General features: G+C 61.9%; 58 protein-coding genes, 1 rRNA gene and 2 pseudogenes (1 of these 61 running past the window's edge). 44 read left to right on the forward strand and 17 right to left on the reverse strand.

The genetic code is table 11. The features are described from left to right. Positions 1-205, forward strand: a 205-nt coding sequence (locus ATB98_RS29790) for a hypothetical protein (RefSeq protein WP_210178136.1), incomplete at its 5' end; no start/stop codon positions are given. Between the two features lie 92 nt (positions 206-297). Next, positions 298-412, forward strand: a 5S ribosomal RNA gene (gene rrf / locus ATB98_RS18630). 137 nt (positions 413-549) lie between these two features. Here rrf and ATB98_RS18635 read toward each other — a convergent pair. From ATB98_RS18635 to ATB98_RS18685, 10 genes and pseudogenes are all read right to left on the reverse strand, one after another. After that, positions 550-2311, reverse strand: a pseudogene (locus tag ATB98_RS18635) (recombinase family protein); the annotation flags it as partial. Between the two features lie 382 nt (positions 2312-2693). Then, on the reverse strand, positions 2694-3419 hold the full coding sequence (locus ATB98_RS18645; RefSeq protein WP_153435711.1) for a M48 family metallopeptidase: 726 nt from the start codon (positions 3417-3419) through the stop codon (positions 2694-2696). 8 nt (positions 3420-3427) lie between these two features. Beyond that, positions 3428-6631, reverse strand: coding sequence for a type I restriction endonuclease subunit R (locus ATB98_RS18650; protein WP_066876143.1), 3204 nt, complete (start codon positions 6629-6631; stop codon positions 3428-3430). A gap of 3 nt (positions 6632-6634) precedes the next feature. After that, positions 6635-7717: a DUF4917 family protein gene (locus ATB98_RS18655; protein ID WP_066876145.1), complete on the reverse strand. Its 1083-nt coding sequence runs from the start codon at positions 7715-7717 to the stop codon at positions 6635-6637. Next, positions 7714-8793 (reverse strand): serine/threonine-protein kinase, encoded by a 1080-nt coding sequence (locus tag ATB98_RS18660; protein WP_066876146.1) that lies wholly within the window; start codon positions 8791-8793, stop codon positions 7714-7716. Before ATB98_RS18660 ends, ATB98_RS18655 begins: the two co-directional genes overlap by 4 nt. Then, the gene (locus ATB98_RS18665; protein WP_066876147.1) at positions 8790-9251 is read right to left on the reverse strand and encodes a hypothetical protein; all 462 of its coding nucleotides are present in this window, start codon (positions 9249-9251) and stop codon (positions 8790-8792) included. Before ATB98_RS18665 ends, ATB98_RS18660 begins: the two co-directional genes overlap by 4 nt. Continuing rightward, a complete protein-coding gene (locus ATB98_RS18670) occupies positions 9248-10405 on the reverse strand; it encodes a restriction endonuclease subunit S (RefSeq protein WP_066876148.1) in 1158 nt (385 codons plus the stop codon). The genes ATB98_RS18665 and ATB98_RS18670 overlap by 4 nt, the downstream gene beginning before the upstream one ends. Continuing rightward, positions 10402-11370, reverse strand: a complete 969-nt coding sequence (locus tag ATB98_RS18675; RefSeq protein ID WP_066876149.1) for a DUF4357 domain-containing protein — start codon at positions 11368-11370, stop codon at positions 10402-10404. Before ATB98_RS18675 ends, ATB98_RS18670 begins: the two co-directional genes overlap by 4 nt. Next, positions 11363-12931: a type I restriction-modification system subunit M gene (locus ATB98_RS18680; RefSeq protein WP_066876150.1), complete on the reverse strand. Its 1569-nt coding sequence runs from the start codon at positions 12929-12931 to the stop codon at positions 11363-11365. The genes ATB98_RS18675 and ATB98_RS18680 overlap by 8 nt, the downstream gene beginning before the upstream one ends. A gap of 9 nt (positions 12932-12940) precedes the next feature. Continuing rightward, positions 12941-13519, reverse strand: a complete 579-nt coding sequence (locus tag ATB98_RS18685; protein WP_066876151.1) for a restriction endonuclease subunit S — start codon at positions 13517-13519, stop codon at positions 12941-12943. A gap of 292 nt (positions 13520-13811) precedes the next feature. Here ATB98_RS18685 and ATB98_RS18690 point away from each other — a divergent pair, with 292 nt between their 5' ends. The 37 genes from ATB98_RS18690 to ATB98_RS18860 all read left to right on the forward strand — a co-directional run bounded on the left by ATB98_RS18690 (position 13812) and on the right by ATB98_RS18860 (position 48214). Continuing rightward, complete coding sequence (locus ATB98_RS18690; RefSeq protein ID WP_066876152.1) at positions 13812-15005, forward strand: DUF932 domain-containing protein; 1194 nt, start codon at positions 13812-13814, stop codon at positions 15003-15005. 175 nt (positions 15006-15180) lie between these two features. Continuing rightward, on the forward strand, positions 15181-17334 hold the full coding sequence (locus ATB98_RS18695) for a ParB/RepB/Spo0J family partition protein (protein ID WP_066876156.1): 2154 nt from the start codon (positions 15181-15183) through the stop codon (positions 17332-17334). A 228-nt stretch (positions 17335-17562) separates the two neighbouring features. Further along, positions 17563-17796: a hypothetical protein gene (locus ATB98_RS18700; RefSeq protein WP_066876158.1), complete on the forward strand. Its 234-nt coding sequence runs from the start codon at positions 17563-17565 to the stop codon at positions 17794-17796. Between the two features lie 149 nt (positions 17797-17945). Next, entirely contained in the window at positions 17946-22289 is a 4344-nt protein-coding gene (locus tag ATB98_RS18705) for a strawberry notch family protein (RefSeq protein WP_066876160.1), read from the forward strand. Next, entirely contained in the window at positions 22289-23344 is a 1056-nt protein-coding gene (locus ATB98_RS18710; protein ID WP_066876161.1) for a DUF7146 domain-containing protein, read from the forward strand. The genes ATB98_RS18705 and ATB98_RS18710 overlap by 1 nt, the downstream gene beginning before the upstream one ends. Before the next feature lie 327 nt (positions 23345-23671). After that, positions 23672-24607 (forward strand): DUF2493 domain-containing protein, encoded by a 936-nt coding sequence (locus tag ATB98_RS18715; protein ID WP_084435575.1) that lies wholly within the window; start codon positions 23672-23674, stop codon positions 24605-24607. 165 nt (positions 24608-24772) lie between these two features. Then, a complete protein-coding gene (locus ATB98_RS18720; protein ID WP_066876162.1) occupies positions 24773-25189 on the forward strand; it encodes a hypothetical protein in 417 nt (138 codons plus the stop codon). A 148-nt stretch (positions 25190-25337) separates the two neighbouring features. Beyond that, the gene (locus ATB98_RS18725) at positions 25338-25556 is read left to right on the forward strand and encodes a hypothetical protein (RefSeq protein WP_066876164.1); all 219 of its coding nucleotides are present in this window, start codon (positions 25338-25340) and stop codon (positions 25554-25556) included. A gap of 343 nt (positions 25557-25899) precedes the next feature. Further along, the gene (locus tag ATB98_RS18730; protein ID WP_066876166.1) at positions 25900-26301 is read left to right on the forward strand and encodes a single-stranded DNA-binding protein; all 402 of its coding nucleotides are present in this window, start codon (positions 25900-25902) and stop codon (positions 26299-26301) included. A gap of 462 nt (positions 26302-26763) precedes the next feature. Continuing rightward, a complete protein-coding gene (locus tag ATB98_RS29545; RefSeq protein ID WP_167354097.1) occupies positions 26764-26928 on the forward strand; it encodes a hypothetical protein in 165 nt (54 codons plus the stop codon). A gap of 187 nt (positions 26929-27115) precedes the next feature. Next, complete coding sequence (locus tag ATB98_RS18735) at positions 27116-27352, forward strand: helix-turn-helix domain-containing protein (protein ID WP_066876171.1); 237 nt, start codon at positions 27116-27118, stop codon at positions 27350-27352. Positions 27353-27465: 113 nt separating this feature from the next. Next, positions 27466-27729 (forward strand): DNA -binding domain-containing protein, encoded by a 264-nt coding sequence (locus ATB98_RS18740; RefSeq protein WP_066876172.1) that lies wholly within the window; start codon positions 27466-27468, stop codon positions 27727-27729. 127 nt (positions 27730-27856) lie between these two features. Continuing rightward, positions 27857-28168, forward strand: coding sequence for a transcriptional regulator domain-containing protein (locus ATB98_RS30075; RefSeq protein ID WP_234781945.1), 312 nt, complete (start codon positions 27857-27859; stop codon positions 28166-28168). A gap of 79 nt (positions 28169-28247) precedes the next feature. Further along, positions 28248-28619, forward strand: a complete 372-nt coding sequence (locus ATB98_RS29550) for a DUF2285 domain-containing protein (RefSeq protein WP_167354098.1) — start codon at positions 28248-28250, stop codon at positions 28617-28619. Positions 28620-28758: 139 nt separating this feature from the next. Next, positions 28759-29040, forward strand: a complete 282-nt coding sequence (locus tag ATB98_RS18750; RefSeq protein ID WP_066876173.1) for a helix-turn-helix transcriptional regulator — start codon at positions 28759-28761, stop codon at positions 29038-29040. 17 nt (positions 29041-29057) lie between these two features. After that, positions 29058-30209, forward strand: coding sequence for a replication initiator protein A (locus ATB98_RS18755; protein WP_066876174.1), 1152 nt, complete (start codon positions 29058-29060; stop codon positions 30207-30209). Then, a complete protein-coding gene (parA, locus tag ATB98_RS18760) occupies positions 30206-30859 on the forward strand; it encodes a ParA family partition ATPase (RefSeq protein ID WP_066876176.1) in 654 nt (217 codons plus the stop codon). Before ATB98_RS18755 ends, parA begins: the two co-directional genes overlap by 4 nt. Continuing rightward, positions 30856-31614 (forward strand): DNA-methyltransferase, encoded by a 759-nt coding sequence (locus ATB98_RS18765; protein WP_066876178.1) that lies wholly within the window; start codon positions 30856-30858, stop codon positions 31612-31614. The genes parA and ATB98_RS18765 overlap by 4 nt, the downstream gene beginning before the upstream one ends. Then, entirely contained in the window at positions 31611-31865 is a 255-nt protein-coding gene (locus ATB98_RS18770) for a hypothetical protein (RefSeq protein ID WP_066876179.1), read from the forward strand. Before ATB98_RS18765 ends, ATB98_RS18770 begins: the two co-directional genes overlap by 4 nt. After that, positions 31862-32380 (forward strand): DUF2840 domain-containing protein, encoded by a 519-nt coding sequence (locus tag ATB98_RS18775; protein WP_066876180.1) that lies wholly within the window; start codon positions 31862-31864, stop codon positions 32378-32380. The genes ATB98_RS18770 and ATB98_RS18775 overlap by 4 nt, the downstream gene beginning before the upstream one ends. Then, entirely contained in the window at positions 32377-32922 is a 546-nt protein-coding gene (locus tag ATB98_RS18780; protein ID WP_066876182.1) for a S26 family signal peptidase, read from the forward strand. Before ATB98_RS18775 ends, ATB98_RS18780 begins: the two co-directional genes overlap by 4 nt. Positions 32923-32966: 44 nt before the next feature. Beyond that, positions 32967-33302, forward strand: a complete 336-nt coding sequence (locus ATB98_RS18785; RefSeq protein WP_066876368.1) for a DUF736 domain-containing protein — start codon at positions 32967-32969, stop codon at positions 33300-33302. Beyond that, positions 33303-34070 carry a lytic transglycosylase domain-containing protein gene (locus tag ATB98_RS18790; protein WP_066876184.1) on the forward strand — a complete coding sequence of 256 codons (768 nt, stop codon included), beginning with the start codon at positions 33303-33305 and terminating at the stop codon, positions 34068-34070. It begins immediately after the preceding gene. Between the two features lie 243 nt (positions 34071-34313). Further along, positions 34314-36053 (forward strand): relaxase/mobilization nuclease domain-containing protein, encoded by a 1740-nt coding sequence (locus ATB98_RS18795; RefSeq protein WP_066876186.1) that lies wholly within the window; start codon positions 34314-34316, stop codon positions 36051-36053. Between the two features lie 24 nt (positions 36054-36077). Beyond that, positions 36078-38063, forward strand: a complete 1986-nt coding sequence (locus ATB98_RS18800) for a conjugal transfer protein TraG (protein WP_066876188.1) — start codon at positions 36078-36080, stop codon at positions 38061-38063. A 5-nt stretch (positions 38064-38068) separates the two neighbouring features. Continuing rightward, positions 38069-38497 (forward strand): CopG family transcriptional regulator, encoded by a 429-nt coding sequence (locus ATB98_RS18805; RefSeq protein WP_066876190.1) that lies wholly within the window; start codon positions 38069-38071, stop codon positions 38495-38497. Between the two features lie 190 nt (positions 38498-38687). Beyond that, the gene (trbB, locus tag ATB98_RS18810; RefSeq protein ID WP_066876192.1) at positions 38688-39668 is read left to right on the forward strand and encodes a P-type conjugative transfer ATPase TrbB; all 981 of its coding nucleotides are present in this window, start codon (positions 38688-38690) and stop codon (positions 39666-39668) included. Next, positions 39665-39997, forward strand: coding sequence for a TrbC/VirB2 family protein (locus ATB98_RS18815; protein WP_066876194.1), 333 nt, complete (start codon positions 39665-39667; stop codon positions 39995-39997). The genes trbB and ATB98_RS18815 overlap by 4 nt, the downstream gene beginning before the upstream one ends. Next, positions 39997-40278: a VirB3 family type IV secretion system protein gene (locus ATB98_RS18820; RefSeq protein ID WP_066876196.1), complete on the forward strand. Its 282-nt coding sequence runs from the start codon at positions 39997-39999 to the stop codon at positions 40276-40278. The genes ATB98_RS18815 and ATB98_RS18820 overlap by 1 nt, the downstream gene beginning before the upstream one ends. 11 nt (positions 40279-40289) lie before the next feature. Further along, positions 40290-42746 carry a conjugal transfer protein TrbE gene (gene trbE / locus ATB98_RS18825; RefSeq protein WP_066876198.1) on the forward strand — a complete coding sequence of 819 codons (2457 nt, stop codon included), beginning with the start codon at positions 40290-40292 and terminating at the stop codon, positions 42744-42746. Beyond that, positions 42743-43507, forward strand: a complete 765-nt coding sequence (gene trbJ, locus ATB98_RS18830) for a P-type conjugative transfer protein TrbJ (RefSeq protein ID WP_066876200.1) — start codon at positions 42743-42745, stop codon at positions 43505-43507. The genes trbE and trbJ overlap by 4 nt, the downstream gene beginning before the upstream one ends. Positions 43508-43517: 10 nt before the next feature. Further along, a complete protein-coding gene (gene trbK-alt, locus ATB98_RS18835) occupies positions 43518-43805 on the forward strand; it encodes a putative entry exclusion protein TrbK-alt (protein ID WP_066876201.1) in 288 nt (95 codons plus the stop codon). 3 nt (positions 43806-43808) lie between these two features. Then, entirely contained in the window at positions 43809-45170 is a 1362-nt protein-coding gene (gene trbL, locus ATB98_RS18840; RefSeq protein WP_066876202.1) for a P-type conjugative transfer protein TrbL, read from the forward strand. Beyond that, positions 45167-45856, forward strand: coding sequence for a conjugal transfer protein TrbF (gene trbF / locus ATB98_RS18845; protein WP_066876204.1), 690 nt, complete (start codon positions 45167-45169; stop codon positions 45854-45856). The genes trbL and trbF overlap by 4 nt, the downstream gene beginning before the upstream one ends. After that, positions 45853-46812, forward strand: a complete 960-nt coding sequence (gene trbG, locus ATB98_RS18850) for a P-type conjugative transfer protein TrbG (RefSeq protein ID WP_066876206.1) — start codon at positions 45853-45855, stop codon at positions 46810-46812. The genes trbF and trbG overlap by 4 nt, the downstream gene beginning before the upstream one ends. Continuing rightward, positions 46809-47966: a TrbI/VirB10 family protein gene (locus tag ATB98_RS18855; protein ID WP_066876208.1), complete on the forward strand. Its 1158-nt coding sequence runs from the start codon at positions 46809-46811 to the stop codon at positions 47964-47966. Before trbG ends, ATB98_RS18855 begins: the two co-directional genes overlap by 4 nt. Before the next feature lie 2 nt (positions 47967-47968). After that, positions 47969-48214, forward strand: coding sequence for a DUF2274 domain-containing protein (locus tag ATB98_RS18860; RefSeq protein WP_066876210.1), 246 nt, complete (start codon positions 47969-47971; stop codon positions 48212-48214). A 23-nt stretch (positions 48215-48237) separates the two neighbouring features. Here ATB98_RS18860 and ATB98_RS18865 read toward each other — a convergent pair whose 3' ends face one another. The 3 genes from ATB98_RS18865 to rocF form a co-directional block, all read right to left on the reverse strand. Further along, positions 48238-49191 carry a LysR family transcriptional regulator gene (locus ATB98_RS18865; RefSeq protein ID WP_066876213.1) on the reverse strand — a complete coding sequence of 318 codons (954 nt, stop codon included), beginning with the start codon at positions 49189-49191 and terminating at the stop codon, positions 48238-48240. 205 nt (positions 49192-49396) lie between these two features. After that, positions 49397-50458, reverse strand: a complete 1062-nt coding sequence (locus ATB98_RS18870; RefSeq protein WP_066876215.1) for an ornithine cyclodeaminase — start codon at positions 50456-50458, stop codon at positions 49397-49399. 27 nt (positions 50459-50485) lie between these two features. Continuing rightward, entirely contained in the window at positions 50486-51367 is an 882-nt protein-coding gene (gene rocF / locus ATB98_RS18875) for an arginase (protein ID WP_066876370.1), read from the reverse strand. Here rocF and ATB98_RS18880 point away from each other — a divergent pair. From ATB98_RS18880 to ATB98_RS18890, 3 genes and pseudogenes are all read left to right on the forward strand, one after another. Further along, a pseudogene (locus ATB98_RS18880) lies at positions 51287-52216 on the forward strand (chromosome partitioning protein ParB); the annotation flags it as partial. The gene rocF and the pseudogene ATB98_RS18880 sit on opposite strands and share 81 nt — an antisense overlap. Positions 52217-52384: 168 nt before the next feature. After that, on the forward strand, positions 52385-52786 hold the full coding sequence (locus ATB98_RS18885) for a hypothetical protein (RefSeq protein WP_066876372.1): 402 nt from the start codon (positions 52385-52387) through the stop codon (positions 52784-52786). A 154-nt stretch (positions 52787-52940) separates the two neighbouring features. Then, positions 52941-53234 (forward strand): hypothetical protein, encoded by a 294-nt coding sequence (locus ATB98_RS18890; protein WP_066876217.1) that lies wholly within the window; start codon positions 52941-52943, stop codon positions 53232-53234. Here ATB98_RS18890 and ATB98_RS18895 read toward each other — a convergent pair. Beyond that, complete coding sequence (locus ATB98_RS18895; protein WP_066876219.1) at positions 53231-53410, reverse strand: hypothetical protein; 180 nt, start codon at positions 53408-53410, stop codon at positions 53231-53233. The two genes, ATB98_RS18890 and ATB98_RS18895, sit on opposite strands and share 4 nt — an antisense overlap. Before the next feature lie 63 nt (positions 53411-53473). Further along, positions 53474-53842: a hypothetical protein gene (locus ATB98_RS29070; protein WP_153435713.1), complete on the reverse strand. Its 369-nt coding sequence runs from the start codon at positions 53840-53842 to the stop codon at positions 53474-53476. A 47-nt stretch (positions 53843-53889) separates the two neighbouring features. Here ATB98_RS29070 and ATB98_RS18900 point away from each other — a divergent pair, with 47 nt between their 5' ends. Continuing rightward, positions 53890-54204 (forward strand): DUF736 domain-containing protein, encoded by a 315-nt coding sequence (locus ATB98_RS18900; protein ID WP_066876221.1) that lies wholly within the window; start codon positions 53890-53892, stop codon positions 54202-54204. 53 nt (positions 54205-54257) lie between these two features. Here the strand turns inward: ATB98_RS18900 and ATB98_RS18905 are convergent, their stop codons facing one another. Together ATB98_RS18905 and ATB98_RS18910 are read right to left on the reverse strand one after the other, a co-directional pair. Beyond that, entirely contained in the window at positions 54258-55403 is a 1146-nt protein-coding gene (locus ATB98_RS18905; protein WP_084435581.1) for an XRE family transcriptional regulator, read from the reverse strand. After that, on the reverse strand, positions 55357-56040 hold the full coding sequence (locus ATB98_RS18910) for a hypothetical protein (RefSeq protein WP_153435714.1): 684 nt from the start codon (positions 56038-56040) through the stop codon (positions 55357-55359). The genes ATB98_RS18905 and ATB98_RS18910 overlap by 47 nt, the downstream gene beginning before the upstream one ends. 343 nt (positions 56041-56383) lie before the next feature. On the opposite strand from ATB98_RS18910, the gene ATB98_RS18915 reads away from it, so the two are divergent. Beyond that, positions 56384-56735, forward strand: the 5' portion of a protein-coding gene (locus ATB98_RS18915) for a DUF932 domain-containing protein (RefSeq protein ID WP_066876227.1). It continues 830 nt past the right edge of the window; the window shows 352 of its 1182 coding nt (coding positions 1-352); the start codon lies at positions 56384-56386; its stop codon lies beyond the right edge, outside the window.

Below are 56735 nucleotides of genomic sequence, written 5' to 3' on the forward strand. Positions count from 1 at the left end.
TGTGGAAGTGCGGCAACGCATGAAGCTTACCGGTACTAATCGTTCGATCGGCTTGATCGTTCTTGTTGCCCATGCTCATCAAACGAAGTTTGATGATGCTATCTTCTGTCCTCACGCTGTCGCGATCCAAGGATCGCTGCGCTGCGGACGGCGCGCCGGACGCCCGGCGGCTCGGCTCTGCCGGCTGCTGGAAACATCCGGATAAGACGCAAAGACGTGTTCAAAACAAAAGAGGCGCAAGCCTCGCCAGCTTCTCACAATTTGCGCCCGCAGGGCGCAAATCTTGCGCTTTGCCGACCTGGTGGTTCTGGCGGGGTGGCTGCACCCGTTCCCATTCCGAACACGGCCGTGAAACGCCCCAGCGCCGATGGTACTTCGTCTCAAGACGCGGGAGAGTAGGTCGCTGCCAGGTCTGCAAAACGCAAGAAACTTCTTCTCATCACAGCATCGGCCCAGCCGAAACAACACGGGCCGCCATAAGCGGCCTTTTTGTTTGGCTAGACTGAAACTACAATACGGGCAAATCCTCCGGATTTGCTCGGGTGACGNTCTCAAATTGCGATGCCAAATCGCGCACATCAGCCGCCCCAACCGGGCGGTTTTTTTGCGTCTGCAAGTTCTGATGGTTGCGCCCTCCCGCAACCACTTCAACTTGGGAAGGATGCAAGTTCTGGCCGATGCCAGTCCTCGCAACCATCTCAACTTGCGATCGGCCCGCCCCTCCGGCGGGCCTTTTGCTTTTGAGCGAAATCGCAAGAATTCCCGCCAGATCACCGCGCACGTCGATCTTCAACTCGTCGTCCTCCGGCGTCAGGATGATGTCCCGCACGAGCGAGCGGATCAGGTCAGCCGCAGTCATCCGCTTCGCCTCCGAATCCTCCTGAAGCGCCGCGTATAGCTCGTCGACCTGGACGTGGTAGTGGTGAGCCATGTTCGGATGAAGGAGGGGCGGCGGCTCCTCCGCCTCTTGCAGGAACGCCTTCAGCTCTTTCTGGCGAGCCTCCAGGTCCTTCATTTGCTTCATCATGCGGGTAGGTGCGTCGTCGTCACTGGAGGCCATGATGAGCTTCATCAGCTTGTCCAGTTCACGGTCGATCCGCGTGACTTCAGCCTCGGCTTGCTCGATCGACGCCCTTCCTTCCATGCGGAGCCGGTTCATCTCGCGGGTAAACTCGTCGCAGAACTCCTTGAACAGCGCCGGGTCCATAAGGTGATGGCGCAGCGCGTTGAGAACGCGTGCTTCAAGCTGATCGCGCCGAATGTTCTTGCGATTGTCGCAGGTGCCCTTGTTGCGCGCCGTAGAGCAGCCGACCAGATCGGCTGAGATCATCGAGTAGCCACCGCCACAGCAACCGCATTTGGTCAGGCCTGAGAAGAGGTATTTGGGGCGCCGGCGTTCCCGGAAGTGGTTCTCGGTCGCGCCGTCGTCGCTGCGGTTCTGTTTGACGGCCTTCTGTCGCTCCTTCACGGCCTGCCAGAGATCGTCGTCGAGGATCCGCAACTCCGGCACGTCTTGAACGATCCAGTCTGACTCCGGGTTCATCCGCGCCTGGCGCTTGCCCGTGTCCGGGTCTTTAATGAATCGCTGCCGGTTCCAAACCAGCTTGCCGACATACATCTCGTTATTGAGGATGCCGTTGCCGCGCTTCGGGTTGCCGTTGATGGTGCTGAAGCCCCAATCGCCGCCGCCTGGCGCGGAGATGCTATCCTTGTTCAGTTCGAAGGCGATCCGCTTGGCCGATTTGCCTGCGGCATAGTCGCGGAAGATGCGTCGGATAACATCAGCCTGAAACTCGTTGATGGTTCGATCGCCGCGCACCGGCTCGCCGCTGGCGTCGAACTTCTTGACGACATCATAGCCATAGGAATTCCCGCCACCGGACTTGCCGAGCTCGACGCGGCCACGTTGACCCCGCCGAGTCTTGTCGGCGAGATCCTTCAGAAACAGGGCGTTCATCGTGCCCTTGAGCCCGACATGGAGATGCGTGACCTCTCCCTCGGAGAGCGTGACGATCTTCACGTCCGAATAGGCCATCCTCTTGTAGAAGCCAGCAATGTCTTCCTGATCGCGCGACAGGCGATCCATCGCCTCAGCCAGCACGTAGCGGAACCGGCCGCGCGTGGCGTCCGAGATTAGGGCCTGGATACCGGGGCGCAGGAGCGAGGCGCCAGAAATCGCGTGATCTGTATATTCCTCGACTACCTGCCAGCCCTGTTTCTCGGCGTGGAGGCGGCAGATGCGAAGCTGGTCGGCGATCGAAGCGTCGCGCTGATTGTCGGATGAGTAGCGGGCGTAGATCGCAACCTTCACAACGCACTCTCCTGCGGTATCAGGAGCGCGTCGTTCGGAGTTCCTTTGTCTGCTCCTCGAACGCTTCCTGCGCGGCGCGGCGGGCGAGAAGACGAACCAACTCGACTAGGCGCGGGTCCGGACTGTCGCCACGGCGCAAGAGCGTCAATTCTGGCTCGTTGAGCCGAAGCGTGCTCCTTTGCTTTGGGCGGTTGCCGGAATTCATCGTTGCGCCGTTCGAAGCCAATTGCAAGTTGATCGGCTTCAGGATCGCCGTGAAGAGAAGTATAAGCAACTGAAATTAGAGGAGAATAATCGGTGGAACCTGGGCGGCGCTGTCGTGCCAAAGTGTATTCTGGCGGATTAATGCGAGCTGTGGCATATGGTAAATACTGGCGGCCGATCAACGCAAAGTCTCCTCAAGCTGCGTTTTTCGCTTCTCCCAGTCGGGCATTACCGTTCCAAGGAGAGTTCGCCAGCCTTCACCGTGGTCGGGATAGAATGCGTGTGCGAGTTCATGGCAGATTACATAATCAATTAGCCTGGGGCTGGCGCGAACCAAGTCAATGTTGAGCACGACACGACCGCCAGGGGTGAAGCTTCCCCACCGCTTCGCCATTTTTCGGATAATTACAGGTGGACGATTTAGACCCTTTCGAAGGAAGGGCTCCGATACGATATCAAAACGCTGCCGGAACACTTCTCGCGCTCTGAGAACATAGAAAGCCTGAAGCAGACGCCTGCAGTGCGGTTGGTCCTTGATGCATCGGGCGCCGATTACCAAACGTCCGCCATCAAGCCAAACATGGGGATCGTCGGACTGCTCGATAGACAGGCGGTACTGTCGCCCGAGCAGAAGATGAGATTCACCAGAAACAAACCTTCGCTGAGGCGTGGCATTGGGCCTTCGCGAGATCGCGTCGAGCTGAGCGAAGATCCATGGTGCTTTCCTCTGCGCTCTTCTCTGGATTTCATCGAGATTCTCGCCAGCCGGCGCAAATATTGCGACCTCGCCGGTCGGCTTGACATCGATCCGAAGAGCACGCCTCTCTACGCGAAGGAGCTCGGCAACGGTTTGCCGCTCTCCCCAGCGTATTTCGATCTGCTCAACCAACGGATGACGGTCCATCTGTGTCCTCACTGCGATAGTCTCACGCGAGCGGATGCGAGGATGTCGTCGACGATAGTATCAAGAATGGCGGGATCGATCAGAATATCGCGGTGGCCGCGCAGTTCTTCGAAGAAGAAGTCATCGATGTCGTTGCGAATACCGTTTTCGACGTCGCGGTCATGTTGCCAGCCAACTTTACGGCGTTTGTGAACGATCCTGCTAATTTCTAGTGCAATGTCAGCAGCCAGCTCGGTGTCGCCGATACCCACTCGTTCTAGATTTCGCCTTGCCAAGCCCCAGAAGGCCTGGGCGTGACTGTCATCACGTAGACGCGACGGGGTAGGGTCTGCTTCATCTTGTCGGCTTAGGACTTTGTCTCGCAGGTCTTTGATTTTTGAAAGATAAGTCAGCTCATCAATACGGCTCCTGTGGAAATCAGCGATCGTGTCGCGGATGAGCCTCGAGAATTTCTCGAAGAAGATTGGATCTTCGTCCCATTTTTCTTCTATTGAGCGAGTTAGTTGATGGGCGATAGTGTCAGCGATTGATGCGTCAGTTTCGGTCTTATCCTTCCTGCGCTGTTCGATTGCGACTTCATCAAAAATGTTTAACGGTTCGACGAGGGTGACGACGTCGCGTGCAATAACGTGGCGATCCAGCAACTGACGAATTCGTTTTTCGTAATCGCGCCAATCGACCCGTTCGGCGTATCGAAGGCTGACGGCGGCGCGTAATGCGGTGAACCGGCCCAGATCGTCTTTCCAACGCTTAAGGAGCTCCGGCTTTGTTGCCTCGACAAATGCTGGCGAGGCGAGCGCCACGGAAAAAGCCCGCGCGAATGCCGAAAGGCGTTCGTAGAACTCGACTCTTATCGCCTCATCGGCAAGGAGCCGCGCGTAGGCTTCGGCATCAAATGTGTTCGACACGGATTTGAATACGTCCAGCAACGCCGCATGAGCGCCTGGCACCTTGTTCGCTTCGTCTCGGATTGCCAGGACGCTACTTGCAATGTCTTCCTGGCTGAAGCCCTGGAGGGCATCATAGCTGGCGAGCGCGGCGCCGAGATCCTTCAGGACGCCTGTATAATCGATGATGAAGCCGAAGGGCTTCTCCGTCGCGCCCTCTTCGTCGAATACGCGATTGACGCGCGCGATGGCTTGCAACAGGCCATGCTCTTTCAAACGGCGAGCTACATAGAGCACGGTGTTCCGTGGCGCATCGAACCCGGTGAGAAGCTTGTCGACGACAATAATGATCTCAGGCTCATCCGGTCCTTTGAATTGCTCGACGATGGTCCGGTTATAGGCGTCTTCACCCCCGTAACGCTCCATCATCTTCCGCCAAAACGCGCGGACGAGATCGTCGTCGGCTTCATCGACTTCATCCTCGCTTTCGCGCATTTCTGGAGCCGAAATCACGACCTCGGTGTTCACGACACCGAATTCGTCAAATAGCTTCTTAAGTAGAATGGCGGCCCTCTTTGAAGATGCCGCAAGCTGCCCCTTTAGTCCGGTTCCTTTGAAGTTCGCCGAGAAATGTTGCCCGACGTCGAACGCGATGGACTGAAGTCTCGAATCCACCCCCTCGATTTCACGGGCGCGGCTCATCTTTTGTTTCAGATCGGCGCGCTGATCGTCAGAGAGACCGCGCGTGTGGACTTCGAACCAGCGATCGATCTGCGGGTCATCGACGTCGGTGATGACCTCTCGCCCCTCATAGAGCAGTGGTACGACAGCCTTGTCCGCCACAGCATCGCGCATGGAATAGGAGGGCCGCACGAGGTCGCCAAACTTGGCGAATGTGCTTTTTTCCTTCTTGGCGATCGGCGTGCCAGTGAAGGCGACAAAGCAGGCGTTCGGAAGCACCTCCCGCATACGGGCGTGCAAGCTATCGAGGTTGCCATATTGGCTGCGGTGGCTTTCATCGACGAGAACGAAGATGTCGGAAGAGCTATCAACGACTCGTCGTTTGTTCAGGCCGGCCCGGAATTTATGAATGAGTGTGGTGATGACCGGCGCTTTTTGCTCAACCAGGGAAAGCAGGTGTTCGCCCGTCGCTGCCCGCTTGGGTTCTTGACCCGTGGCGCGGAAGGTCTTGGTGATTTGATCATCGAGATCGGTGCGGTCGGTCACGATGACGATGCGGGCGAGCGGATGAGCCATTACAATGGATTTGGCCAGCATGACCATCGTCAGGCTTTTGCCTGAGCCTTGCGTGTGCCAGACAACGCCTCCCTTGCGACGTCCTGCTGAGTCCCGCTCTTCTGTTCGTTTCAATAGGGTCTCGATGGTCGCCACTTGCTGATAGCGAGCTACCTTCTTATGGGGACCGTCGAAGAGCATATAACGGCGTGCGAGCCGCATGAAGCGTTCCGGCCGGCAAAGACCCACAATCGTTTCATCGAGCGGCGTGACGAGCCGATGCTCCTCCATGAGCATATCATGTCGCTTCATATATGGCCCGAAATCGAGAGCCACACGTTTGCCTTCAACCGTGTTGAGAGGACGATTGACGATCTCCGAGATAAAGGCGTCCGGGTCTTCCCGTTCCTTCCAGACACTCCAGAGCTTTCGGGGCGTTCCTACAGTGCCGTAGCGCGGATCATGGCTATTGGCTGACAGCAACAACTGTGCGGAGTAAAATAGCGCTGGAACGCCTTCTCCTGCCTTTTGGTTGCGGATCTGCTGCCTTACCCCCTGATCCGCGGCCACATGAGATGCCTTTACTTCGATGACGCCAAGCGGAATGCCGTTTACGAAGAGGACCAGATCGACTCGGATTGCCGGGCCGCCCGCCTCGGTCACCGTGTACTCGCTTGTCACCTGAAAGCTGTTGGCGCGCCAATCGCTCCAGTCGATGAATTTGAACGGCCATTCTCGCGAAGTGGCCCCGATGGTCTGTGGCAATGCGATGCCCAGCACCAGGTCGTCGGTCATGCGCTCATTGGCGCGAACTACGCCTTCGGGGATCCGTTCAGCCAGACGTCTGACCGCCGCGTCGATGTTCGCTTCGGAGAAGGGATACGCGCGCCCATCGACGTGTATCCGATTGATGCGCGCCAGGTCGGCCCGAAGCTGGGTCTCGAGAAACGGTAGCGTTCGACGCCCGTCACGCCACTGGTCCGCCTCGGCTCGCGTCACATAGCGCCAACCGCAGTTGATTAGCGCATGCAGCGCCTGAAGCTGCGCACTGCCGGCTTCGGATGTTGTGAACTGGGGGGATCCACTCATTTCCTACCCCCAGACCTTCGCGGAGGCAGCGTCGAAAAAATCGACGCTTAGCGCAGGAAATGCTTTCGGCCGCAATGCAGCGATGCGCTCAACGTTAGCGCGAATAGCTGAATTCGCCTTGTTGCTCGGGTCGCCATATAGGCTGACAAAGAGGTGCGCGATTTTCCCTCTGCCGATTTGATCGAGCACATGGGCGTCATTCTTCGCAAATGAATGGCCGTAAACGAACAGTGCCGTGCCATCCTTTGGTTTGGTCTGGCAGACACCAGCAAAGCTCTTGAAATTGTGATGCAGGTAAGCGCTGTGCTGAATTTTGGTCAATTTGCTCTTACTATCACCCTCGGCGACAAAGACAGGGAACATGTTCTTCTTCAACGCCTCGTTGGCCTGATCCACCAACGCTTTCCCGGTGTTCACCCATGTGTATTTCTGAAGCTGATATCCGGCATCGAACAGATGTAGAGCACCATGCAGATAGTGAATGTTCTGCCCATGTGCCGCGCCTTCACCCTGCCACTCGACATAGGGGGCGTCGTAGTCATCCTGATCTTTTCGAAAACCATCGTCGTGATTTAGCACGATGAACTCTGCTGGATCGTCTTCCTCATGCATGAGCGCCCAGTAGAGAAGGAGATCGTAGTTCATCGTGTAGATTTTTCCGCCCGCGTTTGCTCCGACAAAATTCGAGAGGAAGGTCCGACAGGCGAAATAGCGATCATCCGTGATGTCATTGGGACGCGGCGGATGTCGCCCCGCGACGGCTTGAATAAGGTCTGTCTTGAGCTTTTCGGCGTCGCCATTCATCCGTGCCATCGTGCGCTTCAGCTTTGGATTGTATGCGAACACGATCGCGGCAGCGTGCTGAAGGGCGCGAATGACTTCTTCGAAATCTTGAGTCCCCATTGCCGCAAAGATCGCAGCAAGCTCCTTGGGCATCGTCTTTTTGGCTTCTTCGAACAGTGATCCGTAGGCGAAAATGTCCGGTTTGCAAGCAATGCTGAAACCGTTGCCAAGCAGCAGATGCTTCTTGCCGTAGGAATCGGCCTTCTTGAGCGCCTGGTCAAAGCTGAGAATCTTGACCGTCATATCGCCTTCCCTTCAACAACGGCCTTTAGGAACGAGACCTCCAGCTTCTTCGCTTCTGTGCTCGTAAGATTCTTCTTGGTAAATTGAGAGATGCGGGTTTCGCGGCCAGATTGCCGATTGGTTTTGAAGGCCTCAAAGTTTGAATTCCGCCCGGCCCCTGAAACATGGACGAAGCGGTATGTGTGCCGCGCATCGGCACCAACCAGCATTCCGGTGGCATCGACCGTCCAATGCCCGGCAAATGATAGCTTTTCCAGGGCGCGTCTCATGTCGAGGGCGGACTGAAAACGCTTGCCGGGGTCAGGATCGATGGCTGTCAGAACAGCACGGCAAACAGGATTGGGGATGAATGCCGGGAAATCACTGCGGGATAGCAGCGATCCACTGGCCAGGGCGGTCTCGTAAGCGCTACGTCCCAAAGCATTGAACTTGGCTTCAAGCGCCCCGAGACCCGTCAACAGCCGGAACATGGTCAAGCCGGACTGAAAAATGTCCGTTCGCGCCTCGATACCGTTGCCGGCGGCTGTCTCGGGTGCGGCATGAAGGACATACCAACTGGACGGCATGACAGCCGCGCCGTTCGGAGAAATTCCCACGATGCCGTAGTCGGCCAATTTGGCCTGCCCCTGCCGACCCCGCAGAATGTTCTGCGGCTTCACATCATTGTGGAAAAAGTTATTGAGGTGCAGGTGCTCAAGCCCTTGAAGAACATCTATCATCGAGCGAACGGCGATCGGCAGTGGCAGAAAACCGCTTGGATTGGCAAGCGTTGTAATCGATCCGTCGGGAAAGTAGTCCATTGCAATCACGACCTTGCCGTCGGTCGCTACATCCGCCTGATGAACATGCACGAGATTATTGTGCGTGAAGGCATGACCGACTTGAGCTTCGCGCAAGCGCTGATCGATTCCGATACCTGCATTCAGTATCTTGATCGCGTATTCATGATTCACGGCCCGATCCTGCGCCAGCCAGACCTCGCCGAACGATCCCCGGCCGATCGGCCGCGCCAGACGGTATTTGTTGTAGAAGGTTGTGCCGTTCGTGATCGGAACCGGGGCAGGGGGCAGACTCATGGATTTGTCGCCCCCCACCACGCGGCAACGATGGCATCGGCCATTTTGCTGTCCCAATACCGTGTCGTCTGACCGACCCGCGCGATCGCATGATCTTTAACCTGGGCACTCCTGGTCGCCAGAGAGGCGTAAATCTTCGCTACGACAGGCTTGTTGTGGAGGCCGCAGTACAAAAGCAGCGCCGCTTCCTGATAGGAAGCAATCCGCTTGGCGTTGTTATCTCCTTGGGTGAACTCGCCCTTCTTGATGATCACCCTGGCGATGTCGGGATGAATATGAAAAATGCGCTCGAATTCGCGATAGAGCCACGTCACTTGCGCAGCTTCTCCGTCACAGTCCGCGGGAAAGCGAAGTCGGCTCTCTGTATCTGCGTTGAGCAGCGTAAGCGGGTTTGCTGAGCCATCGACTATTGCATAGCGGGGCGTATTCGGATCACTTCTGAAGCCAAGGATTTTCATTCGAAGTTTCCTCCCAGCCTGCTATCGTTCGAGAACAGCTTTTGCATCAGGCCGCGCTTTTGAGCCCGAAGGACCTCAACGCGCCGCGTAAGATCTTCGATCATGAGATCTTCAGCATCCAAAACCCCAGCAATCCTCTGTTGTATCTCAAATGCTGGGAGGAAGATTTCTGCCTGTTCGATCGCGTCCAGGGTTAGACCGAAGCGGACAACTCCGTTCGCCAATCGGCTGAACTGCCAACGGATCGATGGATGGCGCATTGCCTGTGCGATAAACGGGCCATAACCAATTCCTTCTCGCGGGCGGGCAATCGCAAGATGATAGCCACAGACAAGATTCTCTATGTCCTCTGCGATCAGAGCCGGTTCGGCGATTTCCTCTGACGTCTCGGAGTCTTTCGTGAAAACAATGTCGTGTTTGCGTAGGCTATTGTTAGCGATCTGGCTGGACGAAGCCGTCGCGCGCATGAAATCCATTTTGGTCGTGATCCGTGAATTGTGAAACACGTCCATGTAGTTGCACAGCCGAACGGGAGCCTCGCCATCGCGGGTCTTCTTGTCGACACCGCTGAACCAGACATCCGCCGCATTGGTCAGGGGTTGCTTGGGGAGATTGCGAAATAGCTTTTGAACCAATGCGCCTTTTCGCTGCCACTTCGCCGCGATCAGTCGTTCCGTCTGTTCTATGGCTTGATCCCATGCATCCAGCACGGAGACGATACGCTGTTGCTTCGGAAGTGGGGGCGGGCACGCCGGTATTTCAGCGAACGAATCGAAATATAACCGCAGACGATCCTCTGTCAGCCCATGCGAGTAGGCCCAGAACAAATGGATCATGCGCGATGATTTGAACCAGTGATATGCAAACCGAGAGTCGATGCTTGGTCTCGGCTGGAGCACGACATAGGCGGGACTGACAATTCCATCCGCTTCGGCAAGGCCACATGCGCCCTGCCACATCCGCATCATGTTGTAGGCAATGTCACCCTTGCGAACCAGCAAGTGCTGATCTGGGCGCAGTGTCGATTCGGTGCGGCGATCCAAGTTCTCTCTGAGGACCAAACTATCGTTCATGGTCACCGACATGACGGGCAGACCCCCTTGCCCGGCTTCCTGTCGATTGGTGAAGAAATCACCGAGATACAATTGACTCATGCGACACCGCCTTCGGCGATTTTGCTTTTGCGCCAGTCCCCATAAGTCTGCCCGGTCGCTTCATCTCGCCAATAGCGCGGCCCGCTAATGTTGCCACCGCGAACAACGCCGCCGGCTCCTGACGGGGAATCAAAGGCGGTATCGGCTGTAAAGCGCAGGAGTTTTACATCATCGGCGGGGACTAGCACGTCATCGGCTATGAGCTGAGCTCTCCGGCGCCTCAAACTGTCGTCGCAGCTCGGGACTTCCTGAGCCTTCGCAAGTGAGCCTGCCAGTACGACGAATTCGTCCCCGGCTTCTCTCGCGCGCGCCTTAGTCCCAGCTTCGGTAAATACAAAAGTCGGCGCGCTCTCGCTGCCACCAGACGGGGAGACGGTATTGGCGGCCGAGTTTCCATTGTGGGATGGGGCGATAGCATCGTGACCAGCAGGCCGCAGCACATCGAATCCCAGAACCGGCAGCAGGATTTCGATTTCATCGAGCACCCGCTCCATGTCAGCAATTTCCGGCTCCGGCAGCCCCCTGAACGGTGGCTCCGTGCCATTGATCAGTTTTGCCCGTCCCGCACCCCGGATCGCGGCTATGATCCGGCTTTCCAGATAACGGCCATGCGCCTTCGTCAGGTTCTCGTCCTTGGAGACGATCAGCACCGCGCGGGTGAAAAACTCTTTGCTCTCATCACCGTCGTGAGCCGCGAGCCGCGTCTTCACCTGATCGCCTTCGCCGACATAGACAAGTTGGCGCCCTGGGAAATCAGGGTCTGGGCCGACAAGGAGATAAATGCCGGTGCGGGAGGCTTCCTCGCGGCGGATCAGATCGGGCAAGGCAGTGCGAGAGGCAACGGCCGCCCGCACCGAGGAAATTCCCAGCTCGGCGGTGATAACCCCCGAGGGCGACCCGTCGACCAGATAGAGCTTCAGGGTGCGGCCACGCCGGGACGCTGTGCGAAGGGAAGCGTCAGACATCGATGCCCACTTCCTTCAGGTAATAGTTCATCTTTGCTCGCGTTTCGGCGAGCTGGGCTTCAATGTCGCGGATTTCGTTCTGAACAGCCTGGAGGTCGATTTCCGGCTCCGGTTCAAAGGTGTCCACATAGCGCGGAATATTGAGGTTGAAGCCATTGGCCTCGATTTCTTCGAAGGTCGCCTTGTGAGAATAGCGTTCGATTTCCGCCTGGCTGCGATAGGTCTCGACGATCTTGCGGACGTTGTCGTCCGTCAGCCGATTCTGCTTTTTGCCCGGTTCGAATTCACGGCTTGCATCGATGAACAGAATGTCACGGTCGTGCGAACGCAAGCCACCAGACTCCCGCGCCCTGTCAAACACCATGATGCAGACGGGAATTCCGGTGGTTGGGAAAAGCTGACCAGGCAAGCCGATGACAGCATCGAGCACGTTGTCGCGGATCAGCTTTTCGCGGATCTTGCCCTCGGCACCCGAGCGGAACAGAACGCCATGAGGTGCAATGACAGCCATACGTCCAACTGTCGGCTGCGTGATTGCGAGCATGTGGAGAATAAAGGCATAGTCGCCTCGGCTCTTGGGAGGCATATGCGGCGTGAAGCGCTTGTAAGGGTCGGGAAGGGCGTTGCCCTCCGAATCCGTGTTGCCCCACCACTTGTCGAGACTGAACGGCGGATTCGCCACCACCACGTCGAAGCGCATGAGATGATCGCTCTCGATCAGGGTCGGCGAGTTCAGCGTGTCGCACCAGTCGATGCGCGCGCCATCTTGTTTATGCAGCAGCATGTTGAGCCGCGCCAGCGAGCGCGTGCTGCCATTCGATTCCTGTCCGAAAAGCTGGAAATTCCCGTCTTTCACCTCCTCGCCGGCACGCAGCAGAAGGGACGCCGATCCACATGCTGGATCGCAAATGCGGTCGCCGGACTTGGGGTTCGCCAATTTGGCGACGACCTCGGATACCTTGCGGGGCGTGAAGAATTCACCGGCCTTTTTGCCCGCATCCGAGGCAAATCGCTCGATCAGGAAGATGTAGGCGTCCCCGAGCACATCTTCAGAGGTATCGGAAAGGTCAAGGCCAGGCTTCGCGAAGTCCTCGAGCAGCATCTTCAGGCGCCGATTCCGGTCCTTGGTTTGCCCGAGATTGGTTTCAGAATTAAAATCGATCGCGCGGAAAAGGCCACCGAGCTTCCCTTCATTGGCCTTTTCGATCGCGTCCAGCACGATGTTGATCAATTCGCCGATGTTGTCGCGCCCGCGGCGTTCGTGCAGGGCATAGAAGTCGGCAAGGAAGCTCTCCTCCACCGCATTGGTCTTGGAGTTTTTCAACTCCACCATGGGCAGCTTGAAGCGTTCGCGGTCGAGCCGACGCTGGATGCGGAGTTCATCGCCGCCAAACTCACGACGATACTCCTCGACATGCTTGCGGCGCACATCACTGATATATTTTAGGAAGAGCGCTGTAAGGACATAGTCCTTGTACTGTGTCGCATCGACAGCGCCGCGAAATGTGTCGCAGGCGCGCCAAACTGTCGAGAGAATGTCGTCTTGTTGAAGGGCGGTCACGGAAATCTCCTATGAATGCGTGGGTGGGGTGCTGGCGCAGATGGCGCGCGCCAAAGCCTCGCGGCCAAGAATGGAATTGAGTTCGATAAGCCGCTTCAGCAGGTCGGCTTCGGCCCGAACGCAGCTTGCCAGCCCAGCAACCAGTTGCTGCTTCTGCATTGGCGGAAGGGGTACACGAATCTTTTCGAGAGCATCCTTCGGCAGACGAGCGAGGCCGCTGCCCTGTTTGCTGCCTGCTAACGCGGCTTGCGTCGTGGGCAACTCAAGGAAGGCCGCCAGGTATCCGGGATCGATTTTCGAAGGGTCGGGACGAACGAGGTATAGATCCAAAGAGATGTAGGCCCCGACGACTGACTGACTCGCCAAGCAAGCATCCGTCGCCGCGCCGCGTGCGCCGACGATCAGATCCCCTTCGTCGATTGCCCATGCCCTCGCAACCGCAGGCTCTTCGCCGGTCGCCAAATTCGGAATTCGACCGCACCTTAATTCGGACAGGTCGGAAAGGCGCACAAACCGCGCAGGCCCATCGCCAGCCTCTTGGACTGCGACCCCTGTTAGAATGTTGGCAACTTCTTTGAGTTCGAGCATGTCTCTAATTAGCAAAGTCCTTAATTGTGGTCAATGGAAGTTTGAGAGTCCCTCTAATTTAATTTCCAATGGTGGAGTCTGGTGGTGATGATCTCCTACGGATTTCCAGCGGACGGACGGAGCCGTAGCGTGAAGGGGAAGGGCTTCCCTGCGTCCGTGTCTTTGGTCTTCTCCGACCCCTTCTGCGGGGAGACCCCGCAACGCCCCTGAGAGTCAGAGTATGGACCTGGCTTCCGTGACGGGTTGAGTGCTGGGAGAGAGGCTTCTGGCGCCCGTCATGGAGATTGGTCCCATGAATATGCAGGTTCTGGATGGCCGCCGTGAAGCGACCGGCGGCTACAAGGTGGATGTCAGCAGAGGCGAACGGATCGGCCGGGTGTCGTCCGAGTGGTTCTCTCGTCCGGCGGACGAGCGTTATCTGTCGCTCAACGAACTGATGGCTTCCGTGCGTAACCGGGCCGAGCGTAGCCGGACGCGCGTGGTGGAAAGCGCCCTCATCCATGTGGAGGCGAGCCGCACAGACGCCGAACGGCTGTCCCTGATCCTGCCGGGTTCAGACATGCCGGTCGCGCCGACGCATTGGAGCTTCGGCCAGCTCGCCGGTCAGGTCGGCGCTCCGGCAGCCTATCTGCGCCAGCTCCCGGCCGCGCTTGCCGGTATAAATCTGCAATATGGCCTGACCTCCAATCGGGCAGAGCAGATCAAGACGCTCGAAACCGATGATGGCCGCATCGAGCTTCGCGCTGTAACTGGCCCGGACTACGGCCGCATCTATGACTACGAACTGGTCGAGGCCGTGCAGCGCATCGCCGGTAACGGCACTGGCGATACCCGGTGGAAGGTGCCGGGGGTTCTCGACTGGTCAACCGGGATCTACAATCCGCGCGTTGACATCACCAAGGACACGACGACGCTCTATGCGAGCGACCGCGACGTGTTCCTCTTCCTCGTTGATGATCTGAACCCCATCGAGGCCGGGCGCCTGCCGGACGGCTCGCCCGATCTCTACTTCCGCGGCTTCTATTGCTGGAACTCGGAAGTCGGGGCGAAGACGCTCGGCATGGCAAGCTTTTACCTGCGCGCGGTCTGCCAGAATCGAAATTTGTGGGGCGTCGAGGATTTCGAGGAAATCACCATCCGCCACAGCAAGTATGCGGCCTCCCGCTTCGCCCACGAGGTGGCTCCGGCGCTGCTGAACTTCGCCAACTCCTCACCGATGCCCTTCATCAACGGTATCAAGGCCGCCCGCGAACGGATCGTTGCGAAGAGCGACGAGGATCGCACCGACTTCCTGCGCCGGCGTGGCTTCTCCAAGGCGGAAACCGGCAAAATCATCGACACGGTGCTGGCGGAAGAAGGCCGCCCGCCCGAGTCAATTTTCGATTTTGTGCAGGGGATCACCGCACTCGCGCGCGACAAGCCCCATCAGGATGCCCGTCTCGACTTGGAGGCAAAGGCCAAGAAGCTGCTCGATCGTGCAGCCTGATATCCGTGAAGCCGGAGATAAGAATGTCCGTATTTCCGGCTTTGCGCGGTCGCGTCTTCTCGTTTGCCCGGTTTCGTGGCGCTGCCCTCATAGAGTGAGAGGGCGGCGCTTCGCTTCGTGACGGGTTGGAGGTCGAGAGAGAGGCTCCCGGCCGCCCGTCGCGGAGATTACCCCGATGGCTACCGCCGCTCAAAAAATCACCCTGTCGTCCTCGCGCGACATCCCCTTCAACAAGCTCGTTTTGAGCCAATCGAACGTCCGCCGCATAAAGGCCGGCGTTTCGATCGACGACCTTGCTGTCTCGATCGCGCGTCGCGGCTTGATCCAGAGCCTTCACGTCCGTCCAGTCCTCGACGCGGACGGACAGGAAACCGGCATGTTCGAGGTTCCCGCCGGCGGCCGCCGCTATCAGGCTCTCGCGATCCTTGTGAAGCAAAAGCGCCTCGCCAAGACCGCGCCGGTTCCCTGCGTCGTTGGCGACGCTGCCAGCGGCATCCTGATGGAGGAAATCTCGTTCGCTGAGAATGACGAGCGTGTTCCGCCACATCCTCTCGATCAGTATCGCGCTTTCCAGACCATGTGCGACAAGGGAATGACCGAGGAAGACATCGCCGCCGCCTTTCTCATCGACGTCAATGTCGTCAAGCAGCGTCTGCGCTTGGCCTCCATCTCGCCGGTGTTGCTCGACATCTATGCCGAAGACGGCATCGAACTTAAGCAGCTTATGGCCTTCACCGTCTCGCAGGATCATACGCGCCAGGAGCAGGTCTGGGCAGCGATCAAGGACGGCTGGCAGAAGGAGCCGTGGCAAATCCGCCGCATGCTCACCGAGACTGCGGTACGCGCATCCGACAAGCGTGCCGTGTTCGTCGGTATCGACGCCTACGAGGCGGCGGGCGGCTACGTCCTTCGCGATCTGTTTGAGGACGACAATGGCGGCTGGCTGCAAGACCCGGTCCTGCTCGATCGACTGGTCGGTGAAAAGCTGAAAACCATCGCCGAGGACATTGCCGGCGACGGCTGGAAATGGGTCGAGATCGCCGCCAACTTTCCCTATGGATACAACGACGGCCTGCGAGAACTTGTCGGTACGACTGCCGATCTGACGGACGAAGAGCGTGCTGCCCGCGAGGCGCTTCGTGACGAACATGATCGACTGGAAGCCGAATATGCTGAGGCCGACGATCTGCCCGACGAGATCGATCAGCGCCTTGGCGAGATCGAGCAGGCGCTCGACGCTTTCGAACAGCGCCCGGCGACCTACGATCCGGCTGAGATTGCCCGCGCCGGCGTCTTTGTCAGCATCGACCGTGATGGTGATCTGGTCGTCGATCGCGGCTATGTCCGCCCCCAGGATGAAGCTCCGGTCGCTATCGATGGCGAAGAGAGCAATGATGATCCCGATGACGTCGCTTCAGAAGTCGGTGCCAACGCCACCATCCAGCGGGCCGTTATCACCGTCGGCGGTCAACCGGCCGAGCCGGAAGAGGATGACGAGGAGGATGTCATCAAGCCGCTGCCGGAACGGCTCGTGATCGAGCTGACCGCACATCGCTCACTGGCGCTTCGCGATGCGGTCGGCGCCAATCCTCATGTGGCGCTCACTGCCTTTTTGCATAAGCTGGTTCGCGACACTTTCCAGCGCACCAGTACGTCGGGTGCGAGCCTGCAAGCTTCGGTCAATCACGTCTTTTTCCGTGAGCAGGGCAAGGATCTCGCTGACGCGCCCTATGCAAGATCTGTCACCCAGCGGCATGAGGACTGGAACGCGGATATTCCGGCCGACGATGACGCGCTCTGGGATTGGCTTGCCGTGCTCGACGACACCAGCCGCTTGGCGCTGCTCGCCCATTGCGTCGCCTATGGGGTCAACGCCCTGTACGAGCGTCCGAATCCCCACAGCGCCACCGGGATCTCGCAGGCAGCCCTTGATCGCCGTATGGCCGAGGCGGATCGGCTGGCGCGCTCCACCGGACTCGACATGGTGGACGCGGGCTTCCGGCCCACGGTCGAGAACTATCTCGGCCGCGTGACCAAGCCGCGCATCCTCGCCGCCGTCCGTGAAGGCGCCGGCGAGCGTGCGGCCCAGCTCGTCGCCCATCTGAAAAAGGGCGACATGGCGGTGGAGGCCGAGCGCCTTCTGGCGGATACCGGCTGGTTGCCGGAACCGCTGCGGCTTGGCGATCTCGATGGCGATCAAGTCATGACGCAGACGGACGCCGATGGTGGCGACGATACCGCACTGCCGGATTTCCTCGCGGTGGATGACGATGAGGAAGATCCGGCCGACATCGAAGAAGATGAGCAGGAGATCATCGCCGCGGAATAATCCGCATGGAAGGGGCGGCGCAGGCCGCCCCTTCCATCGTTCGCAACGAGCGCTCTACTAATACGGTGGGGCGCTTTTGTCATGCGGTCCATAATCGATAGCACGACGTTGGTTGTGAATAGGGACGGCAGCTCACTCTCGGCGGCTATAGCCTGCAGATCTGCACATTTTCGGCCTTGTCCGGTCCGCTAGATTTCACCCGCCCATAAACCGGATAAGGAATTTCATATGACGAGCGAATCCGAATTCGTTGCTATGCCGGAGGATCATCCAGACCGGCTGGAGAACTGCGGAATATCCAAGTACAGCCTCTCGCGATTGCGCTCTACATACCTGACATTTTTGTCGGACTTCGACGACAAAACAGATGCCGATATCCTGAGGGAACCGAACCTCAATCGTCGGGTGCTCACGGAAATCAGGGAAGCTCAAGCGAGACGTAAGCAGTCTGGACGGAGCTGATGCTGGCAGTGCGGATACCCGGTCGAAGCCCTGTCGGACAGGCTTCACCGCGGAGAGGAAGAGAGCGGCCGGGACGGGTTTGAGCCTGGGCGGTCGAGAGAGAGCGCTGCGCGGGCTTTCCCGTTCCTGCTTTCTCGAGGCTTTCCATCATGAACATCATCTTGCCCGCGGCCGCTCCGGTCGCGCCCGTTGCCCATGCGCCGGGCATTCTCGCGGCCGCCAGTCATCTTCTCGGTCATCTCGAACGCGGTGAGCGCGTCGATGCGGCCATTCTGCGTCGGGCCATGGAAACCGCGTTCGGTGCGCCCGACACCACCGGCGCCTGGGACTGGAAATCCGGCTACGACGCCTGCGAGGTCGCGACCGTCCTGTTTCTCCGCAAGTACGGACGTGCGCTTTTCCGTAAAGCCGCCTCTCCGCTATCGCGGCTTTCCTCCCTGTCGAAAATCGCCGGTCTCCTGCCGACGCATACCCGCCGCTCTGAAGAGAGCCAGGCATTCCAGCAATTCTCGACGCCCGTTCCGCTGGCCTTGGCAGCGGTCACGGCGGCCGCCATCACACCGAGCGACATCGTGCTCGAACCTTCGGCGGGAACCGGGCTTCTCGCCATCCTGGCCGAGCTCGCCGGAAGCTCGCTCCTCCTCAACGAGTTGGCCGAGCTTCGCACCGATCTGCTCGCCTCTCTCTTTCCGGCCATCACAGTCACGCGCGTCGATGCCGCGCAGATCGACGATCATCTCGCACCGAGCGCGGTGCCATCCGTCGTCCTGATGAATCCGCCGTTCTCCGCTCTGGCGAACGTCTCCGGCCGCGTGTCCGATGCCGGCTTCCGCCACATCGCCTCGGCGTTGAACCGACTCGCGCCCGGCGGGCGGCTGGTGACGATCACCGGCGCCAATGTCGGCCCGGACCTTCTCGACTGGCGCGACGCCTTCGTTCGTTTGCAGGATCGGGGCACGATCGTCTTTTCCGCCGGTATCGCCGGCGCGGTCTATGCCAAGCACGGTACGACCTTCCCGACGCGGCTTACCGTCATCGACAAGATGCCGGCCAGCGACCCCGCCATCGTTCCGGCCTCGCCGGGCATGGCGCCGGACGTCGCCACGCTGCTCGGCTGGATCGAGGCGCAGGTTCCGGCCCGCCTGCCAGTCGCGCTAACGGAGATCCCGGCGCAGCTTTCAGCCATGGCGCCCCGTAGCGTGCGCGGCTATTTCGCCGCATCGGTCGCCGCGCGCCCGGCTACGGCCATCGCCGCCGATCCCGAAGGCGTGGAGCTGGCCTACGAGACGGTGGACTGGACGCCGCCGGAGGGCGCGCATTTGACCGACGCCATCTATGAGGAATACGGATTGCAGTCGATCCGTATTCCCGGTTCTCAGGCGCATCCGACCAAGCTTGTCCAGTCCGCCGCAATGGCGAGCGTCGCGCCGCCGAGGCCGAGCTACCGGCCGACGCTGCCGGCTGACATCCTCGGCCTTCTGTCCGACGCCCAGTTGGAGACGGTCATTTATGCGGGTGAAGCCCACTCCGACTATCTTGCCGGATCGTGGACGGTCGATGACACCTTCGATCTCATTCAGGCCGCGCCCGCCGACGCAAAGAAGGCCGTGCGTTTCCGCCGCGGCTTCATGCTCGGCGACGGGACCGGCGCGGGCAAGGGCCGCCAGTCGGCCGGCATCATCGTCGACAACTGGCTGCGCGGTCGCCGCAAGGCCGTCTGGATCTCGAAATCCGACAAGCTGATCGAGGATGCACAGCGCGACTGGTCGGCGCTCGGCATGGAGCGCCTGCTGGTCACGCCGCTGTCGCGTTTCCCGCAGGGCAAGCCGATCACGCTGTCGGAAGGTGTCCTATTTACGACCTATGCCACGCTACGCTCCGACGACCGTGGAGAGAGGGTTTCCAGGGTCAGGCAGATCGTCGAATGGTTGGGCTCCGACTTCGATGGAGTGATCATTTTCGACGAAAGCCACGCAATGCAAAACGCCGGCGGCGGCAAGGGAGAACGCGGTGATGTCGCCGCATCGCAGCAGGGGCGTGCGGGCCTTCGCCTTCAGCACGCGCTTCCCAACGCGCGTGTCGTCTATGTCTCCGCCACCGGCGCCACCACCGTCCACAATCTCGCCTATGCGCAGCGGCTCGGTCTCTGGGGCGGCGAGGATTTCCCCTTCGCGACCCGCGCCGAGTTCGTGGAGGCGATCGAGGACGGCGGCGTTGCAGCCATGGAGGTTCTCGCCCGCGATCTCCGCTCGCTTGGCCTCTATACCGCGCGTTCGTTGTCCTATGATGGCGTGGAATACGAGCTGGTCGAGCATAAGCTCACGGACGAGCAGCGGCGCATCTATGACGCCTATGCCGGGGCGTTTGCCATCATTCATAACCATCTCGATGCGGCAATGGAGGCCGCCAATATCACCGGCAGCGACGGCACGCTGAACAAGCAGGCGAAATCCGCTGCCCGCTCGGCCTTCGAGAGCGCCAAACAGCGCTTTTTCGGACACCTTCTGACCAGCATGAAAATCCCGACGCTAATCGGGTCGATCGAACGCGATCTCGCGGCGGGGTACGCCGCCGTCATCCAGATCGTCTCGACCGGCGAAGCGCTGATGGAACGCCGGCTGGCCGAGATCCCGACCGAGGAATGGAACGATGTCCGTGTCGACATCACGCCGCGCGAGTACGTTCTCGACTACCTTGCTCATTCCTTCCCGGTCCAGCTCTACGAGCCGTTCACGGACTCGGATGGCGACCTGTCGTCGCGTCCGGTCTATCGCGACGGCCAACCCGTCGAAAGCCGCGAAGCCGTCGCCCGCCGCGACGAGCTGATCGAGCGGCTTGCTTCGCTCCCACCCGTTCCCGGCGCGCTCGACCAGATCGTCCAGCGCTTCGGCACTGACATGGTGGCCGAAGTGACGGGCCGTTCCCGCCGCATCGTCCGCAAGGCGAGTGCCGCCTCCATGTCGGGCGCCGCGCCCATGGGCGATCGCCTTGTCGTCGAGAACCGCGCGCCATCCGCCAACCTGGCGGAGACGGCCGCTTTCATGGACGACCTGAAGCGGGTGCTGATCTTCTCGGACGCGGGCGGGACCGGGCGCAGCTACCATGCCGAGCTGTCGGCGCGGAACCGCCGACTGCGCGTCCATTATTTGCTGGAGCCCGGCTGGAAAGCCGACACGGCCATTCAGGGGCTAGGGCGCACCAACAGGACGAACCAGGCGCAGCCGCCCTTGTTCCGTCCGATCGCAACCGACGTGAAGGCGGAAAAACGTTTCCTCAGCACCATCGCTCGGCGTCTCGACACGCTCGGCGCGATCACGCGCGGCCAGCGCCAGACCGGCGGGCAGGGCTTGTTCAGGGCCGAAGACAATCTGGAGTCGTCTTATGCGCGTGACGCGCTGCGCCAGCTCTACCTGCTGCTCGTGCGGGGCAAGATTGAAGGATGCTCGCTCGACCGCTTCGAAGCCGCCACCGGCCTGAAGTTGATGGACAGCAACGGCATCAAGGATGATTTGCCGCCCATCACGACCTTCCTGAACCGGCTTCTGGCGCTCACCATCGAGCTTCAGGGCATCCTCTTCACCGCCTTCGAGCAATTGCTCGACGCCAAGGTTCACGGAGCCATCGCCAGCGGCGTATACGACGTCGGGCTGGAGACGCTGACCGCTGAGAGCTTCATCGTCACCGACCGCAGGACGATCTACACCCATTTGGCGACGGGTGCCGAGACACGGCTGCTTGCCATCACCGAGCGGCGGCGCAACCGGCCGATGACGCTGGACGATGCCTTTGGCTGCGTCGCGGACGGCAGCGGCAAGCTGCTGGTGAACGGCAAATCGGGCCGCGCCGCCGTGCAGGTTCCGGCACCTTCGCTGATGCTGGACGACGGCGAGATCGAACGGCGCGTGCGGCTGATCCGACCGATGGAGCATCACCACGCTTCGCTGAAAATGATGGCCGAAAGCCATTGGGAGGAAACCGACCGCAAGACCTTCGCCGCCGTCTGGAACCGGGAGGTCTCGGAAGTGCCGGCTTTCTCCGACAGCACCATCCATGTGGTCGCCGGGCTTTTGCTGCCGGTGTGGAAACGCCTGCCGAATGAATCGACGCGCGTCTATCGGCTCCAGACCGATGACGGCGAGCGCATCATCGGTCGGCGTGTCTCTCCGGCCTGGGCCGCCAATGCGACCGCGACCGGCACGACCTCGCTTGCAGCGGAGGATGCCTTTGCCGCGCTGATGGACGGTCGCACGATCCTCGATCTCGCAGAGGGCCTGCAGCTTCGCCGCGTCCGCGTCATGCGCGCCAACCGCATCGAGCTTTCGGGCTTCAGTGAGGCCATGCGCGACAGGTTGCGCGCCTATGGTCTCTTCACCGAGATCATCTCGTGGAAGCTCCGCTTCTTCGTGCCGGTCGACGCCACAGGTGTCACGGTGCTCGGCAAGCTGCTCGAAACCTATCCGGTCGCGCGCATCGGTGAACGGGAGGCAGCCTGATGTTCCGTCACGATGCCTCGGATCTGGCAATCCGTCTCGGCCGCAACGCCGAGGCGGTCTGCCGCCACTATCTCTCGTCCGGCCATCGTGCCGGACGATACTGGCTCGTCGGCGATCCGCAGAACAGTCCCGGCCGGTCGATGTTCGTGCGCCTGACCGGGCCGGAAACCGGCAAGGGAGCCGCGGGGAAATGGACGGATGGTGCAACCGGTAAACATGGCGATCTTCTCGACGTCATCCGCGAGGCGCTTGGCCTTGTCGATTTCAAGGACGTGGCCGAGGAAGCGCGCCGTTTCCTCTCGCTCCCGCATCCACAACCTTCGAGGCCGAGGACGCCGACCGGCAGCACGTCAAGCGTGGCTGTCGGTTCGCCCGAAGCGTCGCGGCGGCTCTTCGCCATGTCGCAGCCGATCGGCGGCACGCTTGCGGAGATCTACCTCAACGGGCGGGCGATCACGTCGCTCTCCGGCACCGCCGCGCTGCGCTACCATCCGCGTTGCTATTACAGGCCCGACGAGCATTCGCCCACCGAGATCTGGCCGGCGATGGTCGCTTCCGTCACCGACCTTGCTGGACGGCAGACCGGCGCGCACCGCACTTATCTCGATCCTGGGCTCGCCCCGAACAGTTCGGGCAAGGCGCCTGTCGAGACGCCGAGGCGGGCGATCGGCGACCTTCTCGGGCACGGCGTCCGCTTCGGCGTGGCCGGCGAGGTGCTCGCCGCCGGAGAGGGGATCGAGACCGTGCTGTCGCCCCGCCAGGTCTTGCCCCACATGCCGATGCTGTCGGCGCTCTCGGCCGCTCACCTCGCTGCCATCCTGTTCCCGGCAACGCTGCGCAGGCTCTATGTCCTTCGCGATCGCGATCCGGCCGGGGACGGCGCCAGAGCCAGCCTGGTCGCCAGAGCAGGAAGCGTCGGGATCGAGGCGATTGCACTATCGCCGGTGGGCGAGGACTTCAATGACGATCTGCACCGGCGCGGCACCGATGCCCTCCGGGCGGCCCTAAAGGATCAGCTTCATCCTGCGGACGTCAGCCGGTTCATGGAAGGGTAAATGATGGGTAGGGGATGAGGCGCGGCCCCAGGCATCTCCGCCTGCCGTCTCCATCCATCATCGAAAACATCCTTCCTTGTCGGAGAGGCCGGCGCCCACGGCCTTCTGAGAGGGCGATCGGCTCACAAACAGGCCGGTCGGGCAATGGCGCGGCGGCCGACTATTTTCCGCCGGCGGCTGCGCCGCCTTTGCAGCGCGAGGCAAAATAGTCGGCCTTGGCCATCAAGGCCCTCGCGGGAGCGCGAGGGCTGCCAGTCCGTCCCGCCTGTGAGCTTCGACGCCTGCGAAGGCCGCGATGGGCGCGGTCTCAGACGAAGGATGCTCCCGATGATGAACGAAGACGATAATGCAGGCTTCGAGCCGGTCCACACCTCATCCCCCACCGATCATCTCCTCACCGAACTCCAGCTCTACGGCTGGCGTCCCTACAGCGACGAACCCGATCCGAGGCCGCTGCCGGAGGGCAACATGGTCGCCGCTGCCGTCACAGACATCTTCGACGCCCTCGTCTCCACACTCGGCAATACCCGCCTCGAACCCGACCTCGACGACCTGCTCTGGGGGACCGTCAATCTCTTCCACCGCGCTGCAAGCCGGGTGGAACGCGACCTTGACGACAACGAGCAGGCACAGCGCCGCCTTCAGAGGGAACAGGATGGCAGCGAGGTGAAAAGCGTCGAGCTGGAGCGCCTCACGGCAGAGGGCCAGACCCTGATCGAGCGGCGCAACAGTATGGAACTCTTCCGAGACCTCTCGGCGGAAGCTTTCGAGCACCACACCGGTACGCCATGGCGGCCGCGCACCGGCTCTATGGTCAACCATCGCCATCTGACCTCGGCGATGATCGACAGCCGCGACTTCCTTGCCGCGAAGCGCCGGGCCGAGACCGAGGTGATGTTGCCCGCCGGTCCCAAGGTTGCCGTGACCGGCGGCGCTGACTTCAACGACCATCGCCTGATCTGGACGAAGCTCGATCAGGTCCATGCAAAGCACCCCGACATGGTGCTGCTGCACGGCGGCACGCCGAAGGGCGCCGAGCTGATCGCCTCCCGCTGGGCAGATCACCGCAAGGTGCAGCAGGTCAGCTTCAAGCCCGACTGGACGAAGCACGGCAAGGCCGCACCCTTCAAGCGAAACGACGCCATGCTCGACGTCCTGCCGGTCGGCGTCCTCGTTTTCCCCGGCACCGGGATACAGGAGAACCTCGCGGACAAGGCCCGCAAGCTCGGCATTCCCGTCATGAAGTTCGATGGCGGCGCATAAAGCGCCGCTGTTCTGCGGCTGTTTCTACGGTCAATACTTGACTGTCGGAGAGGCTGATGGCTTCAATAAAGCATCCTTGCAGAACCGGCGAAATAGTATAGTCGCAGGCGGAACGTATCTCCCGGCAGCCTGTCGTGATCCTCAACCGTTCATGTGGAGGTTTCCATGACGCTGATCATGCTCGCCATCATCCTGACGATCGCATTCTGCATCATCGCTTATAATCTCGCGATCTACGCCCTTCCTTTCTGGGTCGGGCTGACAGCGGCTCAATACGCCTGGGGCTCGGGAGCCGGCATCGTGTTGTCGGGCCTGGCCGCCATCGCCGCCGCCTTGCTTTCCATTGCGCTGGTGATCGCCGTTCTCGGTTTCGCCAGGAACCCGATATTGCGCCTGATCGCGCTCGCCATCTTTGCTGTCCCGGCAACGGTGGCAGGCTACGCACTCATACACGGCATTGCGAAGAATGCGATCGACCCGCCGATCGCGCTCAATCTGCTCAGCGGTGCCGGCGGCCTGTTCATCGGCGTGGCCGCGATCGTCAATCTCAACGCTCTCGGCGTCGCAACACTTTCGCGCTAAAGCGACCGCGATCTTCCGCTCCAGAGAAAAATCGCGGCGTCTTTCGCCGTCGGGCCTCCGGTCTCCGCTTAGAACAGGATGTCAGGTCGGAACTGTCTTGGGCACCCCCCCGTTTTCGGTCGGCTTCGCCCGGTTCAGGAAGTCGGTCATGGCGTATGAATCTCGCACGGACGTAGCGGTGGATGCCGCTGCCCTGACCCTCATTCGCGTCGTGGACGCGGGCCGCCGGAACTTCATGGCTATTTTCCGCAATGCCGCTGGACCGAGCCTCCACCTGTTGAAGCGAGTGACGCGGCGCCATTCGCTCAGAGCCCGATATCCGGAACGCCTTGTGCCGGACAACCTTGCCTTCCGGGCAGCGGCGTGAAGGGTGGCCGTGAAGGGGTAGATTGCGGGCGACGGCCCTGGGTGGCGCGGCGGTGGTCCTGTCGCGATGACGCACTCGGCGAGGACGAAGGTTCTGCTGTGCGTCTCTGTCTGTGCTCTCAAAGGCACCAAACCCTCCGACTGACTGATCCCCTAAGACCGTTCGGTTTCCGACCGCAACCCCCGCGGCTCCGGACCGTGTTGCCGCGCAAGCGCGGCTGCCCGCCCCACTCCGGGCCTTAAGGGCGAGCTGCCGCCGGGGCGGCAGTTGCTGGCGTCTCCCGACGGCCTTGGCCGGGTCTCGTCGGAGGGATGGTCCCTCCGAGGAGCAACGGAGACTTACAATGCAGAACATCGTCATTCTCGCCGGTAACATCGGCCAGGACCCCGAAACCCGCACCACCCAGGGCGGCACCCGCATCACCCACTTCACCTTGGCCACCTCGCGGCCTCGCTATTCGGAAGGCAAGGTTGTCCGAGACGAGAACGGCTATCGGGTCCAGGATACCGAATGGCACCGCATCACCGCCTTCAACGGCCTCGGCAAGACGATCCAGGAACATTGCGAGAAAGGCATGAAGGTTCTGGTCCGCGGCCGCATCCACTATACCAAGTGGACCGATCAGCAGGGCAACGACCGCTACGGCTGCGAGATCATCGCCGAGACGGTCGACTTCCTGAACCGGGCGAAGCAGACCGATAACGAAGATGGTCAATTCACCGACGATAGCGACATCCCATTCTGAGTGGGATGGCCAAGACCCGGCGGCGCAAGCCGCCGGGATTTTTCATGTTCGCGGCGATCGCGACCATCGTGCTTTCACCATTCTCGTCCGACAGCGGCTAAAGCCCTGTCCGGCTCAGGCGAACAAATCTCGTCTGATCTTATCCAGTCATATTCGACGTCGGGCATCAAGTTCCATCTCCGAAGCACGCCGAGGATCGAGACCATCAGGGTGGCAGCATCGACCAGCTACAGCGTAGGGGTGCTGAAGGTTTTCCGGCCCCGGTCCACGCGCACCATCCCCGCTCTTTGAGGCCCAACCTTGGTTTCAATTCCGGCCTTCCAGGGTCAACCCTTGCAGGGTCCGCTACGCGAGCGTGCGGTCGCCTCGGCCTTGCCTCCGCGATGACCCCGGCCGTGACCAAAACACTTCGGGCGCCTGTCGAGCGGGGAATGGTCCCCGCCTCCAAACAGGAGCCGGAAGATGTCCCTTGCAGACGCTCATGCCTACGCCCTCAGCCTCGCTGCCACCCTGATGGTCTCGATCGTCATCTTCCGTGCCGGCGACGGAACCCTCAGCGTGATGCTCGCCGCCGAATATGACGGTGATGACGATACCGTCATCAGGGAGATCGATCCATTCGCCTGACGGATAGAGCTTCGGTCCCGCCGCCGAGCACTAGCGTTGCAGCCGCCGGGCTGCAACCGAATCAGATGAGGGCCAGTGCCATCATCCGCGCCTTTTCGGGAGGTTCCCGCTGGCATTCGAAGCCAAGAGCGACTAAAATAGCCGTAGTTTTGGAATGTGCGCAGGTCTGTGTGGGAGGTGATCATGCATGATCACCGCCCGACAATTTCGGGCCGCGCGTGCGTTGCTCGGTTGGACACAGGAGACGCTCGCTGACAAGGCCCGGGTATCACTGACCGCGCTCAAGCGCCTCGAATCCGAAAGCGGTCTCGAGGTGTATGAGAGCACGCGCGATCAGGTACGACGGGCTTTCGAAGGCAACGGGATCGTCTTCCTCAACTCCGGCCCTGATGTGGGAGTGATGCTTGTCAGCGAAAAGCGCTAATCCGGAATCGATCCTTAGCCGTGCGCATATTCCCGAGCCCAAATTTTACTATACCATTAAAATTCCGCTAACGACCGCCAACAACATGGGCAAAAGCGGAACGGGAGGACTGCATGACCAAGGTCAAACTCGCGGACTGTCCGCCGACGGACGCCGAACTCACGGCCTACGACCGTGAGCATCTCAAGCTTTATCTGCGTCTTCTCGATGCGGAGGCGGAGGGCGCCGATTGGATGGAGGTTGCCGAAGTCGTACTTCGCCTCGATCCGAAGCACGATGCCGAGCGCGCTCGCCGGATCTATGCAGCTCATCTTGCACGAGCGAAGTGGATGGCCGAACACGGCTTTGCCGCCCTTATGCGCTCAAGTCTTCATTGATCACCGTCGCGCATGATGCAAAACCTGCATCACGTTAAGCGATCTTCGTTGTTCCCAAAAGCCCGTCGAGTTGAGATCGTCCCCCCTCCGTAACCCACAGTCGTAACGTGCGTGGAGGTTTGGAGGAATGCCGCAATACCATGACTGGCGATCGAATGCCGATTATGACTTTGTTGATCAATTGACGACGTCCGAACTTGCCTGGGAATTCCTTCGCCGGAACCAGGATTACCGCCAAGCCTATCGCGATCTTTCCGCTCGTGGACAGCTTCACAGCGACCAGGCGCGCGAGGTCGCTGAGAAATGGGGATTGTGCTTTTGTTGCAGATCCCCAACGCACAGCACTCGATCAGCCCGTCTTCTGGACCCCGATTGCCGACCCGGGAGCCATTCTGCTCCACAGGGTCTTGTTCGCTTCAAGCGATACTGGGACGGCTGAAGAATTCATCCGAGCACACGCGGTCCATAGCTCTAGCGACGGGTGCCTGCGGCTCAGCGTCAATGAAGAACGTCTCGAGGTGACCCGGATCGATTCCGATTCCGGCGGCATTCTGGTCGCCATCATCATCCTCGATGACGACACACCGGATCGGCTTCACGCGCTAATCCGCTTTTCGGCCATGCTGACTGGCCAACGCGTCCCGACCGACAATCGCCTGACGCCGCAGCGTCGGCGGCGCACGCGCCAGATGCTGCGCGTCTTTGATGCCCGCTCAGCCGGCGCGACCTACCGTGACATTGCCATCGCAATTTACGGACGGTCGCGGGTCGCGTCCGAGCCCTGGAAAACGTCCTCCTTGCGAGACGCCGTCATTGGCCTCGTTGAGGGCGGCTTTACGATGGTCGATGGGGGATATCTCCAGCTGCTACGCCGCCGCCGCCGCTCCTAGCAGTTTCCGATCCAGCATGGGGTGGGGATTTTAGCGCCTCCAAATTCCCCATCCCCCCTGACGGCTTCTCTCCGCCACCGTGGTCGCCATCCGCCGCTGAACCGCAGCGGCCGCCAGCAACCCCACGGAGGCCCGATCCATGCGACCCGATCTTGCCGTTTTGCCGCCGCGCTACCTGCGCACCAAGGAAGCCGCGGAATTCCTCAGCCTCTCGCCCCGCACCCTTGAGAAGCACCGGACCTATGGGACCGGCCCGTCATACCGAAAGCTCGGTGGCCGCGTCGTCTATGCCGTCGACGACCTCGAAGCGTGGGCCGAGCGCGGCGCTGTCACCTCAACCTCCGATCCGCGCGGTCAGGTGCGGCCGGCGAAGCGCCAGACGCTCCCCGCCGCGCCGCAGCCGGGCCGTTACGCGCGCTGACGTGGGCGGCTTCCCGAATGGCAGCGCGGCATCGGCCTTCCTCGGAGCGCGGGCAGCTCGATCTGTTCCATGCGCTCCCCGGCGCCGACTTCGCGCCAAGAGACGCGCAGGATCTCATGGCCTATCCCTTCTTCTCCCTCTCCAAGACCCACCGTGTCGCGCCGATCGACTTTTCCGCCGGGAATGTGACGATCCGGGTCGAGGCCGTTCCCGATCATGGCATGGCCACGATCTGGGATGCCGACATCCTGATCTGGGCGGCAAGCCAGATCGTCGAGGCGCGCGATGCGGGCCTTCGCACGTCGCGCTTCATGGCCGCGACTCCCTACGAGATCCTCAAATTCATCGATCGCGGCACGTCGCTCCGGGACTATCAGCGCCTGAAAGCTGCGCTTGACCGGCTCCAGAGCACGACCGTCGCCACGACCATCCGCCAGCCCGCCGAGGGACGGCGCCATCGCTTCTCGTGGATCAACGAATGGAAGGAACGGACGGATCGCAACGGCCGGCCGGACGGCATCGAGATGATCCTTCCCGACTGGTTCTACCAGGCCGTCCTCGATGACGCGCTCGTGCTGACGATCGACCGCGCCTATTTCGAGCTGACGGGCGGTCTCGACCGCTGGCTTTATCGGCTGGTGCGCAAGCACGGTGGCCGCCAGCGTGACGGCTGGCGTTTTGATTTCCGCCACCTCCACCAGAAATCCGGCAGCCTCGCGCCCTTCCGGCGCTTCGTTTTCGAGCTGCGCGACATCATCCGCCGTCAGCCATTGCCCGGCTACACGCTGTTCATTGAAATGGAGGTCGGCGGCCGGATGCTGCTCGCCTTCGCGCCCTGTGGAAAACCTGTGGACGGCCTCATGCTATCGGGAACGCCGAATATCGTGCCATCAGGAACGCCGGTATCGTGCTATCGGGAACGCAAACCGAGCTTAACCCCCGGCGATAAAAGCGAAAATTGCGCTCTTAACTTAGAGTCTAACCGAGAATCTAACTTTGAAGAGCGCGCGCGCGATGTGCAAAAGCTCATCCGCGAGACCACAGAAAGCCTCAGCGTAACCGCGAAGAAGAGCGGAAACGGATCGACTTTCCGTAAATCCGGAACGGCGCAGGACGGCGCGCAAGCGCCCAGACGTCCTCTCGACGACCGGTCGGGAGGACGCCGATGATCATTGCGCTCCTTAATCAGAAAGGCGGCGTCGGAAAGACGACGCTCGCCCTGCATCTCGCCGGCGAGCTTGCGATGCGGGGAAAGCGCGTCGCCCTGATCGACGCGGATCCACAAGGATCGGCGCTCGACTGGTCGCAGCAACGCTCGCGCGAGGGCCTGCCGCGCCTGTTCGGCGTCGTCGGCCTGGCGCGCGACACGCTGCATCGAGAGGCCCCCGAACTCGCTCGCGACGTCGACCACGTCGTCATCGACGGCCCGCCGCGTGTCGCCGGGCTCATGCGCTCCGCGCTGCTCGCCGCCGACCTCGTGCTGATCCCTGTGCAGCCGTCCCCGCTCGACGGCTGGGCCTCTGCTGAGATGCTGGCGCTCCTTGCGGAGGCGCGCATCTACCGGCCGGAGCTCGTTGCCCGCTTTGCGCTCAACCGCTGCGGCGCGCGCACCGTCATTGCCCGCGAGACGGCGGAAACGCTTGCCGAGCATGATCCTCCGATGCTCGCCAGCGCCGTCGGCCAGCGCGTCGTCTTCGCCGATGCCGCGCAGACCGGGCGGCTCGCTTCGGACATCGACCGCCGTTCGCCAGCCGCGCGCGAGATCGCGGCTCTGGCGACAGAGATCGAGCGCCTTCGCATCGGGAGGGCCGCATCATGACGGTGTTTTCCGAGATCGTGCTGGCCGGCGATTGCCGTGAGCTCATGCCGGCGCGCGGCCCGTTCAACATGATCCTCGCCGATCCGCCTTACGGCGACACCTCGCTCGCCTGGGACCGTCGCGTCGGGGGCTGGCTTCCGCTCGCGCGGGCCGCCCTCAAGCCGACCGGCTCTCTGTGGGTGTTCGGGTCGCTGCGTTGCTTTATGGCGACCGCCGATCGCTTCGCGGACGCGGGATTTCAAATCGCCCAGGAAGTAATCTGGGAAAAGCAGAACGGCACTGGCTTCCATGCCGACCGCTTCAAGCGGGTGCATGAGCTGGCCGTCCAGTTCTACCCGGCCGAGACGCCGTGGCGTGAAATCTATAACGACGTCCAGACCACGCCCGATGCGACAGCCCGCACGGTGCGGCGCAAGCAGCGTCCTCCCCATACCTGGCGGATCGATGCCGGCCATTACGTCAGCCAAGACGGCGGTGCGCGCCTCATGCGCTCTGTCATCTACGTGCGAAACTGCCACGGCCGCTCGATCCACCCGACCGAAAAGCCGTCGGCGCTCCTCGAAATCCTGATCCGCACCAGTTGCCCGGAAGGCGGCTTGGTTGGCGACTGGTTTGCCGGCTCTGGCTCTGCCGGCGAAGCCTGCCGGCTTTCCGGCCGGCGCTATATCGGCTGCGAGATCGACCCAGACATGGCCGAACGCGCCAACGCACGCATCACATCCGTGCTTCCGTTCAATGACGGAGATCTGTCATGACGGACCGCACCGAAAAGCGCAGCTTCGCAACGCGCCCCGCCGATCCCGATGGCTGGATCAAGGCTGGAGACAGACCGCTGGCACACGGCACTGATGCCGCCGCCTATTCCGCCCGCCTGACGATCGACATCACGCCTGAGCTTCGCGGGCGGATCAAGATCGCGGCATTCGGGCGCGGCGTCACCGTCGCCGACATGCTGCGCGAGCTGCTCGCGCGCGAATTCCCCGACACCCAAGGAGACAAACCATGACCGGCAATGCGGCGCTCCGCATCGGCGGCCGTCCGTTGCCGGACGGTCCCGCCGCTTTCACCACGCTCGTCGAACTCACCTGGATCGAGAAGCGCATCGAGAACTGGATCAGGTTCGGCCGCGAAAGCTACGAGCAGAAACTCGATCGCCGTCACAGAGTGGTCGGCTTCGCGCCCGGGACGATCTTCTGCTTCGTCCGCTGGGCTGCGAATGATTACGGAACGATCATCTCGCGTCTCGACATCGTGCGCGCCATCGACCGTGGCGAGCCGTTCCAGACGCTGCCATTCGTGCGTCCCGGCGGCGAAATCCTGCTGAAGGTCGAAAGCTGGCCCAAGGTCGAGGATGTGCTTCGCCAGGTCGACGGCATCGAGGCCCTCGGCATCGATCCCGCCGACGCCGATCCGGATCACTGGCGGCACGTCGCGCACTGGATGAATGCCGGCGAGGCGCCACGCCCGTACACGGCCGAGCGCCATCAGGCATGGCTCCGGCGCCGGGAGATCGGGCAGTGACGCGGCTCGGCACCCTCGCGGCGACGTCCGTCGCCGTGCTCGGCGTCGCCGTCGCCAGCGTCACGCCGTTGCCTCTGAAGCTCATCTGGAACGCAACGGCGAGTGCGCCGATCGGCTTCTACACCGTAGCGCCGGCCGAGCGGGTCGAAGTGCCTGATCTCGTCGCTGTCATGCCGCCCGAGCCCTTCGCCTCCTTCATGGTGGGGCGCGGCTATGTCGGCCGCGACGTGCCGATCCTCAAGCACGTCATCGGCCTGCCGGGACAGCGCCTTTGCCGCGCCGGCCGCGCCATCACGGTCGACAATGTCCCGCTCGGCGAGGCGCGTGAGCGCGACAGCCGGGGCCGCGACCTGCCGGTCTGGCAGGGCTGCCGCGTGATCGCCGATGGCGAACTCTTCCTCATGAACCTCGAAGCCGCCGACAGCCTCGACGGCCGCTACTTCGGTCCGTTCCCCGCAGAGGCGGTGATCGGCCAGGCGACCCCGCTCTTCACCGACGAGGACGGCGACGGCCGCTTCGTCTGGCGTGCGCCGACGCGGTGAGCGCGTGCCGTTTGCAACGCACCGCACCACAGGAGACCACGATGATGGCCCAGATTGGACACTTCAGCCGCACGCAGACGGGATTCGAAGGCGAATTTCGGACGCTCGGTATCCGCGAGCAGATCACGCTCGTTCCCGCCGAACCTTCGGACGCCGAGAACGCCCCGAAATACCGTGTCCGGCTCGGCGATGAAGAGGGCCTTGACAACGGCGCGGGGTGGCAACATGTCGGCGAACGTGCCGGCGAGTTCGTCTCGATCACGGTCTACAGCCCACTGCTTGGCGGTACGTATCGCGCCAATCTCTTCCGCGCGAGTGACGACGGTGCGGCCTGGGTGCTGAACACCAACCTGCCTTCCAAAAAGCGGCAGGAGGGCTGAATGGCGACGGTCCGACACCGCGCCCGCGCCGGAGGCTCTTCCGCCGTCCGGCGCTCAACGCTCCTCTTTCTTCTTTCCGGCCTGATGCTCACCGCAGTCGCAATGCCCACTGCTCTCGCGCAGGATTCGCCTCCGTGGCGCGCACCAGCAGCTCATCCGCATGCGGCGCCCATCACTGAAGCATCGCGCCGTTTCGGCATTCCGGCTGCATGGATCGTGGCCGTGATGCGCGTCGAGAGCGCGGGCGATGTGCGCGCCGTGTCCTCGGCAGGCGCAATGGGATTGATGCAGGTCATGCCCGACACCTGGGGCGAGCTTCGCGTTCGTTACGGCCTCGGCCGCAACCCCTACGATCCGCGCGACAACATCCTCGCTGGGACGGCATACCTGCGCGAGATGTGGGATCGCTATGGCGACGTTGCCGCCACGCTCGCCGCTTATAACGCGGGCCCGGCGCGCTACGACGAACATCGTTCGAAGGGCAGACTGCTGCCGGCCGAGACGCGCGCCTACGTCACCTCTCTTACGCCCGTTTTGCGTGGCGAGCGCCCTTCGAAGAGCGGTTCGGCGATCGCCCGGCCGCTCGACTGGCGCGAGGCGGCGATCTTCGTCGGGCGCGATGAAGGCGCATTCGCCACCAATCCCACGTCTGCGGATCGCTCGCCGGACGATGCTCGTTCACCCGTCCCGGTGACGCGAGAGACGCTGACCGCCGCGCAGCCGCAGAAGCTGTTCGTCGCCCGCGCCGCCGCTGGAGACCGGCCATGAGCGGCGCAGCGGCAATTCGCATCCCATCGTGCTCTGGCGTGTCGTGGAGAGCGCCGAGGCTAGGGGCAGGCGCAACAACCGGACGATGGCCAGATAAAAAGGCGCACTGTGCGCTTCGGTCGGTCGGTTGTTTTTGTTCATGTTTTTGGCGCGTCCCGCACCGTGCAGCGCTCACGCGCACCGTGCGCTGCGCGCTCATCTTCTTGATTTTCCTTCCTGTTTTTCACGGTGCGGGTTCTTGCAATGGCCGATGACCGCGAGTTCCGCATCCGTCCGGGGCGTATCCGCTCCACCCGTGCACAGCAGGCTCGCCCTTTCATCGCCCAGGCGCTCGCCGCCGCGCAGAAGGCCGGCGGCCGCGTCTCGCGATCCGGCAAGATCTCGTCTGGCAAACGGTCACGGTTCGGGCGCGGCCAGCGCGCCAGCATCCAGGCCAACCGCCTGCTGACCGGGCGCTCGCGCATCGTCGTCATCAAGACCCGCGTCGTTCGTCACGCCGCGCGTCACGCACCGCTCGGTGCCCACCTCAACTATCTGCGCCGTGACGGCGTGACCCGGGACGGGGAGAAGGCACGCATGTTCGGCCCCGAGAAGGACGACATGGATGTTCGCGCCTTCGCTGAGCGCTGCGAGCCGGACCGGCATCATTTCCGCTTCATCGTCTCGCCAGAGGACGCGCCGGACATGGCCGACCTCAAATCCTATACCCGCGAACTGATGGGCCAGATGGAAAAGGATCTGGGCACGAAGCTCGATTGGGTGGCCGTCGATCACTGGAACACCGACAATCCTCACATCCATGTCATCCTGCGTGGCCGCACCGACGACGGCCAGGACCTCGTCATCTCGCGTGACTACATCAAGGAGGGGATGCGCGCCCGCGCGGCCGACTTCGTCACGCAGGAACTCGGACAGCGGACCGACTTCGACATCACCCGCAATCTCGAACGGCAGGTCGAAGCCGAGCGCTGGACGCAGCTCGACCGGCAGCTTGTGCGTGATGCGGGCAAGTCGGGCATCATCGATCTCGCGCCGCATGCCGACCGCCAGCCCGACGAATTCCACGCGCTCAAGGTCGGCCGGTTGCGGACTCTGGAAGTTCTTGGCGTCGCCGGTCAGGTTGGTCATTCGCAATGGTTCATCAAGCCCGAGGCCGAGACCGTCCTGCGCGAGCTCGGCGAGCGCGGCGACATCATCAAGCGTATGCATCGTGCCTTGACCGAACGCGGCATCGAGCGCGGTTCCGCGAGCTATGTGCTCGCCGGCGACAGCCTCGACGTGCCCGTCATTGGGCGCTTGGTCGATCGCGGCCTCGACGACGAGCTGAAGGGCACGGCCTATGCCGTCGTCGACGGCGTCGACGGGCGCACTCATCACATCAAGCTGCCGCATCTCGACGCCGCCGGCGACAGCCCGCCCGGTTCGATCGTCGAGCTGCGCGCGTGGGAGGATGCGGAAGGCCAGCGCCGTGTCGCGCTCGCTGTCCGTTCCGATCTCGACATCCAGCACCAGGTGAACGCCGCCGGTGCGACCTGGCTCGATCGCCAATCTATCGCCCGCGAACCGATCGCACTCTCGGAGGGCGGGTACGGCGCCGAGGTTCAGCAGGCGCTTGAGCAACGTGCCGACCACCTGATCGGTGAGGGCCTCGCGGAGCGGCAGGGCGGGCGCGTCGTTTTTGCCCGCCGGCTGCTCAACACGCTGCGGGATCGCGAGGTCAGCGCGCTCGGGCAGAAGCTCGCCGCCGAGACCGGTCTGCCGTTCAACCGCGCCGGCAACGGCGAATATGTCGCCGGCGCGTACCGGCAGCGCTTCACGCTCACCTCCGGCCGCTTCGCCATGATCGACGACGGCCTTGGCTTTCAGCTCGTCCCCTGGTCGCCCTCTCTCGAAAAACAGATCGGCCGCCACGTCTTCGGCATCGCCCGCGACGATGGCGGCGTCGATTGGGACTTCGGCCGCAAGCGGGGGCTCGGCCTCTAACACTCGTCAGAAAGGAACCTCTCCATGTCAGGCACCAAGATTCTCTGGGGACCGATCGCGATCGTTTTCCTGATCGTCCTCGCCACCACCTGGGGCTCGACGCAGTATGTCGCGTGGAGCCTTGGCTATCAGGCGCAGCTCGGCGAGCCGTGGTTCAGGCTATTCGGCGTGCCGGTCTATTTTCCGGCCGCCATCATGTGGTGGTGGTACTTCTACGACGCCTATGCGCCGGGCATATTCGCGACGGGCGGGATGATCGCGGCGTCGGGCGGATTCATCGCCATCGCGGTTGCCATCGGCATGTCGGTCTGGCGGGCGCGTGAACAGAAGAACGTCGCCACCTATGGTTCGGCGCGCTGGGCAGAGAAGCCTGAGATCGTGGCTGCCGGTCTGCTTGATCCCGACGGCGTGGTACTCGGCCGATACGAGCGCGAATATCTGCGCCATGACGGGCCAGAACATGTGCTGTGCTTTGCGCCGACGCGATCCGGTAAAGGCGTCGGTCTCGTCGTGCCCTCGCTCCTGACCTGGCCGGGTTCGGCGATCGTCCACGATATCAAGGGCGAGAACTGGCAGATCACCGCGGGCTTCCGGTCGCGCCATGGGCGCGTGCTTTTGTTCGATCCGACTAACCCGAACTCATCGGCCTACAATCCACTGCTCGAGGTGCGGCGCGGGGAGTGGGAGGTGCGCGACGTCCAGAACATCGCCGACATCCTGGTCGATCCCGAAGGGTCTCTCGACAAAAGGAACCATTGGGAAAAAACCTCCCATTCGCTCCTCGTCGGCGCGATCCTGCATGTTCTCTATGCTGAAAAAGAAAAGACGCTTGCTGGCGTGGCGAATTTCCTCTCCGATCCCAAGCGCCCGGTGGAATCGACGCTGCGCGCCATGATGAAGACGGCGCATCTCGGCGGCTCCGGACCGCACCCTGTCGTCGCCAGCGCGGCGCGCGAGCTCCTCAACAAATCGGACAACGAGCGTTCGGGCGTTCTCTCGACCGCCATGTCGTTTCTCGGCCTCTATCGCGATCCGGTGGTCGCCGAGGTCACGCGCCGCTGCGACTGGCGGATCCGCGACATTGTCGGCGGCGAGCGACCGGCCACGCTCTACCTCGTGGTGCCGCCCAGCGACATCAACCGGACCAAGCCGCTGATCCGCCTGCTGCTCAACCAGATCGGCCGGCGCCTCACCGAAGAACTCCAGGCCAAGACCGGTCGCCATAGACTCCTGCTCATGCTCGACGAGTTTCCCGCACTCGGCCGCCTCGACTTCTTCGAGACAGCATTGGCCTTCATGGCCGGCTATGGCCTGAAATCCTTCCTGATCGCGCAATCGCTGAACCAGATCGAGAAAGCCTACGGGCCGAACAACTCGATTCTCGACAATTGCCATGTGCGCGTGAGCTTCGCGACGAATGACGAGCGCACCGCGAAGAGGGTGAGCGACGCGCTCGGGACTGCGACCGAGATGAAAGCCATGAAGAACTACGCCGGGCATCGGCTGTCGCCCTGGCTCGGCCATCTCATGGTGTCGCGCTCGGAGACGGCTCGCCAACTCCTTACACCAGGCGAGATCATGCAGCTTCCCCCCGCCGATGAGATCGTCATGGTGGCAGGCATCCCGCCGATCCGGGCCAAGAAGGCACGCTATTATGAAGATGCACGTCTCAAGGAGCGGGTGCTGACACCTCCCGCCTTGACCAGTCCCGACAAACCGCATGCCGACGACTGGAGCAGCCTGCCGATCCCGGCGCGGCCGGAGGCGGGCGAAATGCGATCGGAAGGACCGCCCGAGGATGAGGACCCGACGCAATCCGAACGCCGGCTGCAGCACGAACTCCATCGCGTGAATCCGGTGAAGAAGAAAGCGCCGATCGAGAACGAGTTCGAGATAGAGCCGCCGGACGACATTGAAGAGGAAGCTGTGCGCAATCGGCGAATGCTTCGCCAGATGCAGAGCATCGCCCGGCAGGTCTCGCTCGACCCGAATGACGGCATGGAGCTGTAGCCACCATGACCAGTCGCCGGAAGAAGATCAAGACCACGGTCTATCTCGACCCCGACGTCGAGAAGACGCTGGCGGATTTCGCCGCTCGTCGCGACCAGTCGCAGTCGATGATTGCCGAAGCGGCCATCGCCTCGTTCCTCTCGCCGGACGATGCCGAGCGCCGCGAGGCGATCATCGCAAAGCGCCTCGACCAGCTCGACCGTCGCATGACCCGGCTCGAGCGGGACGTCGGCATCGCCGTCGAGACCCTGGCGGTGTTCATCCGCTTCTGGATCACCACGACGCCGGCCTTGCCCGAGCCGGCGGCGCAGGCGGCTCGCGCCAAATCCAGCGAACGCTACGAAGCATTTATAACTGCGCTTGGCCGGCGTCTCGCGCAGGGACCGAAACTGCGTCAGGAGATTTCGGAGGATGTGTCCGAATCAGACGGCTGACTACCTCGCGCGCGGCATCTGGGTGTGGCTTCGACAAGTTCAAGAACAGAGCCGCACCGCCGTTCTCCTGTCTTTGCACGCTACGCTACTACTACGACCGAAACTTGTTGAATCGGCCTGATTCAGGGCTCTTTTAATCATCCCCGATCCGGGGATCATCTGTCGCGTCCCCACGGGAAAGGGGGACGACATGGCATCCACTCACCAGAGACAGGAAGCATTCCGGCGCGGCGCACGCATGTTGCGCACCGCGCTCGGCCCGGCCGTCGCCCGCTTTCTGGAAGACCCGGCCGTGATCGAGGTCATGCTCAATCCCGATGGCCGCATCTGGGTGGATCGCCTCTCCGAAGGACTGGCCGATACCGGCGAGATAATGTCGTCCGCCGACGGCGAACGCATCGTCCGTCTTGTCGCCCATCATGTCGGCGCAGAGGTTCACGCCCGATCGCCTCGCGTCTCGGCCGAACTGCCCGAAACCGGCGAGCGGTTCGAGGGCTTGCTGCCTCCCGTCGTTTCATCGCCCGCATTCGCCATCCGCAAACCCGCGGTCGCCCTGTTCACGCTCGACGACTATGTGGCTTCCGCGATCATGACCGGCGATCAGGCTGCGACTTTGCGCGCGTCTGTCACGTCCCGCGCCAACATCCTCGTCGCGGGCGGCACCTCTACCGGCAAGACCACCTTGACCAACGCGCTGCTGGCCGAAGTGGCGAAGGGCGCCGATCGCGTCGTCATCATCGAGGACACCCGGGAGCTGCAATGCGCCGCCCCCAACCTCGTCTCCATGCGTACGAAGGACGGCGTGGCGACACTCTCCGAACTTGTGCGCTCGTCGCTGCGCCTGCGTCCCGACCGCATCCCGATCGGCGAGGTCCGCGGATCAGAAGCCCTCGATCTTCTGAAAGCCTGGGGCACAGGCCATCCCGGTGGGATCGGCACCATCCACGCCGGAACCGGCATCGGAGCGCTGCGCCGGCTTGAGCAACTCATCCAGGAAGCCGTCGTAACGGTCCCGCGCGCCCTCATTGCCGAGACCATCAACCTCGTTGCCGTCCTCTCCGGCCGCGGCTCCGCGCGCCGGCTCACCGAACTCGTCCGCGTCGAAGGGCTCGGCCCGGACGGCGACTACCTCATCACCCCAGCCATATCGAACCCAGGAGAAAGCCTATGATCCGTACGATTTCGCGCGGCCGCCGCACCATTGCGACCGCCGTCGTGACCCTTTCCCTCAGCATGATGCTCGCCCCGGCCGCCTATGCGTCCGGCTCGTCCATGCCTTGGGAGCAGCCGCTTCAGCAGATCCTCCAGTCGATCGAGGGACCTGTCGCCAAGATCGTCGCAGTGATCATCATCATCGCGACCGGCCTAGCGCTCGCCTTCGGCGATACATCGGGCGGATTCCGGCGCCTGATCCAGATCGTCTTCGGTCTGTCGATCGCTTTCGCCGCGTCGAGTTTCTTCCTGTCATTCTTCTCGTTCGGCGGCGGGGCGCTCGTTTGATGGCGACCGCGTTCGAGCAACTGGATGCGGTGCCGGGCTTCACGGTCCCGGTCCATCGCGCGCTGACCGAGCATATTTTGCTCGGCGGCGCTCCGCGCTCCATCGCCATCATGAACGGGACGCTCGCCGGGGCCGTTGGCCTCGGCCTGCGCCTCTGGCTGGTCGGCCTCGCCATCTGGGCCATCGGTCATTTCGTGGCAGTCTGGGCGGCCCGCCGTGATCCGCTCTTCGTAGAGGTCGGTCGCAGGCACCTGCGCATCCCCGGCCATCTTTCGGTTTGAGGAGCGCGGCCATGATGAATCTCGCCGAATATCGTCGTTCCGCTACCCGGCTTGCCGACTATCTGCCCTGGGTCGCGCTGGTCGCCCCCGGCGTCGTGCTGAACAAGGATGGCTCGTTCCAGCGCACGGCGCGGTTTCGCGGGCCTGACCTGGACTCCGCCGTCGCGGCCGAGCTGGTTGCCGTCACAGGCCGCATCAACAACGCCTTCCGCCGGCTTGGCTCCGGCTGGAGCATCTTTGTCGAGGCGCAGCGCTCCGAAGCCGCGACCTATCCCGACAGCACGTTTCCCGATCCAGCTTCCGGTCTGGTCGACGCCGAGCGCAAAGGCGATTTCGAAGAGGCCGGCGCGCATTTCGTGTCGGGCTATTTCCTGAGCTTCCTCTATCTGCCGCCCGCAGAAGAGGCGGCGCGTACCGAATCCTGGCTGTACGAAGGCCGCGAACGTACAGGCATCGATCCGCATGAGGTGCTGCGCGCCTTCACCGATCGCACCGATCGCGTGCTGGCGCTGCTCGATGGATTCATGCCGGAATGCATCTGGCTCGATGACGGCGAGACGCTGACCTATCTGCATTCTACGGTTTCCACCAAACGACATCGCGTCCGTGTTCCCGAGACGCCTGTGTATCTCGACGCGCTGCTCGCCGATCAGCCGCTGACGGGCGGGCTTGAGCCGCGCCTTGGGCCGACGCATCTGCGCGTCCTCACCATCGTCGGGTTTCCAACCGCGACGACGCCGGGGTTGCTGGACGAGCTCAATCGGCTGGCCTTTCCCTATCGCTGGAGCACCCGCGCGATCCTGATCGACAAGACGGACGCGACGAAGCTACTGACCAAGATCAGGCGTCAGTGGTTCGCGAAGCGGAAATCCATTGCGGCCATCCTCAAGGAGGTGATGACCAACGAGCAATCCGTGCTCGTGGACACCGATGCGGCGAACAAGGCTGCCGACGCCGATCTCGCCCTGCAGGAACTCGGCGCTGACGTCGCCGGCATGGCCTATGTCACCGCGACCATCACGGTCTGGGACGAGGATCCACGCCTTGCCGACGAGAAGCTACGCCTCGTCGAGAAGGTGATCCAGGGCCGTGACTTCACGGCCATGATCGAGACGGTGAACGCAGTCGATGCCTGGCTCGGGAGCTTGCCCGGCCACGCTTACGCGAATGTCCGTCAGCCGCCGATCTCGACGCTCAACCTTGCCCACATGATCCCCCTCTCTGCCGTGTGGGCGGGGCCGGAACGGGACGAGCACTTCGATGCGCCCCCCTTGCTTTACGGCAAGACCGAAGGCTCGACCCCGTTCCGGCTCAGTATCCATGTCGGCGACGTCGGCCACACGCTCGTCGTCGGTCCGACCGGCGCGGGCAAATCGGTGCTGCTGGCGTTCATGGCGCTTCAGTTCCGCCGCTACTCCGGTGCCCAGGTGTTTGCGTTCGACTTCGGGGGAAGCATTAGGGCGTCCGCGCTCGCCATGGGCGGCGACTGGCACGATCTGGGCGGAGGACTGACCGAAGGCTCCGACGCTTCCGTTTCGCTTCAGCCGCTGGCCCGCATCCACGACACCTATGAACGTGCCTGGGCGGCCGACTGGATCGTGGCGATCCTCATGCGCGAACGCATTACTATCACGCCCGATGTGAAGGAACATATCTGGACGGCGCTGACCTCGCTGGCCTCCGCGCCCGGCGAGGAACGCACCATCACCGGCCTCGCGGTCCTGCTCCAGTCCAACGACATCAAGCAGGCCCTTCGGCCCTATTGCGTGGGCGGTCCTTACGGTCGGCTGCTCGATGCCGAAACCGAGCACCTGGGTTCCGCCGATGTGCAGGCTTTCGAGATCGAGGGCCTTGTCGGCACGGGGGCCGCGCCGGCTGTGCTGGCCTACCTGTTCCATCGCATCGGCGACAGGCTGGACGGCAGACCGACGCTTCTGATCATCGACGAGGGTTGGCTCGCGCTGGACGACGAAGGTTTCGCGAGCCAGCTCCGCGAATGGTTGAAGACGTTGAGGAAGAAGAACGCCTCAGTCATCTTCGCCACGCAGTCGCTGTCCGACATCGATAATTCGGATACCGCCCCGGCGATCATCGAAGGCTGCCCGACGCGGCTGCTTCTGCCGAATGAGCGGGCCATCGAACCGCAGATCACCGCGATCTATCGCCGCTTCGGCCTCAATGACCGCCAGATCGAGATCCTCGCGCGCGCAACGCCGAAGCGGGACTACTACTGCCAGTCCCGGCGCGGCAACCGCCTCTTCGAGCTCGGCCTGTCCGAGCTCGGCCTCGCGCTGTGCGCCGCATCCTCGAAATCCGACCAAACGCTGATCGCCGACCTCGTCGCCGAGCATGGCCGCGAAGGTTTTCTCGCCGCCTGGCTCAACGCCCGTGGCGCCGGCTGGGCCGTCGATCTCATTCCGACCTTTCCGTCCCTGATCCCCGAAACCGAAAAGGAAACCGCATCATGAAGCCCCGCTTTGTCCGTTCACCGGTCGCGCTTCTCGCAGCAAGCATGCTTGCGATGCCGCTGGCGCTTTCGCCGGTCGTGACCACGCCCGCGCATGCCTGGAGGATCGTCTTCGATCCCAGCAACTACGCGCAGAACGTTCTGACGGCTGCGCGCACGCTGGAGCAGATCAACCACCAGATCACCTCGCTTCAGAATGAGGCGACGATGCTGATGAACCAGGCGAAGAATTTGGCGAGCCTTCCGTTTTCCTCGCTCCAGACGCTTCAGCAGAATGTGCAACGCACGCAGCAGCTTCTGACCCAGGCGCAGAACATCGCCTTCGATGTGCAGCGGATCGATCAGGCGTTCCAGCAGCAATATGGCAACGTCTCGATGTCGGCCACCGATCAGCAACTCGTCGCCGATGCCCGCTCGCGCTGGCAGAACACGGTCGGCGGCTTGCAGGATGCCATGCGCGTCCAGGCGGGTGTCGTCGGCAACATAGACACAAACCGCACGCAGATGAGCGAACTGGTCAACCGAAGTCAGGGCGCGACCGGTGCGCTTCAGGCGACTCAGGCCGGCAATCAGCTCCTGGCGCTCCAGTCGCAGCAGCTTTCCGATCTGGTCGCCTTGCTCGCCGCCAACGGGCGTGCCGGGGCGCTGACCGAAGCCGAGCGCACGGCTGCGGCCGAGCAGGGCCGGGAGCAGCGCCGCCGCTTCCTCACGCCCGGTTCGGGCTACCAGCCGGGCAACGCGCAGATGTTCAACGGCAACTGAGGACGGGCTTATGGACGGCAAGATGCTGGCCCGGCTGGGCGCTGTCGTGTTCGTCGCCGTCGCGATCACGGCGACGGTGCTCGAACTGACCCGGAAGGAGGAGCCGAAACAGGATTTCTCCACACGCATCATCGAACCCCCGCACGACCCGCTGCGCGACGGGCAGCGCCGGTGCCAGCAACTTGGCCAGCGGGCCGCGAACGACGCCGAATGCCTGCGCGTCTGGGCGGAAACCCGCGACCGTTTCCTTCGTCCGTCGCCTGCACCTGCGTCGCCGGCCTCCAGCGAAGGGCGGTGAAACATGGGCGGGTCCGGCGTCATCGACACATTCCTCGGAACTTTCACGCGCTACATCGACAGCGGCTTTGGTCTGCTTGGCGGCGAGGTCGCATTTATCGCCACGACGTTGATCGTGATCGACGTCACCCTGGCTGCGTTGTTCTGGAGCTGGGGCGCTGACGACGACATCATAGCGAGGCTGGTGAAGAAGACCCTGTTCGTCGGGGTCTTTGCCTACCTGATTTCCAACTGGAACAACCTGGCGAAGATCGTCTTCGACAGCTTCTCCGGCCTTGGACTGAAGGTCGCCGGCACGGGCTTCACTGCACAGGATCTCCTGCGTCCCGGCAAGGTTGCGCAGACCGGCCTTGATGCTGCGCGGCCATTGCTCGATGCGATCTCACCGCTGATGGGCTGGATCGCGGTCTTCGAAAACCTGATCCAGATCGTCTGCCTGCTTTTCGCGTGGGCACTCGTTATTCTCGCCTTCTTCATTCTGGCGATCCAGCTCTTCGTGACGCTGATCGAGTTCAAGCTGTCGACGCTGGCTGGCTTCGTACTAATCCCGTTCGGGTTATGGGGGAAATCCGCGTTCATGGCCGAGCGCGTGCTTGGCAACGTGATTTCCAGCGGCATCAAGGTGCTGGTCTTAGCCGTCATTGTCGGTATTGGCTCGACGCTGTTCAGCCAGTTTACGCAGGGTTTCGGTGGCCAGACCCCAAGCATCGACGACGCCATGGCGATCGTGCTCGCGGCGCTGTCCCTCGTTGGCCTTGGCATATTCGGTCCCGGCATCGCCTCCGGGCTAGTCAGTGGCGGTCCCCAGCTAGGCGCAGGCGCCGCAGTCGGGACCGGTCTTGCAGTCGGTGGTGCAGCACTTGCAGCGGGTGGCGGTGCGATGTTGGCCGCGAAGGGAGGAGCGGCACTTCTTTCCGGCGGTGCCGCCGCAGCTCGCGGCGGAGCAGCAGCGGCGGGCGCGGCCTCGTCAGCCTACACGCTCGGCTCCTTGGGACAGTCGGGAGCGTCTGGTGTTGCATCCGGTCTCGGAGGCGTGGCGCGTGCCGCTGGTTCAGCTTCCGTTTCCCCGTTGCGCCGTGCCGCCTCCCGCGCGTCAGAGAGCATGAAATCCAGCTTCTCCGACGGCGTCCGCGCAGGCGTCAGCTCGACCGGAGGCTCCTTCTCGTCGGGCGCCGCTGCCGGCGAATCCGATCCCGCCTCCGTCGCTCCCGCAGCCACACACGATCAGCCTCCGGCATGGGCCCAGCGCATGAAGCGCGGCCGCCATGTCGCTCACGGCGTCAGCGCCGCCGCCCATGCCGTTCGCTCGGGCGACGGCCACGGGTCCGGTGCATCCGTCAATCTCTCTGAAAGTGACCGCTCATGAATTTGTTCAAACGACCCGCCGTTCACTACGGCAAGACACCCCAACCAGAAACACCATATCAGAAGGCCGCTCAGGTCTGGGACGAGCGCCTCGGCTCCGCGCGCGTCCAGGCGAAGAACTGGCGCTATATGGCCTTTGGCTCGTTGATTCTCTCGGCCGGTTTCGCTTCCGCTTTGGTCTATCAGTCTGCGCGCGGGACAGTGGTGCCCTGGGTGGTCCAGGTGGACAATCTGGGTCAGGCTCAGGCTGTCGCGCCTGCTGCTGCCGACTATCGTCCGACCGATCCACAGGTGGCGTGGCATCTTGCACGCTTCATCGAGCAGACGAGAAGCATTCCCGCCGACCCGATCATCGTCAGGCAGAACTGGCTCAGGGCCTATGAATGGACGACCGATCGGGGCGCGGCTGCGCTCAACGACTATGCCCGAGCCAACGATCCCTTCACGAAAGTCGGCAAGCAGCAGATCGCAGTCGAGGTCTCCAGCGTCATCCGAGCCTCCCCGGACAGCTTCCGCGTCGCCTGGACCGAGAAGCATTTCGAGAATGGTCAGCTCGGCGCGACCGAGCGATGGACGGCGATCCTGACCATCGTCATCCAGCCGCCGCGCGACGCCGAGCGGCTCAAGGTCAATCCGCTCGGAATTTACATTAACGCCATCAACTGGTCGCGGGAGTTGAGCCAATGAAACCGGCTTTCCGTAAATCCGTGCTTCCGGTTCTGCTGCTTTTCGCCACCGCCTTGGCGGGTTGCGCCACGCCGCAAAAGCCACCAGAAATCAGCTACGACCGAAATGTTCCTGCGTTGCCGGCCGTTCCAGCCGCGGTCACTGACGATCGGCCCCGTCCGATACATATTCCTCCAGCGTGGACGCCGGCAAAGGGCGGCACGGTCGCCAGCACGCCGACGGATCGTGTCGAGAATGCCAATGCCGCAGCCCGCGTTCAGCCGCGCCGGGAAGGCTACTTCAACGCGATCCAGATCTACCCATGGTCGGAAGGCGCGCTCTATCAGGTCTATGCCGCTCCCGGGCAGATCACCGACATCGCACTTGAACCGGGCGAGTCGCTCACTGGCGGCGGGCCGATCGCGGCCGGTGACACCGCGCGATGGATCATCGGCGATACCGAGAGCGGCAGCGGCGCGACGCGGCGCGTCCATATCCTCGTAAAGCCGTCTCGGCCGGACATTACAACCAACCTCGTCGTGACCACCGACCGGCGTGTCTACATGCTCGAACTGCGTTCCGGCACGAAGCCCTATATGCCGTCGGTCGCCTGGGCCTATCCGCGAACACCAGCCGATCAGCGCCAGAGCGTTGCGGCCACGCCGGTCATCCCGGCCATCGCTGCACGCAACTACCGCTACGGCCTGACCGGCGGGAACCCGCCGTGGAAACCCGTATCCGTCTATGACGACGGCCGCAGAGTCTATGTCGAATTCCCCCGCGGAATCGTGCAGGGCGAAATGCCGCCGATCTTCGTCATTGGTCCGGACGGCGAAGCGCAACTCGTCAACAGCCGTATCCACCGGCACATCCTGATCGTCGATCGCCTGTTCGGCGCTGCCGAGCTTCGCCTTGGCAGCGCCGACCGTCAACAGGTTGTCAGGATTGCCCGGACCGATGGGAGACCCGCATCATGAGCGAGAACAATACCAACAACACGGCTCCCATGCGTCTTCGCGCCGAGGCACCGCGTGTCACCCGCCTTTCGCGGAAGGTGCTGGTAAGCGCGGCGGCCGTTGGGCTCGTCGGCATTGGCGGCGCGCTGATCTACGCCCTCCAGACCCGCGATGGAGGCCAGAGCGGTGAGGAACTCTACTCGACCAACAACCGCCAGACCGCAGATGGTCTCGCGGGCCTGCCACGCGACTATACCGGACCCGTGCTCGGCCCGCCGCTGCCCGGCGATCTCGGGCGGCCCATCCTCGACGCGCAGAACCGGGGCCAGCCAGTCGTTCCGCCGACGATCACGACTCCGACCGTTGACGAGGCGGAGCAGCGTCGGCGGGCAGAAGAAGAGGCGGCGCGCACCAGCCGCGTCTTCTTCCAGAGCCAGCCTGGCTCGACACCGCAGACGCCGGGAACCTCGACCACGTCGAACATCCACGGCATCGATCTCGCTGGCCCGTCGGGCCAGCCTGGGCAGCAGACTGCTCAGGACCAACAAGTTGCCTTTCTGAGTGCGCCCGTTGATCGCCGAATGACATCGTCGGATCGCGTCATGGCCCCTGCTTCGCCATTTATCCTTCAGGCTGGTTCGGTAATTCCGGCTGCACTCGTCACCGGCATTCGCTCCGATCTTCCCGGCCAGATCACGGCGCAAGTGACGGAAAATATCTACGACAGCCCGACCGGCCGGTCTCTCCTGATTCCGCAAGGCACCCGGATTATCGGCCAGTACGATAACAACGTGCAATTTGGGCAAAGAAGGGCGCTCCTGGTCTGGAATCGGCTGATCTTTCCGAACGGCCGGTCCATCGTGCTTGAACGCCAGCCGGGAGCCGACACACAGGGTTATGCCGGCCTTGAGGACGGCGTCGATTATCATTGGTGGGACCTCGCCAAGGCAGCCGGCTTATCCACCTTGCTCGCTGTCGGCACCGAACTCGCTGTTAGCGACGAGGACCGCCTGGTCGCGGCGATCCGCGATGGCGCGCAGGACACGATCAACGATGCCGGACAGCAGATCATCCGTCGCCAGTTGCAGGTCGCACCGACGCTCACCATCCGACCGGGCTTCCCCGTCCGCGTCATCGTGACCCGCGATCTTGTCCTCGAACCCTATAGAGGTTGACCATGGCAAAGCTGAAACTTGGACCGATTACCGACAACAAACCCGTCAAGGTTACGGTGGAGCTACCTGCTTCGCTTCACCGTGATCTCGTCGACTATGCGCAGGTGCTCGGCCGGGAGACGGGGAAGGCGGGCCTTGATCCGGCAAAGCTCATCGCGCCCATGATCGAACGGTTCATGGCGACGGATCGCGGCTTTGCAAAAGCTCGCCGGACGACGACCGGAGGCGGCAGCGGTGGCGGCTTATGAGGCGGAGCGCTCAGCGAAATGCTTCACTGGTTTTTGGAGGCTCGTTTCGCGCCTGGATGGGCGATCGGCTTGTCGACCGGATAGAGCGACCGCGCGGTCGCAAAATTAATGAACTGCGAGATTATCGGGCTTTGCTGTTCTGCCAAGACGACCGCACTGAACTCAACTATGTCGGTGCCATCGCCGACAGGAACGAATGCGACGTTCCTGTAATCCTCGCTGACTGTCGATTCCAGCGTCATGAACACGCCGAAACCGCGAGCCACGAGGGTAAGCAGGTCATCCCGTCCGACGTCGTGGACCGAAATGCCTGGAGTTGAGCCGCTCTCGTGGAGCTTCCTCAGAAGCAAAGATTCCATTTCGGCGCCCTTATCGCTTGCCGGGCTCAAAAAGGTCTCTTCACGCAATTCGTCCCAAAGAAGGCTTGGCAGCTCCCCGAGACGATGACTTTTCGGCAGCGCTACGACGAGACGTTCATTCCACATCCTTGTCGTCGTGCAGCCATGCACTTCCGGCGCACCTGCCAGAAATGCCACATCAAGACGCCGGCTGAGCAAACGAGTGCCGGCAATCCGCTGCGAAACCTCTTCCACACGTACATCGACCGACGGATAAGACGCCCGATAGCTTTCCAGCAGGTCACCCAGAAACCCGTTGGCTAAAGACGTCGCCACACCAATTCGCAACTCGCCGATCTCCCCACGATGAGCTTTGCGTGTGTCAAGGATCGCCTGTTCCATATGCGACGCACCAACCGCAGCCGACTGGAGGAATCGCGCTCCGGCTGACGTCAGTTCGGCGCCTTTGCGGCTGCGATCGAACAACGCAATGCCGATGCGACGCTCCAATAACTGAATCCGTCGACTGATTGTTGACTGAGAGAGATCAAGAGCCTGTGCTGCCGCGCGAAAACTTCCGTGTTCCGCAACAAGAATAGCATAGGTCAGGTAACGTAGGTCGAGCGAGAGGTCTGGCATAAGTACCGTTCCATGCCGTCTCCGCTCTATGCGGCTCTCAAGAAGATAGTAAACGGAAGAACATACGCACCGAAAGCGAGGATAATCTTGGATCGCATGTGCTGAAAACCATTGAAATCGGCTTGCACGGCGAATGTTGCACAAGCATGTTTCAGAATGATCTTGTCGTGTTGATTCACGACAAGATCGGTTAACTTGATTGAACCTATGACAACTCGAGCTTCTTCTCACAGCGCAGGAGCATGCCATACAGATCTCGAGGCTCGTCGGGGTCGGCCAAGAGGTCGAGCTCGATGAACATTCCAAGGTCGGTGATCTTGTCGCGGACGTAACGCAGCGCCGAGAAATCCTCGATCGCGAACCCCACGCTATCAAACATCGTGATCTGCCGCTCACCTGTGCGCCCGGCCACATCCCCGGTCATGACCTGCCAAAGCTCGGTGACGGGGTGCGAATGTGGAAGCTGCTGAATATCGCCTTCGATCCAGGTCTGCGGCGGATACTCCACGAAAATGTCGGAGCGTAGCAGCACGTCCTTGCTGATTTCGGTTTTTCCCGGGCAATCCCCACCGACCGCATTGATATGGACGCCCGGTCCGACATGGTTGTCGGAGAGAATTGTCGCGAACTGCTTGTCGGCGGTCACCGTCGTGATGATGTCGGCACCCTCGACAGCCTCGGCGACGGACCCACATTCGACGATGTTGAACCCAAGGCCTGTGAGGTTTCGCGTGCATTTCCTGGTGGCCGAGGCGTCGATATCGAACAGCCTGAGTTCCTGAATTCCAAGAAGGGCTCTAAAGGCACGGGCCTGGAACTCGCTTTGTGCGCCGTTACCGATGATCGCCATTGTTTTCGAGTTGGGACGGGCAAGATATTTTGCAGCGAGAGCGGATGTTGCCGCCGTGCGAAGTGCCGTGAGGATCGTCATTTCCGAAAGCAGCAACGGATAGCCGTTGCCAACATCCGACAGGACGCCGAAGGCCGTTACCGTTTGGCGGCCCTGATGTGTGTTCTTCGGATGACCGTTGACGTACTTGAAGCCGTAGAGTGTTCCATCGCTGGTCGGCATCAACTCGATAACGCCCTCTTGAGAATGGCTACCCACGCGTGGCGTCTTGTCGAAGATCGGCCAACGACGAAAATCTCTTTCGATCTCCGCCGCCAGTTCGGTCAGGAAAGTATCGATACCTACTTTGAGCACCAGTTTCATCATGTGGTCGACACTGATGAAGGGAACCACGTTCAGTTTTGGGTCGATTGGCATTCTTCCTCCAGTTATTCGAGGGTGAATTCAGGCGGCACGCGTGGGCCGATCCATGACCCGCTTGCCCATGAGACTTGCGACGAGATCGACGATGAGCCGCGCGGTCTTTCCGCGTTCGTCGAGGAACGGATTCAATTCGACGAGGTCCAGGCTGGTGACCAGCCCGCTGTCGTGAAGCATTTCCATGATGAGATGCGCCTCGCGGAACGTGGCTCCCCCCGGGACCGTGGTCCCGACACCAGGTGCGATGTCAGGATCGAGGAAATCGACGTCGAAACTGACATGCAACATCCCGTTTGCAGCACGGACGCGCTCGAGGAATCGATGGGTCACACTGGCAACGCCATGTTCGTCGATTGCGCGCATGTCATGGATCGTTATCGCCGAGGATCGCAGCGCATCTCGTTCTGCGGGATCCACGCTCCTGATGCCTATCATGCAGAGATTTTCGGGCTGGATAGCATGGCTCAGTGCAGGGTAGAAATCTTCGAAGCCACGCCGGCCTGTGTAATACGCTACGGGCGTGCCATGCAGGTTTCCGCTGACAGTGGTTTCCAGCGTGTGGAAATCGGTATGAGCATCTAGCCAAAGCACGAAGAGCGGGCGGCCGTTTTCAGAGGCGCGCCGTGCGATCCCGGGTACGGTCCCTGCCGAGATCGTGTGATCCCCACCAAGAAAGATCGGCATGCTGTTGTAGCTATGCTCATAAGCCGCGGCAGAAAGTAGTTTGATCCAAGCCACCGTTTCACCAAGGTGATGAACGGAAGCATTGGGGTGGGCGAGGTCCTGAACAGCCTTCGGGCCGAGGTTGCCGACGTCCCGGACCCTGGCGAAGCCATCATCGACGGCGTGCGCGTCAATGCTGACGGAGAAGTCATCGAGGATGCTGAAGGGCAGGGCAGTGACCATGCGCAGGAGGAGGACGAAGGCGATGCGGCGCAGCCGGTTTCCGACATTCTCACCCGCGACCTGACCGCGCATCGCACACTCGGCCTCCGCCTTGCCCTTGGCGAACAGCCGGAAACTGCGCTGATCGCCGTCACCCATGCGCTCGCCGCGCAGACTTTCTATCGCGGTGTGGAAGCCCATGCCCTCGAAATCCGGCCCACGAGTGCCGCGCTGGCCGGTCATGCGGACGGCATCGAGGACACGGCGGCGGCAAAGATGCTGGCGGATCGCCACGCGGGTTGGGCGCAGGACATGCCGCGCGACGTGGCCGATCTGTGGGGCTTCATCGCCGGATTGGATCAGGTGAGCGTCATGGCGCTGTTTGCCCATTGCGCATCGATGACGGTCAATGCCGTCAAGCAGCCATGGGAGCAGCGCCCGCGTGCCCAGCGCACCACCGACAGGCTGGCAACAGCTCTGACTTTGGACATGAGCCAGCATTGGAAGCCGACGGTGCGCAGCTATCTTGGCCGCATCACCAAGGCGCATATCCTCGCAGCCGTTCGGGAGGCCTGCGGCAACGAGGCGGCGGAGCGGATCGCGGACATGAAGAAGGCGCCGATGGCCGAGGTTGCCGAGCAGCTTCTTGGCGAAACCGATTGGTTGCCGCCGCTCCTGCGTACGGAACGGCCCGCCTTGCCGGCCTCTGAGGTTGACGGCACTGCGGGTGCAGAGACGTCGGACCCGAGCATCAGCGGCGACGTCGATCCTCGCGAAGCGGAGCGGTGGAACGAAGACCCGGAGGCCTTCGACACAGAAGAAGATGGCCCGGATGCTGAAACGATTGTCTTCCCGGAAGCCGCTGAGTGAACAGGGTGGCCGGAGCCACATCGCTCCGGCCTCACTCTCCGCATCGGGAAAATTTGCGGCCGCGCCACAAGGGCGCGGCCGTGACCTCGACGCAAACACGGTGATCACTTCTGTCGAAACGCAGGCTTCGCGTCGTCGTCACATGGCGGGAGAACGAGGGATATGCCCATGACACCGATCATCGTCCTGGCTGTCGCGCTGTCCGCCGCAACGTGCGTTCTCGCCTTTGCGCTGGCGACTTATGCTTTGCCGTTCATGTTTGGTCTTGCCGCCTTCCATCTGGCGCATGCATGCGGCGCGGGCGTGATTGTCGCTGGCGTTGTCGCCATCACCGCCGCAATCCTGTCGTTCGCGTTGTTCGTCTATCTCCGGGAGGTCTTGCGCAGCCAATCCGCCAGGCTCGTCTTCACCATTGTCTATGCTGCTCCCGCTGCCGTCGCAGGATATGCGCTGATGCACGGCGTCACCGGCGCGGCACTTCTTTCGGAACCCCTGAGACAGTTGTTTTGCGTCGCAAGCGGCGCATTCGTCGCGACCGCTGCCATGCTGCGGCTCTGCGCAACAAAGTGAACAGGAAACGGCCAGTTCGCTGGCACAGAAGTAGATCGATTCCAGCGAGCGCCTGCACGTTGTTCTCTGTTTGTTTACTGGAGGATCCTACAGTTTCCCATCATGTCTCAGCATGCTCTCATGGGTCGTCAGAAACATCAGGCAGGAGAGACATATGACGGAGCAATCCTTCGTGTTCTACACATCCAGATTGCAGGGCGCCATGAAAGAGGATCGCTGGGCCTATACCGGAATTCCGGACATTTTCTATCATACCCACGAAGAAGCGCGCGCCGACATCATTGCCATGCTCACCCAAGTCGAGGACTCACCCGACGAAACGCCGGGCGTCCACCAGATTGAACGAATAGAGACACTGCCGGTGTCCAAAGATACTCTGGTCGCCTTGCTCAACGAAGGTATGGGCGCCTTCATCAAGAGCTACGAAATTGTGGAGATTGTCGGCTAGCGGCGACGGCCTGTCGGGCCCGTCACTGCAACGCCAGTGGTCACGATCACATGCAGCAACGGGAACACCGCACCAGACTGCACGGGAGTGCGGTGCTTCTGTCCAAACCACCCGTGCAAAATCAACGCGACAAACTGCGGATCGTCGGGCTTGGCGGGATGAACTGTGGCGCTCATGCCATTCGCCCCTCCAAGCTCGCCCGAACCCGGTGACGTCGAGAGCAACCAACGACTGGCCCATCATGCGCACTTGCCCACCGGAGGAAAACGTTCAGAGGCTTGAATGAGACCGAGCGGGTGGTTGCGCGCGAGCCCGATGACCGCTGCCTTCGGGGAGGTGGAGGCGCCGATGGTAGCCATGCTGCGGTTGACCTGCCTCACTGACAAGATCACGCCCAACGCGAACTCGATTGATCTGGTCTGACCGAAGACCGGCGGCGAAATCGCCGCCTCGATCTCAATTCCGCAACGTCCGCCATCCGCTTTTTTCCGCCGCCGGCCTGATGGCCGGCTTTGCATCGCGAAATCAAAAAAGCGGCTGTCAGCCGCCCTCCATTCCATTCCGGCCCAAGGGTGCGGCCCGATCGTCCCCGGTCCAACGACCGTCATCGAGATCGCGATAGGCGCGATCCGATCAGCAAAAAGGACATCGCATCATGGCTACCATCGGCACCTTCACCCGCTCCGCAAACGGCGAAATCTCGGGTTCGGTCAAAACCCTCACCCTCAACGTCAAGTCCGTGAAGTTCGTGCCCGCCGAGGGCGACACCGAGAACGGCCCGGACTACCGCGTGTTCGCAGCAGCTTGCGAGTTCGGCGCCGCTTGGAAGAAACAGTCCGACAAGGGCAATTCCTACCTCTCCGTGAAGCTGGACGATCCGAGCTTCGCCGCCCCGATTTACGCCAGCCTGGTCGAGACGGAAGGCGACGAACTGGCTCTCATCTGGTCGCGGCGCCGCGCGAGCAACTGATCCCGGAACCGACAAGGCCCCGCGCAAGCGGGGCCTTTCACTCGACAGCGGCTTCAATCGCGGCTCGCCACAAGCCGCAGCTTTGGTTTGCTGCTCTCTTTCAAGTCCTTTCCTGGCGGGGCAAGGCCATGCATTTCAGCAAATTCATCCGCATTGGTTCGAAGTGCCTCAGCCAATTCCTCCAAAGAGTAACCTAGCTCTTTCATGTGAAGGTCGACCAGTTGCCTGCCGAGCTTGCCTGATTCCGGCTGAATATCGAACTCCTTGGGCTCTCGTGTCCTGTACCCGTACATGCTCATCTGTTTGTACAAACGGGTAGCACTTGGATCTGAGATGACGCCGAGTGTCTTGGCTCGGTAGATCAAAGCCGACATGGCAACCCGCCATTTCTGTTTCAGTTGCCCTAACTTCGGAATCGATAGCCCCCGCTTCAGATCGGCCAACACCCCCGTTTGTGGCATGAGGAGCTCGGCCGCGAATTCATTGGCCTCTTTCTCCATTGCCTCATACGGATAGGGATGAAGCACGACGTGTCCGTATTCGTGCGCCAAGCTAAAGCGCTTGCGATCTGCAGGCCGGTTCCGATTGAGGACGATGACCGGCTTCATGCCAGTTGGCCGGAGGGTGACGCCATCGATGTCGGCGTCGCCGAAGTCACCTTCGACGACAAGAATTCCGGTCGATTCGACATATCGCACGAGGTTCCCGAGAGGAGCATCCCCCAATTGCCACGACGCTCGCACACGAAGTGCCGCCATGCTGGCCGATGTCACCGCACTGGCGTGTTCGCTGACGCTCGACTGGCTATCGACGACCTCAAATTGCAGAAGCTGGTATTCCGGTTCCAAATCGATCGCGTCCAACAGTCTGCGGAACTGGAAGACGAAATGATTGGCGAGCGCAATGACAGCATGTTGATCTTTGGCGGAGACAGCAGCCTTCTTCCGGAACGCTGCGCCGTGAAGACTCATTGGAGTCCTGTAAAGCAGCTCCTGCTCATAGAAAAAGCTTACCGGGAATCCCAAGAAACGCGCGATCGATTGGATCTCTTCCAACGAAAGCACGTCTCGGGTGCCGTTTTCGATACGAGAGATCGCTGCTTGAGCAACCCCTGTTCCTGCGGCCAATTCCTTCTGAGTTTTTCCGCGTCTGTTACGAGCTAGAAGCAGCATCTCCCCGTTTATCGGTTTCGCTGCCATGTTTGAACTCGTCTCCTCTTCCCTTCTTCAACGTCACCTTTGTTCCGCTCGGCCCATCTACAGGAGCGGGTTCCGCCACGCCAGTAGCCTCAGAGGCCGACTCGCGATGGATTTCGATTTTCCGCTGATCGACCTTGTCGGCGAACTTGAGATACGCCCGGGCAACCGAAGCACCCGTACCACTAAGATGGCAGGCGATAAAAAATAGAAGGTCGGAAGGTGCTTCCACTTCAAAGCCGGGGAGTGTGGGCTCCCGCTCAATGTCATAGGCTGCGAATTGATGTGCAGCTTTTGACGTGCCGCCGCGGGGCCCCGCCAAGTGAAGCTCGAAGCAAACGGTGTAGTCTTTCCCGTCAATGGGAAGGGTGCCCGTAATCTTGTTGCTCTGACCGTTCTCGCAATAGTCGACACTCAGTCCGTGATCCGAAAGACTGGCCGCCGCCGCGGCGTCTGCCAGTGCCCCATTCAGCACCGATCCAGTCGCCCTTGCGTCGCCCAAGTCCACATGCCGCACTTTTGCGAAATCGGACAGGGTCCCTTCGAGTTCTCCGATGAGCGCCCAGATTGGTGCTTCAAACTGTTCTCGAGCGGCGAGCAGTGCGTTGTCTCTGTTCAAGTCCGAATCGCCTTCTACCATTTCGACATCCTGCATATAGCTGCGCCAGCACGAAGTGTCAAAATATTCAGAAAAATATTCACGGCCTGAATATTCTTGTCCACAGATACATGACCGCCTCGGGGGGAGCCAAGGGAGACATTCCCCCTTGCTCCCCGCAATCGCCGCCTGCGCACGGCAGGCCCGCCGGTTCGCAGGACTGACGACAGCCAACACCTCTCGCTATTTCCACCTGGTCCCGCTCACGCTGGCAGCCCGGCCATGCTCGCCGGCATTTGCCCCCTCCATCCCCGCGCGCTCGCGCGCCCCCGGGAAGCATGTCGAGGGACATGCCTCCGGCATCTACGGGAAAAGGAGCAAGGACATGAACAGCATGAGCAACCAGCAGGTCGAGCAGGGCTTTAAGGTCGATATCTCGCGCGGCGAGCGGATCGGGCGGGTGTCGTCGGAATGGTTTTCGCGGCCGGATGACGAGCGCTATCTGTCGCTGACGGAGCTTTACGATGCGGTGAAGGCGAGGGCGGATCGCGCCACGGCCCGCACCGTGGAAAGCCGCGCCGTGCGCGTGGAGGCAACCCGCGACAATGCCGAACGGCTTGCGCTCATCGTTCCCGGGCAGGAAGAACCCATCGCCCCGACGCATTGGAGCTTCGGCCAGCTTTGCAGCCTCGTCAGCGCACCGGCAACCTACATGCGTCAGCTTCCCGCGCCGTTGG

It is taken from the genome of Sinorhizobium saheli, from assembly GCF_001651875.1.
Classification (GTDB): domain Bacteria; phylum Pseudomonadota; class Alphaproteobacteria; order Rhizobiales; family Rhizobiaceae; genus Sinorhizobium; species Sinorhizobium saheli.

Bases quoted from the DNA above. Each gene is read 5' to 3' on its own strand.
- ATB98_RS18855 (WP_066876208.1), top strand. From the start codon at position 46,809: ATGAGCGAGAACAATACCAACAACACGGCTCCCATGCGTCTTCGCGCC.
- ATB98_RS18820 (WP_066876196.1), top strand. From the start codon at position 39,997: ATGGCGACCGCGTTCGAGCAACTGGATGCGGTGCCGGGCTTCACGGTC.
- ATB98_RS18730 (WP_066876166.1), top strand. From the start codon at position 25,900: ATGCAGAACATCGTCATTCTCGCCGGTAACATCGGCCAGGACCCCGAA.
- ATB98_RS18755 (WP_066876174.1), top strand. From the start codon at position 29,058: ATGGCAGCGCGGCATCGGCCTTCCTCGGAGCGCGGGCAGCTCGATCTG.
- ATB98_RS18890 (WP_066876217.1), top strand. From the start codon at position 52,941: ATGACGGAGCAATCCTTCGTGTTCTACACATCCAGATTGCAGGGCGCC.
- ATB98_RS18790 (WP_066876184.1), top strand. From the start codon at position 33,303: ATGGCGACGGTCCGACACCGCGCCCGCGCCGGAGGCTCTTCCGCCGTC.
- ATB98_RS18895 (WP_066876219.1), bottom strand. From the start codon at position 53,410: ATGAGCGCCACAGTTCATCCCGCCAAGCCCGACGATCCGCAGTTTGTC.
- ATB98_RS29545 (WP_167354097.1), top strand. From the start codon at position 26,764: ATGTCCCTTGCAGACGCTCATGCCTACGCCCTCAGCCTCGCTGCCACC.
- ATB98_RS18770 (WP_066876179.1), top strand. From the start codon at position 31,611: ATGACGGACCGCACCGAAAAGCGCAGCTTCGCAACGCGCCCCGCCGAT.
- ATB98_RS18870 (WP_066876215.1), bottom strand. From the start codon at position 50,458: ATGCCAATCGACCCAAAACTGAACGTGGTTCCCTTCATCAGTGTCGAC.
- ATB98_RS18665 (WP_066876147.1), bottom strand. From the start codon at position 9,251: ATGAAAATCCTTGGCTTCAGAAGTGATCCGAATACGCCCCGCTATGCA.
- ATB98_RS18725 (WP_066876164.1), top strand. From the start codon at position 25,338: ATGGCGTATGAATCTCGCACGGACGTAGCGGTGGATGCCGCTGCCCTG.
- ATB98_RS18800 (WP_066876188.1), top strand. From the start codon at position 36,078: ATGTCAGGCACCAAGATTCTCTGGGGACCGATCGCGATCGTTTTCCTG.
- ATB98_RS18815 (WP_066876194.1), top strand. From the start codon at position 39,665: ATGATCCGTACGATTTCGCGCGGCCGCCGCACCATTGCGACCGCCGTC.
- ATB98_RS18720 (WP_066876162.1), top strand. From the start codon at position 24,773: ATGACGCTGATCATGCTCGCCATCATCCTGACGATCGCATTCTGCATC.
- ATB98_RS18905 (WP_084435581.1), bottom strand. From the start codon at position 55,403: ATGGCAGCGAAACCGATAAACGGGGAGATGCTGCTTCTAGCTCGTAAC.
- ATB98_RS18690 (WP_066876152.1), top strand. From the start codon at position 13,812: ATGAATATGCAGGTTCTGGATGGCCGCCGTGAAGCGACCGGCGGCTAC.
- ATB98_RS18765 (WP_066876178.1), top strand. From the start codon at position 30,856: ATGACGGTGTTTTCCGAGATCGTGCTGGCCGGCGATTGCCGTGAGCTC.
- ATB98_RS18885 (WP_066876372.1), top strand. From the start codon at position 52,385: ATGACACCGATCATCGTCCTGGCTGTCGCGCTGTCCGCCGCAACGTGC.
- trbB (WP_066876192.1), top strand. From the start codon at position 38,688: ATGGCATCCACTCACCAGAGACAGGAAGCATTCCGGCGCGGCGCACGC.
- ATB98_RS18750 (WP_066876173.1), top strand. From the start codon at position 28,759: ATGCGACCCGATCTTGCCGTTTTGCCGCCGCGCTACCTGCGCACCAAG.
- ATB98_RS18710 (WP_066876161.1), top strand. From the start codon at position 22,289: ATGTTCCGTCACGATGCCTCGGATCTGGCAATCCGTCTCGGCCGCAAC.
- ATB98_RS18860 (WP_066876210.1), top strand. From the start codon at position 47,969: ATGGCAAAGCTGAAACTTGGACCGATTACCGACAACAAACCCGTCAAG.
- ATB98_RS18670 (WP_066876148.1), bottom strand. From the start codon at position 10,405: ATGAGTCAATTGTATCTCGGTGATTTCTTCACCAATCGACAGGAAGCC.
- ATB98_RS18795 (WP_066876186.1), top strand. From the start codon at position 34,314: ATGGCCGATGACCGCGAGTTCCGCATCCGTCCGGGGCGTATCCGCTCC.
- ATB98_RS18805 (WP_066876190.1), top strand. From the start codon at position 38,069: ATGACCAGTCGCCGGAAGAAGATCAAGACCACGGTCTATCTCGACCCC.
- ATB98_RS29070 (WP_153435713.1), bottom strand. From the start codon at position 53,842: ATGACGGTCGTTGGACCGGGGACGATCGGGCCGCACCCTTGGGCCGGA.
- rocF (WP_066876370.1), bottom strand. From the start codon at position 51,367: ATGGTCACTGCCCTGCCCTTCAGCATCCTCGATGACTTCTCCGTCAGC.
- ATB98_RS18650 (WP_066876143.1), bottom strand. From the start codon at position 6,631: ATGAGTGGATCCCCCCAGTTCACAACATCCGAAGCCGGCAGTGCGCAG.
- ATB98_RS18655 (WP_066876145.1), bottom strand. From the start codon at position 7,717: ATGACGGTCAAGATTCTCAGCTTTGACCAGGCGCTCAAGAAGGCCGAT.
- trbL (WP_066876202.1), top strand. From the start codon at position 43,809: ATGGGCGGGTCCGGCGTCATCGACACATTCCTCGGAACTTTCACGCGC.
- ATB98_RS18910 (WP_153435714.1), bottom strand. From the start codon at position 56,040: ATGGTAGAAGGCGATTCGGACTTGAACAGAGACAACGCACTGCTCGCC.
- ATB98_RS30075 (WP_234781945.1), top strand. From the start codon at position 27,857: ATGCCGCAATACCATGACTGGCGATCGAATGCCGATTATGACTTTGTT.
- ATB98_RS18740 (WP_066876172.1), top strand. From the start codon at position 27,466: ATGACCAAGGTCAAACTCGCGGACTGTCCGCCGACGGACGCCGAACTC.
- ATB98_RS18775 (WP_066876180.1), top strand. From the start codon at position 31,862: ATGACCGGCAATGCGGCGCTCCGCATCGGCGGCCGTCCGTTGCCGGAC.
- ATB98_RS18735 (WP_066876171.1), top strand. From the start codon at position 27,116: ATGATCACCGCCCGACAATTTCGGGCCGCGCGTGCGTTGCTCGGTTGG.
- ATB98_RS18675 (WP_066876149.1), bottom strand. From the start codon at position 11,370: ATGTCTGACGCTTCCCTTCGCACAGCGTCCCGGCGTGGCCGCACCCTG.
- parA (WP_066876176.1), top strand. From the start codon at position 30,206: ATGATCATTGCGCTCCTTAATCAGAAAGGCGGCGTCGGAAAGACGACG.
- trbG (WP_066876206.1), top strand. From the start codon at position 45,853: ATGAAACCGGCTTTCCGTAAATCCGTGCTTCCGGTTCTGCTGCTTTTC.
- trbF (WP_066876204.1), top strand. From the start codon at position 45,167: ATGAATTTGTTCAAACGACCCGCCGTTCACTACGGCAAGACACCCCAA.
- trbK-alt (WP_066876201.1), top strand. From the start codon at position 43,518: ATGGACGGCAAGATGCTGGCCCGGCTGGGCGCTGTCGTGTTCGTCGCC.
- trbE (WP_066876198.1), top strand. From the start codon at position 40,290: ATGATGAATCTCGCCGAATATCGTCGTTCCGCTACCCGGCTTGCCGAC.
- ATB98_RS18645 (WP_153435711.1), bottom strand. From the start codon at position 3,419: ATGGACCGTCATCCGTTGGTTGAGCAGATCGAAATACGCTGGGGAGAG.
- ATB98_RS18900 (WP_066876221.1), top strand. From the start codon at position 53,890: ATGGCTACCATCGGCACCTTCACCCGCTCCGCAAACGGCGAAATCTCG.
- ATB98_RS18865 (WP_066876213.1), bottom strand. From the start codon at position 49,191: ATGCCAGACCTCTCGCTCGACCTACGTTACCTGACCTATGCTATTCTT.
- ATB98_RS18685 (WP_066876151.1), bottom strand. From the start codon at position 13,519: ATGCTCGAACTCAAAGAAGTTGCCAACATTCTAACAGGGGTCGCAGTC.
- ATB98_RS18785 (WP_066876368.1), top strand. From the start codon at position 32,967: ATGGCCCAGATTGGACACTTCAGCCGCACGCAGACGGGATTCGAAGGC.
- ATB98_RS18705 (WP_066876160.1), top strand. From the start codon at position 17,946: ATGAACATCATCTTGCCCGCGGCCGCTCCGGTCGCGCCCGTTGCCCAT.
- ATB98_RS18695 (WP_066876156.1), top strand. From the start codon at position 15,181: ATGGCTACCGCCGCTCAAAAAATCACCCTGTCGTCCTCGCGCGACATC.
- trbJ (WP_066876200.1), top strand. From the start codon at position 42,743: ATGAAGCCCCGCTTTGTCCGTTCACCGGTCGCGCTTCTCGCAGCAAGC.
- ATB98_RS18700 (WP_066876158.1), top strand. From the start codon at position 17,563: ATGACGAGCGAATCCGAATTCGTTGCTATGCCGGAGGATCATCCAGAC.
- ATB98_RS18715 (WP_084435575.1), top strand. From the start codon at position 23,672: ATGATGAACGAAGACGATAATGCAGGCTTCGAGCCGGTCCACACCTCA.
- ATB98_RS18660 (WP_066876146.1), bottom strand. From the start codon at position 8,793: ATGAGTCTGCCCCCTGCCCCGGTTCCGATCACGAACGGCACAACCTTC.